The organism is Qipengyuania soli (genome assembly GCF_015529805.1).
Taxonomy (GTDB): Bacteria; Pseudomonadota; Alphaproteobacteria; order Sphingomonadales; family Sphingomonadaceae; genus Qipengyuania; species Qipengyuania soli.
In genome coordinates this window covers 2,197,663-2,254,608 of sequence record NZ_CP064654.1, presented here as the reverse complement: position 1 = coordinate 2,254,608, position 56,946 = coordinate 2,197,663, and the positions used below count along the sequence as shown (strand labels likewise).

General features: G+C 63.8%; 56 protein-coding genes and 1 pseudogene (2 of these 57 cut by a window edge). 32 read left to right on the top strand and 25 right to left on the bottom strand.

Going from position 1 to position 56,946, the window contains the following annotated elements; genetic code table 11:
• On the bottom strand, positions 1–707 hold the 5' portion of the coding sequence (locus tag IRL76_RS11240) for an MFS transporter (protein WP_200981426.1). Its footprint begins 496 nt before the window's first position; only the first 707 of its 1,203 coding nucleotides appear in the window; its start codon is at positions 705–707; the stop codon falls past the left edge of the window.
• Between the two features lie 73 nt (positions 708–780).
• A complete protein-coding gene (aptA, locus tag IRL76_RS11235) occupies positions 781–2,121 on the bottom strand; it encodes an omega-aminotransferase AptA (protein WP_246449720.1) in 1,341 nt (446 codons plus the stop codon).
• A gap of 202 nt (positions 2,122–2,323) precedes the next feature.
• Here aptA and IRL76_RS11230 point away from each other — a divergent pair, with 202 nt between their 5' ends.
• From IRL76_RS11230 to IRL76_RS11205, 6 genes are all read left to right on the top strand, one after another.
• Positions 2,324–3,028 carry a TorF family putative porin gene (locus IRL76_RS11230; RefSeq protein WP_200981425.1) on the top strand — a complete coding sequence of 235 codons (705 nt, stop codon included), beginning with the start codon at positions 2,324–2,326 and terminating at the stop codon, positions 3,026–3,028.
• A 60-nt stretch (positions 3,029–3,088) separates the two neighbouring features.
• Positions 3,089–4,438, top strand: coding sequence for a glutamine synthetase family protein (locus tag IRL76_RS11225; RefSeq protein ID WP_200981424.1), 1,350 nt, complete (start codon positions 3,089–3,091; stop codon positions 4,436–4,438).
• A gap of 2 nt (positions 4,439–4,440) precedes the next feature.
• Positions 4,441–5,712: an NAD(P)/FAD-dependent oxidoreductase gene (locus tag IRL76_RS11220; RefSeq protein ID WP_200981423.1), complete on the top strand. Its 1,272-nt coding sequence runs from the start codon at positions 4,441–4,443 to the stop codon at positions 5,710–5,712.
• Positions 5,709–7,055, top strand: a complete 1,347-nt coding sequence (locus IRL76_RS11215; RefSeq protein ID WP_200981422.1) for an aspartate aminotransferase family protein — start codon at positions 5,709–5,711, stop codon at positions 7,053–7,055. The genes IRL76_RS11220 and IRL76_RS11215 overlap by 4 nt, the downstream gene beginning before the upstream one ends.
• A complete protein-coding gene (locus tag IRL76_RS11210; protein ID WP_200981421.1) occupies positions 7,052–8,452 on the top strand; it encodes a glutamine synthetase family protein in 1,401 nt (466 codons plus the stop codon). Before IRL76_RS11215 ends, IRL76_RS11210 begins: the two co-directional genes overlap by 4 nt.
• A gap of 110 nt (positions 8,453–8,562) precedes the next feature.
• Positions 8,563–9,072 carry a YybH family protein gene (locus IRL76_RS11205; protein ID WP_246449718.1) on the top strand — a complete coding sequence of 170 codons (510 nt, stop codon included), beginning with the start codon at positions 8,563–8,565 and terminating at the stop codon, positions 9,070–9,072.
• Positions 9,073–9,094: 22 nt separating this feature from the next.
• Here the strand turns inward: IRL76_RS11205 and IRL76_RS11200 are convergent, their stop codons facing one another.
• Positions 9,095–9,991 (bottom strand): LysR family transcriptional regulator, encoded by an 897-nt coding sequence (locus tag IRL76_RS11200; protein ID WP_200981420.1) that lies wholly within the window; start codon positions 9,989–9,991, stop codon positions 9,095–9,097.
• A gap of 141 nt (positions 9,992–10,132) precedes the next feature.
• On the opposite strand from IRL76_RS11200, the gene IRL76_RS11195 reads away from it, so the two are divergent.
• The 9 genes from IRL76_RS11195 to speB all read left to right on the top strand — a co-directional run bounded on the left by IRL76_RS11195 (position 10,133) and on the right by speB (position 20,312).
• Positions 10,133–11,239 carry an ABC transporter substrate-binding protein gene (locus IRL76_RS11195; RefSeq protein WP_200981419.1) on the top strand — a complete coding sequence of 369 codons (1,107 nt, stop codon included), beginning with the start codon at positions 10,133–10,135 and terminating at the stop codon, positions 11,237–11,239.
• A gap of 83 nt (positions 11,240–11,322) precedes the next feature.
• A complete protein-coding gene (locus IRL76_RS11190; protein ID WP_200981418.1) occupies positions 11,323–12,231 on the top strand; it encodes an ABC transporter permease in 909 nt (302 codons plus the stop codon).
• Complete coding sequence (locus IRL76_RS11185) at positions 12,231–13,070, top strand: ABC transporter permease (RefSeq protein ID WP_200981417.1); 840 nt, start codon at positions 12,231–12,233, stop codon at positions 13,068–13,070. Before IRL76_RS11190 ends, IRL76_RS11185 begins: the two co-directional genes overlap by 1 nt.
• Before the next feature lies 1 nt (position 13,071).
• Complete coding sequence (locus IRL76_RS11180) at positions 13,072–14,199, top strand: ABC transporter ATP-binding protein (protein WP_200981416.1); 1,128 nt, start codon at positions 13,072–13,074, stop codon at positions 14,197–14,199.
• A gap of 19 nt (positions 14,200–14,218) precedes the next feature.
• Entirely contained in the window at positions 14,219–15,649 is a 1,431-nt protein-coding gene (locus IRL76_RS11175; RefSeq protein ID WP_200981415.1) for a gamma-aminobutyraldehyde dehydrogenase, read from the top strand.
• Positions 15,650–15,653: 4 nt separating this feature from the next.
• A complete protein-coding gene (locus tag IRL76_RS11170) occupies positions 15,654–16,385 on the top strand; it encodes a gamma-glutamyl-gamma-aminobutyrate hydrolase family protein (RefSeq protein WP_200981414.1) in 732 nt (243 codons plus the stop codon).
• 141 nt (positions 16,386–16,526) lie between these two features.
• Positions 16,527–17,903, top strand: a complete 1,377-nt coding sequence (locus IRL76_RS11165; RefSeq protein ID WP_200981413.1) for an aspartate aminotransferase family protein — start codon at positions 16,527–16,529, stop codon at positions 17,901–17,903.
• A gap of 8 nt (positions 17,904–17,911) precedes the next feature.
• A complete protein-coding gene (locus IRL76_RS11160; protein WP_200981412.1) occupies positions 17,912–19,354 on the top strand; it encodes an NAD-dependent succinate-semialdehyde dehydrogenase in 1,443 nt (480 codons plus the stop codon).
• 4 nt (positions 19,355–19,358) lie between these two features.
• The gene (gene speB, locus IRL76_RS11155; RefSeq protein ID WP_200981411.1) at positions 19,359–20,312 is read left to right on the top strand and encodes an agmatinase; all 954 of its coding nucleotides are present in this window, start codon (positions 19,359–19,361) and stop codon (positions 20,310–20,312) included.
• Here the strand turns inward: speB and IRL76_RS11150 are convergent.
• Together IRL76_RS11150 and moaA are read right to left on the bottom strand one after the other, a co-directional pair.
• Entirely contained in the window at positions 20,309–21,493 is a 1,185-nt protein-coding gene (locus IRL76_RS11150) for a molybdopterin molybdotransferase MoeA (protein ID WP_200981410.1), read from the bottom strand. The genes speB and IRL76_RS11150 overlap by 4 nt on opposite strands.
• A 10-nt stretch (positions 21,494–21,503) precedes the next feature.
• Positions 21,504–22,541 carry a GTP 3',8-cyclase MoaA gene (gene moaA / locus IRL76_RS11145; protein WP_200981409.1) on the bottom strand — a complete coding sequence of 346 codons (1,038 nt, stop codon included), beginning with the start codon at positions 22,539–22,541 and terminating at the stop codon, positions 21,504–21,506.
• Positions 22,542–22,645: 104 nt separating this feature from the next.
• Between moaA and IRL76_RS11140 the strand changes: the two genes are divergently transcribed.
• The 5 genes from IRL76_RS11140 (at position 22,646) to IRL76_RS11120 (ending at position 26,467) form a co-directional block, all read left to right on the top strand.
• Positions 22,646–23,596 (top strand): MBL fold metallo-hydrolase, encoded by a 951-nt coding sequence (locus IRL76_RS11140; protein WP_246449715.1) that lies wholly within the window; start codon positions 22,646–22,648, stop codon positions 23,594–23,596.
• Positions 23,597–23,620: 24 nt separating this feature from the next.
• On the top strand, positions 23,621–23,821 hold the full coding sequence (locus IRL76_RS11135) for a YgaP family membrane protein (protein WP_200981408.1): 201 nt from the start codon (positions 23,621–23,623) through the stop codon (positions 23,819–23,821).
• Positions 23,822–23,890: 69 nt separating this feature from the next.
• Positions 23,891–24,298, top strand: coding sequence for a protein tyrosine phosphatase family protein (locus IRL76_RS11130; protein WP_200981407.1), 408 nt, complete (start codon positions 23,891–23,893; stop codon positions 24,296–24,298).
• A gap of 16 nt (positions 24,299–24,314) precedes the next feature.
• Entirely contained in the window at positions 24,315–26,132 is a 1,818-nt protein-coding gene (locus IRL76_RS11125; RefSeq protein ID WP_200981406.1) for a SulP family inorganic anion transporter, read from the top strand.
• Complete coding sequence (locus IRL76_RS11120) at positions 26,129–26,467, top strand: hypothetical protein (RefSeq protein ID WP_200981405.1); 339 nt, start codon at positions 26,129–26,131, stop codon at positions 26,465–26,467. Before IRL76_RS11125 ends, IRL76_RS11120 begins: the two co-directional genes overlap by 4 nt.
• Positions 26,468–26,479: 12 nt before the next feature.
• On the opposite strand, the gene IRL76_RS11115 is transcribed toward IRL76_RS11120, so the two are convergent.
• The 16 genes and pseudogenes from IRL76_RS11115 to IRL76_RS11045 form a co-directional block, all read right to left on the bottom strand.
• Positions 26,480–26,809 (bottom strand): ArsR/SmtB family transcription factor, encoded by a 330-nt coding sequence (locus IRL76_RS11115; RefSeq protein ID WP_246449712.1) that lies wholly within the window; start codon positions 26,807–26,809, stop codon positions 26,480–26,482.
• 24 nt (positions 26,810–26,833) lie between these two features.
• Positions 26,834–27,271 (bottom strand): glycine cleavage system protein H, encoded by a 438-nt coding sequence (locus IRL76_RS11110; protein ID WP_200981404.1) that lies wholly within the window; start codon positions 27,269–27,271, stop codon positions 26,834–26,836.
• Position 27,272: 1 nt separating this feature from the next.
• Positions 27,273–27,713, bottom strand: coding sequence for a hypothetical protein (locus IRL76_RS11105; protein ID WP_200981403.1), 441 nt, complete (start codon positions 27,711–27,713; stop codon positions 27,273–27,275).
• Between the two features lie 2 nt (positions 27,714–27,715).
• Positions 27,716–28,654, bottom strand: coding sequence for a CoB--CoM heterodisulfide reductase iron-sulfur subunit B family protein (locus IRL76_RS11100; RefSeq protein WP_200981402.1), 939 nt, complete (start codon positions 28,652–28,654; stop codon positions 27,716–27,718).
• Positions 28,655–28,663: 9 nt separating this feature from the next.
• Positions 28,664–29,404, bottom strand: a complete 741-nt coding sequence (locus tag IRL76_RS11095; RefSeq protein WP_200981401.1) for a 4Fe-4S dicluster domain-containing protein — start codon at positions 29,402–29,404, stop codon at positions 28,664–28,666.
• 1 nt (position 29,405) lies between these two features.
• Entirely contained in the window at positions 29,406–30,272 is an 867-nt protein-coding gene (locus tag IRL76_RS11090; protein ID WP_200981400.1) for a hypothetical protein, read from the bottom strand.
• 4 nt (positions 30,273–30,276) lie between these two features.
• Positions 30,277–31,137, bottom strand: coding sequence for an FAD-dependent oxidoreductase (locus IRL76_RS14690; RefSeq protein ID WP_343072325.1), 861 nt, complete (start codon positions 31,135–31,137; stop codon positions 30,277–30,279).
• A 66-nt stretch (positions 31,138–31,203) separates the two neighbouring features.
• Positions 31,204–31,407: pseudogene (locus tag IRL76_RS14580) on the bottom strand (NAD(P)-binding protein); the annotation flags it as partial.
• The gene (locus tag IRL76_RS14575; RefSeq protein ID WP_281388138.1) at positions 31,323–32,000 is read right to left on the bottom strand and encodes a heterodisulfide reductase-related iron-sulfur binding cluster; all 678 of its coding nucleotides are present in this window, start codon (positions 31,998–32,000) and stop codon (positions 31,323–31,325) included. The gene IRL76_RS14575 and the pseudogene IRL76_RS14580, both read right to left, overlap by 85 nt.
• Positions 32,001–32,722: 722 nt before the next feature.
• Positions 32,723–33,487, bottom strand: a complete 765-nt coding sequence (locus IRL76_RS11075; protein WP_200981397.1) for a 4Fe-4S dicluster domain-containing protein — start codon at positions 33,485–33,487, stop codon at positions 32,723–32,725.
• A 10-nt stretch (positions 33,488–33,497) separates the two neighbouring features.
• The gene (locus tag IRL76_RS11070) at positions 33,498–33,878 is read right to left on the bottom strand and encodes a DsrE family protein (RefSeq protein WP_200981396.1); all 381 of its coding nucleotides are present in this window, start codon (positions 33,876–33,878) and stop codon (positions 33,498–33,500) included.
• A gap of 95 nt (positions 33,879–33,973) precedes the next feature.
• On the bottom strand, positions 33,974–34,672 hold the full coding sequence (locus IRL76_RS11065; RefSeq protein WP_200981395.1) for a type 1 glutamine amidotransferase family protein: 699 nt from the start codon (positions 34,670–34,672) through the stop codon (positions 33,974–33,976).
• Positions 34,669–35,730, bottom strand: a complete 1,062-nt coding sequence (locus IRL76_RS11060) for a lipoate--protein ligase family protein (RefSeq protein WP_200981394.1) — start codon at positions 35,728–35,730, stop codon at positions 34,669–34,671. Before IRL76_RS11060 ends, IRL76_RS11065 begins: the two co-directional genes overlap by 4 nt.
• Entirely contained in the window at positions 35,730–37,022 is a 1,293-nt protein-coding gene (locus IRL76_RS11055) for a radical SAM protein (protein ID WP_200981393.1), read from the bottom strand. Before IRL76_RS11055 ends, IRL76_RS11060 begins: the two co-directional genes overlap by 1 nt.
• A gap of 25 nt (positions 37,023–37,047) precedes the next feature.
• Positions 37,048–38,076, bottom strand: a complete 1,029-nt coding sequence (locus IRL76_RS11050) for a radical SAM protein (RefSeq protein ID WP_200981392.1) — start codon at positions 38,074–38,076, stop codon at positions 37,048–37,050.
• A gap of 84 nt (positions 38,077–38,160) precedes the next feature.
• A complete protein-coding gene (locus tag IRL76_RS11045) occupies positions 38,161–39,258 on the bottom strand; it encodes an arginase family protein (RefSeq protein ID WP_281388110.1) in 1,098 nt (365 codons plus the stop codon).
• A gap of 179 nt (positions 39,259–39,437) precedes the next feature.
• Here IRL76_RS11045 and dsrE2 point away from each other — a divergent pair, with 179 nt between their 5' ends.
• The 10 genes from dsrE2 to IRL76_RS10995 all read left to right on the top strand — a co-directional run bounded on the left by dsrE2 (position 39,438) and on the right by IRL76_RS10995 (position 49,261).
• A complete protein-coding gene (gene dsrE2 / locus IRL76_RS11040) occupies positions 39,438–39,947 on the top strand; it encodes a sulfur carrier protein DsrE2 (RefSeq protein ID WP_246449709.1) in 510 nt (169 codons plus the stop codon).
• 15 nt (positions 39,948–39,962) lie between these two features.
• Complete coding sequence (locus IRL76_RS11035) at positions 39,963–40,190, top strand: sulfurtransferase TusA family protein (RefSeq protein ID WP_200981390.1); 228 nt, start codon at positions 39,963–39,965, stop codon at positions 40,188–40,190.
• Between the two features lie 80 nt (positions 40,191–40,270).
• Positions 40,271–41,563 (top strand): OmpP1/FadL family transporter, encoded by a 1,293-nt coding sequence (locus IRL76_RS11030; RefSeq protein ID WP_200981389.1) that lies wholly within the window; start codon positions 40,271–40,273, stop codon positions 41,561–41,563.
• Positions 41,564–41,735: 172 nt separating this feature from the next.
• Positions 41,736–44,705 (top strand): molybdopterin oxidoreductase family protein, encoded by a 2,970-nt coding sequence (locus tag IRL76_RS11025; RefSeq protein WP_200981388.1) that lies wholly within the window; start codon positions 41,736–41,738, stop codon positions 44,703–44,705.
• Positions 44,702–45,448 (top strand): 4Fe-4S dicluster domain-containing protein, encoded by a 747-nt coding sequence (locus tag IRL76_RS11020; protein WP_200981387.1) that lies wholly within the window; start codon positions 44,702–44,704, stop codon positions 45,446–45,448. The genes IRL76_RS11025 and IRL76_RS11020 overlap by 4 nt, the downstream gene beginning before the upstream one ends.
• Before the next feature lies 1 nt (position 45,449).
• On the top strand, positions 45,450–46,406 hold the full coding sequence (locus IRL76_RS11015; protein WP_200981386.1) for a dimethyl sulfoxide reductase anchor subunit family protein: 957 nt from the start codon (positions 45,450–45,452) through the stop codon (positions 46,404–46,406).
• Between the two features lies 1 nt (position 46,407).
• A complete protein-coding gene (locus IRL76_RS11010; RefSeq protein WP_200981385.1) occupies positions 46,408–47,514 on the top strand; it encodes an Mrp/NBP35 family ATP-binding protein in 1,107 nt (368 codons plus the stop codon).
• Between the two features lie 11 nt (positions 47,515–47,525).
• Positions 47,526–48,119 carry a molybdenum cofactor guanylyltransferase gene (gene mobA / locus IRL76_RS11005; protein ID WP_200981384.1) on the top strand — a complete coding sequence of 198 codons (594 nt, stop codon included), beginning with the start codon at positions 47,526–47,528 and terminating at the stop codon, positions 48,117–48,119.
• A gap of 138 nt (positions 48,120–48,257) precedes the next feature.
• A complete protein-coding gene (locus tag IRL76_RS11000) occupies positions 48,258–48,896 on the top strand; it encodes a peroxiredoxin (protein ID WP_200981383.1) in 639 nt (212 codons plus the stop codon).
• 5 nt (positions 48,897–48,901) lie between these two features.
• Positions 48,902–49,261 carry an ArsR/SmtB family transcription factor gene (locus tag IRL76_RS10995; RefSeq protein WP_200981382.1) on the top strand — a complete coding sequence of 120 codons (360 nt, stop codon included), beginning with the start codon at positions 48,902–48,904 and terminating at the stop codon, positions 49,259–49,261.
• On the opposite strand, the gene trxC is transcribed toward IRL76_RS10995, so the two are convergent.
• Genes trxC through IRL76_RS10975 form a run of 4 tightly spaced genes read right to left on the bottom strand, consistent with a single transcriptional unit; the run spans position 49,258 to position 54,321 of the window.
• The gene (trxC, locus tag IRL76_RS10990) at positions 49,258–49,695 is read right to left on the bottom strand and encodes a thioredoxin TrxC (protein WP_200981381.1); all 438 of its coding nucleotides are present in this window, start codon (positions 49,693–49,695) and stop codon (positions 49,258–49,260) included. The two genes, IRL76_RS10995 and trxC, sit on opposite strands and share 4 nt — an antisense overlap.
• Positions 49,692–52,952, bottom strand: a complete 3,261-nt coding sequence (locus tag IRL76_RS10985) for an efflux RND transporter permease subunit (protein WP_200981380.1) — start codon at positions 52,950–52,952, stop codon at positions 49,692–49,694. The genes trxC and IRL76_RS10985 overlap by 4 nt, the downstream gene beginning before the upstream one ends.
• Positions 52,949–53,989 (bottom strand): efflux RND transporter periplasmic adaptor subunit, encoded by a 1,041-nt coding sequence (locus IRL76_RS10980; RefSeq protein ID WP_200981379.1) that lies wholly within the window; start codon positions 53,987–53,989, stop codon positions 52,949–52,951. The genes IRL76_RS10985 and IRL76_RS10980 overlap by 4 nt, the downstream gene beginning before the upstream one ends.
• Positions 53,989–54,321: a rhodanese-like domain-containing protein gene (locus tag IRL76_RS10975; protein ID WP_246449707.1), complete on the bottom strand. Its 333-nt coding sequence runs from the start codon at positions 54,319–54,321 to the stop codon at positions 53,989–53,991. The genes IRL76_RS10980 and IRL76_RS10975 overlap by 1 nt, the downstream gene beginning before the upstream one ends.
• Before the next feature lie 81 nt (positions 54,322–54,402).
• Between IRL76_RS10975 and IRL76_RS10970 the strand changes: the two genes are divergently transcribed.
• A complete protein-coding gene (locus IRL76_RS10970; protein ID WP_200981377.1) occupies positions 54,403–55,683 on the top strand; it encodes an NAD(P)/FAD-dependent oxidoreductase in 1,281 nt (426 codons plus the stop codon).
• On the top strand, positions 55,683–56,946 hold the 5' portion of the coding sequence (locus IRL76_RS10965) for a TolC family protein (RefSeq protein ID WP_200981376.1). The gene runs 2 nt beyond the window's last position; 1,264 of the gene's 1,266 nt are visible here — the first part of the coding sequence; the start codon lies at positions 55,683–55,685; its stop codon straddles the right edge of the window (only 1 of its three bases is visible, at position 56,946). The genes IRL76_RS10970 and IRL76_RS10965 overlap by 1 nt, the downstream gene beginning before the upstream one ends.

Below are 56,946 nucleotides of genomic sequence, written 5' to 3'. Positions count from 1 at the left end.
GCCTCGGCAATCTGGACGAGCAGTCGCGCAATCCACATCCGCCGGACAGGCTCGTCCTTCGCATGCTCCGCGGGCCGGCCTTCCTCGTGCATGGCCGTGACGAGATGCGGCATCGGACGCGGGCGACCGAAGAAGACCACCGGCAGGATCATTGCCGCGACGATGACGGCGTTGAGGACCAGCCTCGTATCGCCTCCCGCGAGGCCGGGATAGGTGATGATCATGCCCGTGAAAGCGCCCAGCGCCGGAGCGATCGACAACAGCCCGCCCAGCAGTCCCTTCTGTTCGTCGGGCACGCAGTCACCGGCCCAGGCAAGGAGCGGGTTGAGCATCATGTTGAGCCCGACCTGCCACAGCACGATCATCGCCAGGAGGCTCGCGACCGTCTCGACATGCTGCATGGCAACGAGCAGGACGCCCGAGACGAACACGCCGGCCAGTATCCAGCCGCGTCGGTTCCGGGTCCTGTCGCTGAGCCACCCGAAGACGATGTTGGCAATGCTTGCCGCGACCGCGCCAGCAAACGCCGTGTAGGAAAGGATTTCGAGCCCCTGCGCGCCCCATTGCCCGGTCACCCGCACCGGCAGCAGGAGCGTGAGGAAAGGCGCATAGGCCGCAGAGCCACCGGCCGCCGCCAGCGCGTAGAGCATGAGGAAGCGCAGCGACTGCTGTTGGTGGTGCGGTCGGTCGGGCGTGACGGTGTGCATGCCGGCCGAACACTAGCGACCTATCCTGCGGCTACCAATATCTCCGGGCGCTCCCGTCCCCGAGCCAGCGGGGTCAACCGATGGCAGGCAGCAGTTTCGCCAGCTTGCCGACAATCTCGTCGATATGCGACTTGTCGAGGATGAGTGGGGGCGAGAGCGCGATGATATCGCCCGTGACGCGGATCAGCAGGCCCTCGTCGAAAGCGCGGTGGAAGATCTCCATCGCCCGCTTGGTCGGAGCGCCGGGACGCGGTTCGAGTTCGATGCCACCAATGAGCCCGATGTTGCGGCAATCGATGACGTGCGGGGCGCCCTTCAGCGAATGAATCGCATCGGCCCAGTAATCCTCAAGCTCTATCGCCCGCTCGAACAGGCCTTCCTCGCGGTAGAGATCGAGCGTGGCGATGGCTGCTGTCGAAGCCAGCGGGTGGGCGCTGTAAGTGTAGCCGTGGAACAGTTCGATTCCGGCCGGCGCATTGTCGACCACCGTGTCGTGAACTTCGCGACGAACCGCCACGGCGCCCATCGGGACCGCGGCGTTGGTTAGGCCCTTGGCCATGGTGATGATGTCGGGAGTGACGCCGAAACGTTCGGCGGCGGTCGCCTTGCCCACTCGTCCGAAGGCGGTGATGACCTCGTCGAAGATCAGCAGGATGTCATGGCGGTCGCAGATATCGCGCAGGCGCTGAAGATATCCGACCGGGGGAACAAGCACGCCGGTCGAACCTGCCACCGGCTCGACTATGACGGCTGCAATGGTGTCTGCGCCGTGCAGGGCCACGATCCGCTCGAGGTCGTCGGCAAGCTCGGCGCCGTGTTCGGGAAGGCCTCGCGAGAAGGCATTGCGGCCCAGGTCATGCGTGTGGCGCATGTGGTCGACGCCATTGAGGAGCGTGCCGAACTGTCGGCGGTTGTTGACGATGCCACCCACCGAAATGCCGCCGAAGCCGACGCCGTGATAGCCCCGCTCGCGACCGATCAGGCGCGTGCGGCTGCCCTGGCCGCGAGCCCGCTGATAAGCGAGCGCGATCTTGAGTGCGCTGTCGACCGCCTCGGAGCCGGAGTTGGCGAAGAAGATGCGGTCCAGCCCCTCGGGCATGATCATCGACAGCTTGGATGCGGCTTCGAATGCCAGCGGGTGGGCCAGCTGGAAAGTCGGAGCGAAGTCGAGCTCGCCAGCAGAGGCACGGATCGCCTCGACGATCTTTTCCCGTCCGTGTCCGGCATTGACGCACCACAGCCCGCCTGTGGCATCGAGCACCTGGTGGCCGGTGGCAGAAGTGTAATGCATCCCCTTGGCCGAGACGAACATGCGCGGATGTGCCTTGAAGCCGCGGTTGTCGGTGAAGGGCATCCAGAAGGCGGACAGGTCGTTGCGCTCGGCCATGGTGGCTCCGGTGATCGTTTGACCCATGCTGGATAATTGGCCTCCCCGAAGCCATCCAACAGAATCGCCAGCGAGACACCCATCGGAAAAACCGATAGTAATAGCTCCGATTAATCTCGATGGCGGGATTGGTGGATTTGGTGAATATCCGGGGATACGGGAGGCCGCCTGCGGGAAAACCGCGCGTGGCTCGATAACATTACCCGATATTGAGGAGGGCAAGTTGAGGATGCGCAAGATCATTGCAATGGCGGCACTGCCGCTCATGTTCGCGTCGACCGCGGCGATGGCACAGGATGAAGATACCGAGGAAGCGACCGGCGCCTGGGAAGTCGACGGCGAAATCGGGGTCAACTCCGACTATCGCTTCCGCGGCATTTCGCTGTCGGACAAGGATCCCGAAGTAACCGCGGAACTCAGCGTTTCGCACGAGTCCGGCCTTTACGCCGGGGTGTGGGCCTCGAACGTCGCACTCGAGGATGGTGCCGACGATCTCGAACTCGACCTTTACGCCGGTTATGCCGCCGACGTCGGCGCGATCAGCATCGACGTCGGTGCGGTCTACTATCTCTATCCGGACTTCAGCGACTACAATTACGTCGAACTGCTCGGATCGATCGGGACGGCGGTAGGCCCGGGCACGGTGACCCTTGGTGTCGCCTATGCCCCGAGCCAGGAAAACCTCGGCGACGAAGACAACACCTACGTTTACATCTCGGGTGAAATGCCGATCGGCGATTCCCCGATTTCGGTCCACGGTACCTTCGGTATCGAGGACGGCGCCTTTGCCGACAACAAGAAGGACTGGCTGATCGGCGCCAGCTACGATCTGGGCAGCGGCTTCACCGCGACGCTCGATTATGTGGATACGGCCCACAGTTTCACCAGCCTTGGTGATGCGACCGTGGTCGCGGGCCTGTCCTTCGCATTCTAACCCGGATACGGCCCGGGTCTTCCGAAAGGAAGAGCCCGGGCCGGTCCAGACAGGACAATCATGAGTACCGACATCGCCAGCTGGATCAGCGAACGCGGGATCAGCGAAGTCGAATGCATCGTTCCCGACATGAACGGGATCCAGCGCGGCAAGGTCTTGCCCGCCAACAAGTTTCTCAAATCGCTGACAGATCGCACGCTGCGCATTCCGGTCAGCGTTTTCTCGGTCACGGTAACGGGCGAATATCCGGACGATGTCGACCACATCGTCCTGCCCTACGATCCGGACATGACGCTGGTGCCGGACCCGACCACGCTGCGCGAGGCACCGGGGTTCCAGACCCCTACTGCCTATGTCATCGCCGACGCCTACACTGGCAAGAATGACCCGGTCGAAATCGCGCCCCGCGCGATCCTGAAGCGCGTCCTGGCGCTCTACGAGAAGCGCGGATGGAAGCCCGTGATCGCGCCCGAGGTCGAGTTCTATCTCGTCTCCAAGAACCTCGATTCTGACTTCCCGCTGGTCCCGCCAGCAGGCCGCTCGGGGCGACCGGAAACGGCGAGCCAGCCCTTCGGCCTCGAAGCGCTTGGCGAGTTCGAGGACATCATCGAGCACATCTACGATTTCTGCGAGAAGGCCGATCTCAACATCGACACTATGATCCACGAGGCCGGCGCAGCCCAGCTCGAGGTCAATTTCGTCCATGGCGATCCGCTGGAGTTGGCCGACGAAGTGCTGCTGTTCAAGCGCATCGTGCGGCAGGTCGCGCTAGAGCACGGTGTTTACGGGACCTTCCTCGCCAAGCCCATGTCCGACCAGCCGGGCAGTGCGATGCACATCCACCAGTCGATCCTCGACATAGAGACTGGCCGGAACGTCTTCACCACGCAGAACGGTCGCGACAGCGCCCTTTTCCGCAGCCACATTGCTGGGCTTGCCCGGCTGCTGCCGCAGATCACCCCGATGTTCGCGCCGAACGTCAACTCGTTCCGCCGCATGAGGCCCGACAGCGCGGCGCCGATCAATGTCCAGTGGGGCAGCGACAACCGTTCCTGCGGCTTGCGCATCCCGATCTCCGACCCGGCAAATCGCCGGATCGAGAACCGCCTGCCGGGTGCAGACTCCAATCCCTATCTCGCCATCGCCGCGTCGCTCATCTGCGGCTACGTCGGCATGGTCGAACGGATGCAGCCGCCCAAGAGCGTGACCGGCAATGCCTACAACCGCGCGCGGACCCTGCCGCGCACGCTGGAAGGTGCACTCGATCGATTCAGCAAGTGCAAGCAGGTGCGCCAGTATCTCGGGGAGGACTTCTTCGAGGTCTTCTACGCGATCAAGGAAACCGAGCTTTACGCCTACCAGTCGGTCATCAGCTCGTGGGAACGCGAGCACCTGTTGCTCCGTGTCTGACAATGTCCGACTATCCGTCCTCCTGGTATGCGGCGACCGCAGCCCAACTCGACCGCCAGCCGCGGCTTGAGGGCACTGCCACGGCGGACGTCGTGGTGGTCGGCGGGGGCTTCACCGGCCTTTCGGCGGCACTGAGCGCGGCGGAGGCCGGATACTCGGTCATCCTGCTAGAGGCGCATCGCATCGGTTGGGGAGCCTCGGGCCGCAATGGCGGGCAGATGATTCCGGGGATGCGCTGGTCGGCACCCGAACTCGTCGAGCGCTTCGGTCCGGACGAGGGCAAGCGCCTCGTCGAGATCGGTATGGCGGCGAATACCTCGGTCCGGCGCAGGATCGCCAAGCACGCGATCGACTGCGAACTGCGCGACGGGCATTTTCACGCTGCATGGAAGGCCGCGCACCTCGACGAGATGCGCGACGAGCTCGAACTTCTCCAGCGCCTCATCGGCTACGAAGGCGCGCGGGTGGTCGATAAGGCCGAGCTGCCTTCGATCGTCGCAAGCGATGCCTACGCGGGCGGGATGTACGACGCCAACGGCGGACACCTCCACGCGCTGAACTATGCCCTCGGCCTTGCCCGTGCGGCGCTGGCCGCAGGGGTGGCCATCCACGAGGATACGGCCGCGCTCGACGTCGATCATGGAAGCCCCGTGATAGTCACCACCCCCCACGGGCGGGTCGAGGCGAAGCACGGCATCCTCGCATGCGATTCCGACATCGGCTCGATCGAGCCCAGGCTCGGCCGGATGATGATGCCGGTGGTGAACTACAATGTGGTCACCCGGCCACTGACGCCATCCGAGGCCGAGGCGCTGATCCCGTCGAACGCCTCGATCGCCGAGAGCCGCTTCGTGCTCAACTACTACCGCCGCACGCCCGACAACCGGCTGATGTTCGGCGGGGGCGAGAAGTACACGCCCAAGCCACCGCGCGACGTCCGCGCTTTCGTCCGCCCGCACCTGGAAGGTGTCTTCCCGCAATTGCGCGGTGTGGAGATCGATCATGCCTGGGGCGGAACCATCGGCGTCACCATGAACCGCCTCCCCCACTTCGGGCGGATTGGGAACAGCTTCTTCGCCCATGGCTATTCGGGCCATGGAGTTCTTCTGACGACGCTCGCCGGTGAACTGGTGGTCGAGGCGATGCGCGGCACCGCCGAGCACTTCGACCTCATGGCCAGTCTGCCGACACATCCATTTCCCGGCGGGCCACTACTACGCCATCCGCTACATGTAGCAGGCATGCTCTACTATGCGCTGAGGGACCGGCTATGATCTCGCCTGACGCCATTTCGCGGATGCTGGCTGCCGAGCAGGAGCGCTTCATTGCCGCCAATCCGCGCTCGGCTTCTCTCGGCAAGCAGGCCGCACGGCACTGGCATCGCGGGGTCCCGTTCCACTGGATGCTCGACTGGGGTACGCCGTTCCCGCTCTTCGCCGAGCGTGCGCAAGGGGCGGAACTGTGGGACGTCGACGAACATCGCTATGACGACTTCTGCTTGGGCGACACCGGATCGATGTTCGGCCATTCGCCCGCGCCGGTTGCCAAGGCCCTGCGCGAACAGGCGACGCGTGGGCTCACCTACATGCTCTCCACCGCCGATGCGCCGGTCGTGGCAGATGAAATGGCCAAGCGCTTCGGCCTGCCGTTCTGGCAGGTGACCTCTACCGCGAGCGAAGCCAACCGTGCAGTCATTCGCTGGTGTCGCGGCATCACTGGGCGCGACAAGATCCTCGTCTTCAACGGCTGCTACCATGGCGCGGTCGACGATGTGTTCGTCGACCTGAGGAACGGCGTTCCCGAACTGCGAAAGTCGCTGGTCGGGCAGGTCTACGACGTGCGCGAACACACCAGGGTGGTCGAGTTCAACGACCTCGAGGCGCTCGAGGCTGCACTTGCGACCGGCGACGTCGCCGCCGTGCTGACCGAGCCTGCGCTGACCAATGTCGGCATGGTCCTGCCCGATCCCGGCTATCTCGAAGCAATGCGCGACCTGTGCACCCGTCACGGCACGCTGCTGGTGTTCGACGAAACGCACACGATTTCGAGCGGTTATGGTGGGCACACTGCGACCTATGGTCCGATGCCCGACATGTTCGTGCTCGGCAAACCCGTCGGTGGCGGCGTCCCTTGTGCGGTCTACGGCTTTTCCGCCGAGGTGGCCGAACGCATGGAGCGTGTCCGCGCCGAGGGGGAGAGCGGGCATTCCGGCATTGGCACCACGCTGTCTGCCAATGCGCTCGCGCTTGCTGCCATGCGCGCCTGCCTGACCAAGGTGATGACGCCCGAGGCCTATGATCACATGCTCCCGCTCGCCGGCCGGCTGGCAGAGGAACTGCGCGCGGTGATCGGCGCGCACGGTCTCGACTGGCAGGTCGTCCATGTCGGCGCCCGGGGCGAGTTCATCTGCGCACCGCAGGCACCGCGCAACGGCAGCGAAGCGCGCGCCGCGATGCAGGGGCCACTCGAACACGCCATCCACCTGTTCTTCATCAACCGGGGCGTGCTGATCGCGCCCTTCCACAACATGACACTTGTCAGCCCCGCCACGACCGACGCACAAGTCGGCCGGCTGGCGGCGACGCTGGACGATTGCCTCGGGGTATTGACCGCATGACCAAGAATTCGAACCCGCCGCACAGTTCCAACCGCATCGCCGATGCGGCGGAGGCCAAGGCCTTTTTCGAGGCAAATCCGGATATTGACGCGATCGACATCATGTTCACCAACATGTCGGGCGTTCCGCGCGGCAAGCGGTTGCGCCAGCACGAGGCGCTGGCGGTGTACGAAGACGGCCGCTTCCTGCCCGGTTCGGTGCTGGTCATCGACATCACCGGCAAGGATTGCGAGGAGACGGGCCTCGTCTGGGAGGACGGCGATGCCGACCGCCGCTGCTGGCCGGTGCCGGGGACGCTGGTCCGCGCGCCTTGGCTGGGCGAGGGCGCGGCGCAGTTCACCACCAGCTTCTATGAACTCGACGGAACGCCCAACGATCTCGACCCGCGTCACGTGCTGGGCAGCGTGATCGACCGTCTGGCCGCCGATGGCTTGACCCCGGTGGTGGCGGTGGAGCTGGAGTTCTTCCTGCTCGAACAAGACGGCAGCGGTCGCCCAGCGATTGCGCGCGGGCTCATCAGTGGAGACCAGCCGCAGTTCAATGAAGTCTATTCCCTTCGCGAGATGGAGGACTTCAAGCCGTTCTTCGACGACCTTTACGCCGCCTGCGATGTGCAAGGCATCCCTCTTGAATCCGGGATCAGCGAGTATGCCCCCGGCCAGTTCGAGCTGACCCTTCGGCACAAGCCCGACGCGCTGCGCGCAACCGACGATGCGGTGATGTACAAGCGACTGGTCAAGGGCGTCGCCGCGCAACACGGCATGATCGCCAGCTTCATGGCCAAGCCCTTCGTCGAGCAGGCGGGCAGCGGGATGCACCTCCATGTCTCGATGAACGACAAGGATGGCAACAACGCTTTCGCCAGCGAGGACCCGGAAGGTTCGCCGCTGCTGCGCCACGCGATCGGCGGGATGAAGGACTTCCTAGGGGAATCGATGGCGATCTTCGCCCCCAATGCCAACAGCTTCCGCCGGTTCAAGGCCAACAGCTACGCGCCGGTCGCGCCTACCTGGGGCGTCAACAACCGCACCGTGTCCTTGCGCGTGCCCGCCGGCTCGCCCGCCTCGCGCCATGTCGAACACCGCATCTGCGGCGCTGACGCCAACCCCTACCTCGCAGTAGCGGCGGTGCTGGCGGGGATGCATTACGGTATGACCAACCAGGTCGATCCCGGCCCGGCAATCGTCGGCAATGGCTACGAACAGGCACCCGAGGACTATCGCCTGCCCAACCACTGGGCGACGGCAATCGAGGCGTTCAAGACTTCGCCGCGGATGCGAGACTATCTCGGCGACCGCTTCGTCACGCACTACAGCACGGTCAAGGAAGTCGAGATGACCCGCTTCTTCGGCGAGGTCACCGAACTCGACTACAGCTGGTACATGCACAACGCGTAAGCGCGAAAGCTCCCTCGCAGCCAGCCACGAGGACTAACCCGTCGGGTTGTCTATCGGGACGCGGCTTTGCGTGGTAATTTCCCTGCCTCGATACAGTTGGGAGGGATGCCATGAATATCCGCCTGATGCTGCTGGTTGCGACGAGTTTGACGCTCGCATCCTGCGACACCCCTAATGAACAAGCGACCGCCGTGCCACCCGAGGCTGCAGCCCCGGCCGACACCGCCGCCGAGGAGCAGGCCATACGTGCGCAGGTCGCGCGCTGGCACGATCTCATCAAGGCCAAGGACGCTGCCGCGATCGCGCAGCTTTATGTCGAAGACGGGGCCTTCATGCCGGCCAATGCGCCCATCGCCAAGGGCCGCGCTGCGATCGAACAGAACTGGGCCGGGTTGATAGCGACGCCGGGCTTCGACCTCGCCATTTCGCCAGAGCAGATCGTGGTGTCGTCATCAGGCGATCTGGCCATGGATAGGGGGACCTATCGCCTCACAGTGGCACCCGATGGCAAGGAGCAGGTCGAGATCGGCAAATACGTCGTCGTCTGGCGGAAGGTCGAAGGCGAGTGGAAAGCCGCCGCAGACATCATCAACAGCGACCTGCCACCAGGCGGAGGCTGAGCGGGCGGAACCTGCCTCGCGCTCAGCGCCGCTGCTCGTGAACCGCTTCCTTGAAAAGCGCGGCAGGTTCGCTGTGTCGCGTGAGGCGGCGCCAGGCGATGCCGATGTCGACCGTGGGCAGGCTTTCGCGCAGGCGCTTGGCGATCACGCGGTCGCCGTCGAGGCTCCATGGGCGGTAGACGAGGTCGGGCAGAAGGGTGATGCCCGCGCCCGTGCCGACGAGGCTGCGAACCCCTTCCATCGAACTGGTGCGGTATGTGACATGGGGCGGGTGGTCGAACTTGGACCAGATGCCTTCGATCAGCCCCTCCATCTCGTCGAGCGATAGCGCCACGAGCGGCTCGTTTTCCAGATCGGCCAGGCTCAGCACGTCGGTTTCGGACAGCGCATGCCACGGGGCAACCCAGGCGCGGCATTCGGAGCGGATCAGCGTCTCGTAATCGATCGCCGCGCGCTGTTCCAAGTTGGAGACGATCAGCAGGCCGAAGTCGAGCTCGCCATTGACCAGCAAATGCTCGATATAGTCCCGCTTGTCCTCGACGAGGTTGACCGTAATCTGCGGGAACATGCGACGAAAGCGTGAGAGGATGTCGGAAAGGAAATAGCCGGTCACGACCGGTGTCACGCCGATGCGGACGCTGCCGGTCGCGGCGATGGGTTCCTGCCCCACGCCCCCGGCAAGGTCGGCCACCGAATTGATGATCGAGCGAGAGTGGCGCAGGAACTTGTGCCCCTCGCGCGTCAGTGTGACGCCCTTGGGATGGCGGTAGAACAGGGTCACCCCGGTTTCGAGTTCAAGCTGGCGGATCGCATCGGTCACTGCCGATTGCGAGATGCCCACTGCGCTTGCCCCGGCCGAAACCGACCGCGCCTCGGCGACGGCTATGAAGTAGCGAATTTGCCGGAAGGTGATGTTCATCGCTTTTTCCGATAGCTCTCGGGTCGAAATATAGACTGGTAGATTTCCGTTAGGAAGTGCTTGATGCACATGTGCCGGAGGGGATTCGTTCGCGGCCGCGGGCGGAGCCGTTCCATTCTCGAACCAGAGTGGGGGATTCCAATGAGCAAGTTTGACCTTTCGAGTGGCAGGATCGGTCGCCGTTCGCTGCTGCAGGGCATGGGCGTCGCGGCGATCGGCATCACCGTCACCGGGCTTGGCGCATGCACGAAGAAGGGTGCCGAGAAGGCCTCCACCGGTGAGGAAGGCGTGCTCAATTTCTACAACTGGGACACCTACATCGGCGAGACCACGCTCGACGATTTCAAGGATACCGCGGGTATCTCGGTCAAGATGGACCTGTTCGACAGCAATGACGTGCTGTTCGCCAAGTTCCGCGCGGGCAATCCCGGCTACGACGTGATCGTGCCCTCGAACGACTTCGTCGAGCGCATGATCCAGGCCGACATGCTGATGGAGCTGGACCATTCCCAGCTGCCCAACATGAAGAATATCGATCCCTCCTTCATCGACGTCGAGTACGACCCCGGACGCAAGTACTCGATGCCCTACACCTGGCTGACGCTCGGCATCGGCTATCGCAAGTCGAAGGTGAAGGCAAAGCCCGACAGCTGGAAGGTCCTGTTCGATTCCGACGAGTACAAGGGCCGCATCGCCGTGCTCTCCGAAGCGGGCGACATGTTCCGTCTCTACGGCAAGTATCTCGGCAAGTCGGTCAATGAGCTAACCCCTGCGGACATCAAGACCATCGAAGCGATGATGATCAAGCAGAAGCCCTTCATCAAGAAGTTCCACGAGGACGACGGGCAGGACCTGCTGCTCAAGGGCGATGTCGACCTGGTGCTCGAATACAATGGCGACATTGCCCAGGCTATGGTCGAGGACGACGACATCGACTTCATCATTCCGAAGGAGGGCAGCCAGCTCAATTCGGACACGCTGTGCATCCCCAAGGGCGCGCCGCATCCGAAGAATGCGCATGCCTTCATCAACTACATCATGGATGCAGAGGTCGATAAGAAGATCACCGAAACCATCCTCTACCCGACGCCCAATGCCGCGGCGAAGGCGCTGATGCCCGACGACTACAAGAACAACCCGGTCATCTTCCCGCCTGCCGACGTGCTGGCCAAATGCGAATACGCAAAGTTCAATCCTGAGCTCCAGCCCCTCTACGAAGAGGCCTTCACTCGGGTTCGCGCGTCCTGATCCGCAAGAGCGGAGAGGACATTCTCACTATCGGGGGTGCGGCCTCCCGCTCTGCGGGACGTCGACCCCTGCGGGAGGGCTAAGTGGCAGAGCAGGACTGGAAGTCGGACAAGAAGGCGTTCTGGGTGGTCTCCGCACCACCGCTTGCATGGACGTTGCTGTTCTTCATCGTCCCGATGAGCTTCGTCTGGCTCTACAGCTTCGGCAGCAATATCGGCCTGACCGATATCGAGATTTCAGGCACGCTGGACAATTACAAGCGCGCCACCGACTGGCTCTATCTCGAGATTTTCCTGAAGAGTTTCGGCGTGGCCGCGCTGGTCACGGCGATCTGCCTGGTGGTCGGCTTCCCGGTTGCGATGGCACTGACCTTCGTATCCGAGAAATGGCGGCCCTGGTTGCTACTCGGCATCATGCTGCCGTTCTGGACCAACCTCCTCATTCGCACCTACGCCCTGATGATCATGCTTGGCACGCAAGGTTATGCAAACCGTACGCTGGGCTGGTTCTGGGAGAGTGCGAGCTGGGCAAAGACGCTGGTCGGGCTGCAACCACTGCCTACGTGGGAGCCGGTGCAGTTGCTCTACAACAATTTCGCCGTGGTGATCGGGCTCGTCTACGTCCACCTGCCCTTCATGGTGCTGCCGCTCTATTCGGCGCTCGACCGGCTGGACAAGAGCCTGATCGAGGCCAGCCTCGACCTTGGCGCAGGCCATTTGCGGACCTTGCTCAAAGTCGTCGTGCCACTTGCCATGCCCGGCGTGATCGCAGGCGTGATGATTACCCTCATTCCCGCGCTCGGCGCCTACCTCACCCCCGACCTCATGGGCGGCACCGAAAGCCAGATGATCGCCAATGTCATCGAGCGCCAGTTCAAGCGGGCCAATGACTGGCCGTTCGGCGCGGCGCTGTCCTTCCTGCTGATCTACGCCATGTTCATCCTCATTGCGCTGCAAAGCCTGCGCAAGAAGAACGCCGGGGAGACGCGCTGATGGCTCTCTTCGCCCGCACGCCCCGTGCCCCGCTCGAATACACCCGCACGCTATGGATGCGCGCCTGGGTGGGTGCGGTGATGGTCTTCCTTTACGCGCCGCTGCTGGTGCTGATGATCTTCAGCTTCAACGATTCCAAGCGCAACGTCGTGTGGCGTGGTTTCACGACCAAGTATTACGAGAAGGCGCTGAACAACGACACGCTGGTCGAAGCGCTACTCAATTCGCTGACCATTGCCGCGCTGGCGACGCTGGCCAGCCTCGTCATCGGTTCGATGGCGGCGATCATGTTATGGCGCTTCCGTTTCCCATGGAAGGGTGCAGTCGATGGGACCATCTCGCTACCGATCATCGTGCCGGAGATCTGCCTCGGTGTGGCCATGCTGATCTTCTTCGCCTGGATCGAATGGCCCAACAACCTTATCTGGCCGCTCAATCTCGGGGCGATCACCATCGCCCACATCACCTTCTGCTTCCCCTTCGTGACCATGGTGGTCCGCTCGCGCCTGGCGAGCTTCAACAAGGAGGAGGAGGAAGCGGCCAAGGATTTGGGTGCGAGCGACTGGCAGGCTTTCAAGGACGTGCTGCTGCCGCACATGCGCCCCTCGCTGGTGGCTGGCGCGCTGCTCGCCTTCACGTTGAGCCTCGACGATTTCGTCATCACCTTCTTCACCAGCGGGCCCGACACCATCACCTTCCCGGTAAAGGTCTATTCCATGGTCCGCTTCTCCGTGACCCCCGAAGTCAACGCTGCATCCACCATCCTGATCGTCCTCACGGTGGTGCTGACCGCAGTGGCCCTGCGCCTGCAGGGCAAGAACATAGCCGTGAGCCACTAAGATGACCGACACCACGCCCATCATCCAGATCCGCAATGTCTCGAAACGCTTCGGCAAGGTCACCGCGGTCGACGACGTCAGCCTCGACATCCTGCCGGGCGAGTTTTTCGTCCTCCTCGGACCTTCGGGCTGCGGAAAGACCACGCTGCTGCGCATGATCGCCGGTTTCGAACTGCCGACCGAGGGGCAGATCCTCATCGACGGCCAGGACATGGCGCACGTGCCGCCCAATCGTCGCCCGGTGAACATGGTGTTCCAGAGCTATGCGGTCTTCCCGCACATGTCGGTGGCGGACAATGTCGGATACGGCCTGAAGATCGCCGGCGTCGCGCGCGGCGAGCGCGAGGACCGCGTGCGCGAGGCACTGGACCTCGTCAAGCTCGGCGGTTTCGAGGAGCGAATGCCCGACCAGATGTCGGGCGGCCAGCGCCAGCGCGTCGCACTCGCCCGCAGTCTGGTGATGCGGCCCAAGGTGCTCCTGCTCGACGAGCCGCTCTCGGCGCTCGACGCCAAGCTGCGCACGCAGATGCAGATGGAATTGGCCGAACTGCAGGAGCAGGTCGGGATCACTTTCGTCACCGTCACCCACGACCAGGACGAGGCGCTTTCGATGGCTTGCCGCATCGCGGTGATGAACAAGGGCGACGTTGCGCAGCTGGCGACACCGTCAGACCTCTACGAATATCCCTCCAACCGCTTTGTCGCCGATTTCGTGGGCTCGGTGAATATCTTCGAAGGCAAGCTGACGCTCGACGAGCCGGATCGCGCAGCAGTCGATTGTCCGGGTTTCGGCAAGGTCTACCTCAATCACGGGGTCACAGGCCCGCACGGCGCCGACGTCTGGGTGGCCCTGCGACCCGAGAAGATCTACCTTCACACGCCCGGCACCGGGAAGGCCGTTCACGGCGCGGCGATCGATGCGCCCGAAGGACACAATTTCGCCCGTGGCGAGATCAAGGGCATCAGTTACCTGGGCGACATCACGCTTTACGACATCGTGCTCGAAGGCGGGGCGGCGATCCGCGTTTCCCGCCCGAACCTGTCGCGCCGTGACCAGGACACGTTCGACTGGCACGACAAGGTCTCTATGCACTGGCGGGCCGACAGTCCCGTGGTGCTGCTGAACTGAGACGGAGCGGAGAGGAAACATGCTCGACGTGAAGGGCCAGTTCATCGGCGGCCGCAAAGTCGATGGCGACGAAGCGCCGGAGATCGCATACAATCCCACCACCGGAGAGGAGCTTACGAGCCTCGCCAGTGCGAGCCGCGAACAGGTCGACGACGCCGTCGCAGCGGCGCGCGGGGCCTATGGCGCGTGGTCGCGCATGGCTCCCAAGGAACGCTCGCAGCGCATGCTTCGCATCGCCGACAAGGTCGAGCAGATGGCCGACGAATTTGCCAAGCTCGAGATGGAGAATTGCGGCAAGCCAATCGGTACGGCAAAGGCAGTCGACGTGGGTAATACGGTCGACGTGTTCCGCTTCTTTGCAGGCGCCGCGCGCACCGTGGCCGGGATTCCGGCAGGCGAATACCGCCCCGGCTTCACTTCCATGTTGCGCCGCGACCCTCTGGGCGTGTGCGTCGGCATCGCGCCGTGGAACTATCCGCTGATGATGGCCAGCTGGAAGATCGCCCCGGTGATCGCGGCAGGCAATACCGTCGTGCTCAAGCCTTCGGAACACACGCCGCTCACGGCATTGAAGCTGGCCGAGGTGTGCGCCGAATTTCTGCCCGAGGGCGTGGTCAATGTCGTCACCGGCAACGGCCCCAATGTCGGTGCGCGACTGGTTTCGCATCCCGATGTCAGCATGGTCTCGCTGACCGGCGACGTGTCGACCGGGCGCAAGATCATGGAAGCGGTCGCACCGACCATCAAGCGCACCCATTTCGAACTCGGCGGCAAGGCGCCTGTCATCGTGCTCGAGGACGCCGATATCGATGCGGCGGTCGAGGCGATTGCGGAGGGCGGATATTACAACGCCGGACAGGACTGCACGGCTGCCTGCCGCGTCTATGCGCATGCCAGGATCTACGACCGGCTGGTCGCGCAATTGCAGGATGCGGTCGGCAAGATCGCGCTCGGCGATCCGTCCGATCCGGGCACTGCGCTCGGCCCGCTGATCACCGCGCGCCAGCGTGACCGCGTCGACGGCTTCGTCGCCCGCGCGCTCGCCGATACCCCTGCCGAGATCGTCACCGGCGGCCGCGCGCCCGATCGCTCGGGCTTTTTCTACGAACCAACTCTGATCGCGGGCGCCCGCCACCATGACGAGATCGTCCAAAAGGAAGTCTTCGGACCGGTGGTTTCGGTCACCCGCTTCGACGAGGATTCCCAAGTGCTCGACTGGGCCAACGACTGCGAATACGGCCTCGCCTCCTCTGTCTGGACCCGCGATGTCGGCAAGGCGGCGGAATTCGCCTCGCGCCTCGAATACGGGGTCACCTGGATCAACACGCACTCCGTCAACGTCACCGAGATGCCGCATGGCGGGGTCAAGCTGTCGGGATATGGTTCGGACCTGTCGGTCTATTGCCTCGAGCACTATACCGTCACTCGCCACGTGATGATAAAGCACTGACACCATGCGCCCCGTCATTGGCATTACCGCCTGCAACCGGACCGTCGGCAGCGAGATCGCCCAAGCGGTGATGAACCGCTATGTCCGCGCGGCGATGGAATATGCCGACGTCGCGGCGTTGCTCATCCCGGCACTGCCCGACCTGATGGACGCGATGGAGGTAGTCGGGCGGCTCGACGCGGTGATGCTGACCGGCTCGCCCTCCAACGTCGAACCCGCGCGCTATGGCGATTGCGACGGCGACGGGCCCTTCGATGCGGGGCGCGACGAAATCGCGCTGGGGGTCGTCCGCCGGATGATCGACAACGGCAAGCCGGTCTTCGGCATGTGCCGCGGGTTTCAGGAGATCAATGTCGCCCTGGGCGGGACGTTGCGGCGCGATACCTCGAGTAATGACGATCTGCTGCGGCACCATTCCCCGGAATCGGACAACCTTGCGGTGATGTTCGACCACCACCACCCGGTCGACCTCACCGCCGGCGGGATGCTGGCGACGGAAATCGGCAAGGAGCGGATCACGGTCAATTCGGTCCACTACCAGGGAGTAGGGCGGCTTGCCGACGGACTGGGTGTCGAGGCGCTTGCGCCCGACGGCCTCGTCGAAGCCTATGCCGCGCGGCCCAATGGCGCGCCACTCCTCGCTGTCCAGTGGCACCCCGAATGGGAAACTGGTAAGAACCCCGACAGCCAGGCATTCTTCCGCCTGCTGGGAAAGGCCGCGAGAGGCGAAGCATGAACGCGATCGTTCGACGCTACGACATCTACCTGGCGAGGCTCTGCTTCACGCCCTGAGGCCGTGTGCGCCCTTGGCGCCCCTCTTTGTCACGAGCATTCGCGCCCAGCGGCGCACCCCATAGATATCCAAGGAAGAACCACGATGCCCCGCAATTACGATATCGCCGAACTCCGCCGGCTCGACGTCGCACACCACCTTCCTGCCCAGGCAGACTGGAAGGAGATCGAGAATCTCGGTGGCAGCCGCATCATCACCCATGCCGAAGGCTGCTACATCCATGACGGCGACGGCAACCGCATCCTCGACGGCATGGCCGGCCTGTGGTGCGTCAACGTCGGCTATGGGCGCGAGGAGCTCGTCGAAGTTGCTGCCGAGCAGATGCGCGAGCTGCCCTTCTACAATACCTTCTTCAAGACCGCGACGCCGCCTACGGTGCTGCTGGCCGACAAGATCGCCAGCCTCTCGAATGGCCGCCTGCCGCACGTCTTCTTTAACTCCTCGGGCAGCGAGGCGAACGACACCGTGTTCCGCCTTGTCCGTCGCTACTGGGAGCTGAAGGGCGAACCCAAGCGCCAGATCTTTATCAGTCGCTGGAATGCCTATCACGGATCGACCGTCGCGGGCGTTTCGCTGGGCGGGATGAAGGCGATGCACGCCACCCCCGGCCTGCCGATCCCGGGCATCGAACACGTCCGCCAGCCCTATTGGTTTAACGAAGGCCGCGACATGGACGAGGAGGCGTTCGGCACGCTTTGTGCGCAGGCGATCGAGGAGCGCATCCTCGAGGTCGGGCCGGAGAACGTGGCCGCCTTCATCGGCGAACCGATCCAGGGAGCGGGCGGGGTCATCATTCCGCCGAAGAACTACTGGCCACAGGTCGAGGCGATCTGCCGCAAGCACGGCATCCTGCTCATCTGCGACGAGGTCATCACCGGCTTCGGCCGCACGGGCAAGATGTGGGGACACGAGACCGTCGGCGTCTCGCCCGACATCATGCCGATGGCGAAGGGGCTTTCGTCGGGCTACCTGCCGATTTCGGCGACTGCTGTCTCTGCGGAGATCATCGAGGTGATGAAAACCGGTGGCGATTTCGTCCACGGCTTCACCTATTCGGGCCATCCGGTCTCTGCCGCCGTCGCCTTGCGCAATATCGAGATCATCCAGCGCGAAGGACTGGTCGAGAAGACCGGCAACGAGACCGGACCTTACCTCGCCAAGGCGCTGGCCACGCTCAACGACCATCCGCTGGTCGGCCAGACGCGTTCAGTGGGCTTGCTCGGCGCAGTCGAGATCGTCGCCGACAAGGCAACCGGTGCGCGCTTCGGTGGTGCCGAAGGCACGGCCGGCCCCATCGTACGCGACCTGTGCATTGCCAACGGCCTCATGGTTCGCGGTATCCGCGACAGCATCGTCATGTGCCCGCCGCTGGTCATCAGCACGGCGCAGATCGACGAGCTCGTCGGCATCATCCGCCAGGCGCTCGACGAAGCCGTTCCGCGCCTCCGGGCGATCGGCTGAGGCGCGCCATGAGCATCTCACCGCTCTTGCGCGAGGCCTGCTACATCGGCGGCGAATGGATCGCCGCCGATAGCGGCGAAACCATTGACGTCACCAATCCCGCTACCGGCGAAAAGATTGGCACGGTCCCCAATTGCGGGGCCGCGGAGACCCGCCGTGCGATCGAGGCGGCGCAGGCGGCGTTCCCGGCCTGGCGTGGCAGGACCGCGAAGGATCGCGCCGCAATCCTGCGTCGCTGGTTCCAGCTGATGCTCGACAACCAGGAGGAACTGGCCCGCCTGCTGACCATGGAGCAGGGCAAGAGCCTGACGGAATCGCGGGGTGAGATCGCCTACGGGGCGAGCTTCATCGAGTGGTTCGCCGAGGAAGGAAAACGCCTCTACGGCGACGTCATTCCCGGCCACATGGCGGACAAGCGGATCCTCGTCCTCAAGCAGCCGATCGGGGTCACAGCGGCCATCACGCCGTGGAACTTCCCCAATGCCATGATCACCCGCAAGGCAGGGCCGGCGCTTGCCGCCGGATGCCCGATGGTGATCAAGCCGGCGGCGCAGACGCCTTACTCGGCGCTCGCTCTGGCGGTGCTGGCGGAAGAAGCAGGCATTCCCAAGGGGATCATCGCGGTCGTGACCGGCAGCGCCCGCGATATCGGCGGCGAGATGACTTCGAACCCGCTGGTGCGCAAGCTGACCTTCACCGGATCGACCGAGATCGGTCGCCTGCTAATGCGCCAGAGCGCTGACACGATCAAGAAACTCAGCCTCGAACTCGGCGGGAACGCGCCCTTCATCGTGTTCGACGATGCCGATGTCGATGCGGCGGTCGATGGCGCCATGGCGTCGAAATATCGCAACTCGGGCCAGACCTGTGTCTGCACCAACCGCCTCTATGTGCAGGCGGGCGTTTACGACCAGTTCGTCGAAAGGCTCGCTGCGCGGGCCAAGGCGCTGAAGGTCGGCAATGGCATGGACGACGGGACCGAACAGGGTCCCCTGATCGACGACAATGCCATCGCCAAGGTGGAAGAGCACGTCGCCGACGCGCTCGCGAAGGGCGGTACGCTGCTCGCGGGCGGACACCGGCACCCCTTGGGCGGCACGTTCTTCGAGCCGACCGTGATCGCGGGCGTGACGCAGGACATGCTCGTCGCGAGCGAGGAAACCTTCGGCCCGCTCGCTCCGGTCATCCGCTTCGAAACCGAAGACGAGGCGATAGCCATGGCCAACGACAGCGAATTCGGCCTCGCCGCCTATTTCTACTCGACCAACCTCTCGCGCGTCTGGCGCGTAGCGGAGGCGATCGAAAGCGGCATGGTGTGCGTCAATTCGGGCATACTCTCGACCGAGGTCGCGCCCTTTGGCGGGGTCAAGCAGTCGGGTCTCGGTCGTGAGGGATCGAAGTACGGCATCGATGACTATGTCGAGATGAAGTACGTCAGCCTGACGGTCTGATCCGATGGCCGACGAGCATTCAAAGCTGCCGACCGATCTTGCCTTTACCCGCAAGGGTGGAGCGGACGGGACGGTCATCGAACCGACCTTCTCGGGTGCGATGAGCTTCATGCGTCGCCGCTACTCGAAGGACCTCGCCGGGGCCGATGTCGCCGTGGTGGGCATCCCCTTCGATCTTGCCACGACCGGCAGGCCCGGGTCGCGCTACGGACCGCGAAGCGTGCGACAGGGTTCGGCGATGATCGCCTGGGATGCGGTCTGGGGCTGGGACTTCGACCCGTTCGAGCGGCTGGCAGTGGTCGATTATGGCGACCTTTCGGTGCCCTATGGCACGCCGATGCAGGTCGCCGACGATCTCGAACGAGAGTTTGCCGCCATCCATGCGCAAGGCATGCGTACGCTGATGCTCGGCGGCGATCACTTCTGCACCTGGCCGGTCATCCGCTCGCTGGCCGCGCAGGTGGGGGAGCCGCTGTCGCTGATCCACTTCGACAGCCATACCGACACTTGGCCTGCCAAGGATGGCGAGGTCGACCATGGCACCATGTTCTATCATGCGGTGAAGCAGGGCATCGTCGATCCGGCGCGCTCGGTGCAGATCGGCATCAGGACCAACAATCGCGACACGCTTGGCTTCAACGTCCTCACTGCCGAGGATGTCGAAAGCATGAGTGCGGACGACATCGCGGCGCAGGTGAAGGCCATTGCCGGCGACCGTCCTGCCTATCTGACCTTCGATATCGACTTTATCGATCCGGCCTTTGCCCCTGGCACGGGAACACCGGTTGCCGGAGGACCGAGCACGGCTAAGACCTTTTCGATCATGCGCCGTCTTGGCGGACTGGATATCCGTGGTGCGGATGTGGTCGAGGTCGCACCGGCTTACGATTCAGGCGACATTACCGCGCTTGCGGCGGCAACAGTGGCCTTGCACTGCGTTGCGCTAATGGCGGTCTAGAAGGGCAGGGCGAGCACGAGATCGCCCGCCGCAGCGGGCGGCGAGTTTGCAGGCCTGCGGATCAGCCAGTCGGCAGTGACGAGCGGGGATTGCGCCCCGCTTTCCTGGTTTTCGGCAGGTACAAGGCCTTCAGCGCTGCTGCGCGCCCGCACGAAGGTTTCGCGCGAATCCGATCGTGGCAGCGAAGCGCCGAGTGACATCGGAACGAAGCACAACTGCCGCGCAATCGTGCCGCCCTGCATTGCCGCAAGCAATGGCTGGAGGAACAGGCGGGCCGTCACCATGGCCGAGGAGGGATTGCCCGGCAGCCCGAGAACCAACTTGCTCCCGACCTTACCCAGCCACACCGGTTTCCCTGGCTTGATCGCAATTCGTCCGAAAACGAGCTCGAGCCCGTGCTTTTCGAACATTGGGCGCGCGAGGTCGTAGTCGCCGACCGATGCGCCCCCGGTGACGACGACGCAGTCGGCAATGGCCAGTGCCTCGCCGGCAATCCTCTCGAGTTCATCGATGGTGTCGCGGCCATGGAAACGACCAACGACTTTAGCGCCCATGATCTCGCAAAGCGCGGCGACCCCGTAGCTGGCGGATTCCGGGACCGAGCCGGTGCGTTCTGCCGAGGTGCCGGGAGGCGCCAATTCGTCTCCCGTCGCGATGATCGCCACGCGCGGCCTTGCCGAGACCGTACATTCGGCCCTGTCAGCCGCAGCCGCAGCGATCATGGCGCGCGGCGTCAGCCTTTCGCCCGCAGCGACAAGTACGTCATTGGCTGCAAAATCGCTGCCCACTGCGCGGATGTGGGTGGCCGGGCCGTAGCCTTCTGCAAAACGCACCCGCGAACCTTCGCGCTCGGCATACTCCTGCATGACGACGCAATCGGCCCCTTGCGGCACGGGAGCACCTGTCAGAACCCGGACGGCCTGATCCGGAGCGATCGAACCGGGGTCTTCCGCACCCGGTCGATTTTCCCCGATAAGGTCGAACCATTGTCCCGCGACCTCGGTGCCGCCGCTGATCGCATAGCCATCCATCGCGGACACCGTCCGGGCGGGAGAAGCCGAACGTGCTGCCAGTGGCTTCGCTAGAAAGCGGTCTGCGGCTGCCGCTATTGGCAAAGTTTCGGACCGGAGCGGTGCGACTACGGTTTCGAGCAGCGCAATCGCTTCGTCGAAAGTCAGCATGGCCGGAAGATCACCCGCCGATGGAGGCGAGATGCGGAGTCTGGCCGCTGTCTTGATCGTGCAGCCTGTGCCCCAGCGTCTTGTGCGGCATCGCCGAACGGATGCGTTCGACAAGTTCGTCGATCTGTCCGTCGTGCTGGAGCAGGTAGCGCAGGTCGATGCCTGCCTCGCCGAACAGGCACAGGTGGAGCTTGCCGCGGCTCGACAGGCGAAGGCGATTGCAGCTGTCGCAGAAGCCCGAGGCATAGGGGGCGATGATGCCGATGGCGCCGCGATAGTCGGGATGCGCGAGGTCAATCGAAGGGCCTGCGCCCGGTGCCTTTGGCTGGACCGTCCACCCGGTAGCCACCAATGCCGCGCGCAGCCGCTCGCTTGTACGCGAATTCTGCAGGTGGAAGGCCGCATTGTCGTTGGTGCGCATCAGCTCGATGAAACGCCACGAGACATCGCGCTCGCGAATGAAATCCAGGATGTCAGCGAGATCACCCGGCTCGGTTCCGTCCATCAGTACGCTGTTGATCTTCACCGCATCGAACTGCGCCTCGATTGCGGCGTCGACGCCGCGAAGGATTTCGGCCAGTCGGTCATGTCCCGTGATGGCCGCGAATGCCTTGGGATCGAGCGTGTCCACGCTGACGTTGACGGCATCGACACCTGCTGCGCGCCAGTCCAGCGCCTCACGCGCGAGGCGATAGCCGTTAGTCGTCATCGCGACGCGCCGAACGCCTGCAATGTTCGCCATGTCCCTGGCGATTTCCGAAAAGTCCCGGCGCACGGTCGGCTCGCCTCCCGTCAGTCGCACTTTCCAGACACCAAGCCGAGCAAAGGCTTCCACCGCCCGACGAAATTCTTCACGTGACAGCTCGCTCGGCGCATCGGCCGGTTTCTGGTATCCGTTGGGAAGACAGTACGTGCAGCGGAAATTGCAGCGATCCGTCAACGAGACCCGCAGATAGGAGAAGCGACGACCGAAACTGTCCTGCAATCCGCCCGGCCCGTTTGCAGGGCGTATCTTGGGCATTTGGAATTCGGGATCGAAGCGGGCCATCGTGGCTGTCCTATACACTATGGGCCTTCGTGGCGAGGGTGCATCAAGTTACAAAAGTCCACCCGACATTGACTCGGATGGATCGTATATTAGATAATCATAATATGACAGAGGCAGTGATGGACTTTTCAAGTGACACCGTCCTCGCGGCAGCCGCAAGGCAGATCGAAGAGGCACGCGCCGACAAGGCCAAGCGGCCATCGATCGCGGGTTTCTTCGACGAGGCGACCAATACCGTCAGCTATGTCGTCCATGATCCGGCGACCAATGTCGCCGCGATCATCGACTCGGTTCTCGACTACGATGCGGCGGCGGGACGAACCTCGCACGGCTCAGCGAACCTGATCGTCGAATACGTGCGCAAGAACGACCTCAAGGTCGAATGGCTGATCGAGACGCATGCCCATGCCGACCACATTTCTGCCGCCCCATATCTCCAGAGTGAACTCGGCGGAAAGCTGGCTATCGGACGCGACATCATCCGGGTGCAGGACGTATTCGGCAAGCTCTTCAACGCCGGCACCGATTTCCAGCGTGACGGCTCGCAATTCGATCGCCTGTTCGACGACGGCGAAACCTTCAGGCTCGGCACCATCGATGCGATTGCGCTGCACGTGCCGGGACACACGCCTGCGGACATGGCATTCGTCATCGGCGACGCGGCTTTCGTCGGCGACACCATCTTCATGCCGGATTTCGGCACCGCGCGCGCAGACTTTCCTGGCGGCGATGCGCGAGAGCTTTTCCGCTCCATTCGCCGGCTGCTCGCCTTGCCCGAGGATACGCGCCTGTTCCTGTGCCACGACTACAAGGCCCCGGGACGCGACGAGTATGCGTGGGAGACCACCGTCGGTCTCCAGCGAACCGGGAACGTCCACGTGAGGGACGGCGTGAGCGAGGACGAGTTCGTCGCCATGCGGACAGCGCGCGACAAGACGCTCGCCATGCCCAAGCTCATCATGCCCAGCGTGCAGGTCAACATCCGCGGCGGACGCCTTCCAGATCCCGAGGACAATGGGGTCAGCTACATCAAGATACCGGTCAACGCCGTGTAGGACCGGCTGAGAAGGAGAGAGAGTATGGTCAAGAACATGGGCTCGATCGACCGGACACTGCGTCTCATCGTGGCAGTCGTGCTGGCCTACCTACTGTTGACCGGAACAATCTCCGGGACACTTGCCATCGTGGCCGGGGCAGTCGCCGCAATTTTCGTCCTTACCAGCATTGTCGGCTTTTGTCCGCTCTACAAGCCGCTCGGCCTCAGTACCTGCAGGAATTGAAGCTCCAAACGAGAATCCGTTGGTGACCGCCGAGCAGGCGGACAGGAAAACCCGCAAAGGAACCCCCACATGGAATGCAAGCAGCTTACCGAAGGGCTTAGCGTCCGCGGCCAGATAACACCCGCCGACATCCAAGCGATCAAGGCGCAAGGCTTCGCGCGGATCATCTGCAATCGCCCCGATGGGGAAAAGCCCGACCAGCCCTGTGCAGATGACGTGCGCGCCGCGGTCGAGGCCGCGGGTCTGGAATTCGTCCATAACCCGATCGTGCCGGGCGGCATCACCCCTGAAGCCGTCGAAGCCCAGCGCAAGGCGATTGCCGAGGCCGACGGTCCGGTCCTCGCCTATTGCGGCAGCGGCCAGCGGGCCACAGCGCTGTGGATGGTCGCCAATCCGCACGGGTTGAGCGCAGACGACCGGATCAAATGCGCCACCGACGCGGGCTACGATCTCGCCATGCTTCGCCCCAGGCTGTGAAACCTCCACGGGCCTGATGCTCCAGGATACGCCTCCCGCCGCCAAGACCTCCGCGTCGGTGAACGGGTTGGCGTCGCTGCAGCGTTATTTTCCCATTCTAGAATGGAGCCGCACCTACAGCCGGCTAGCGCTATCTCGTGACCTGGTCGCTGCGGTGATCGTCACGGTCATGCTCATTCCCCAGAGCCTGGCCTACGCCCTCCTCGCCGGGTTACCGCCGGTCGTCGGTCTCTACGCCTCGCTCTTGCCGCTCCTCGCCTATGCCGTGTTCGGGACCAGCCGGGTCCTCTCGGTCGGGCCCGTCGCCGTCATTTCCCTGATGACTGCCGCAGCGGCAGGCGGCGTGGCGACGGCCGGATCGCCCGAATATCTCGCCGCTGCCATCGCGCTGGCGATGATTTCAGGCCTGATGTTGCTCGCCATGGGCATCTTCAGACTTGGGTTTCTCGCCAACCTGCTCTCCCATCCGGTGGTAAGCGGCTTCATCAGCGCCAGCGGCATCCTGATCGCTGCCAGCCAGCTCAAGCACATACTTGGGGTGAAGGCGGAAGGAGAGGATCTCTATGCGATCGGCAGCACCCTGCTCAGACATGCGGGAGATGCCAATCCTTACACTCTTGGCGTCGGTCTCGGCACGATCCTCTTCCTCGTATGGGCGCGCAGCAGTCTGAAGCTCTTCCTCGTCAGGCGAGGGATACGCCGGCAGGCCGCGGGATTGATGGCCAAGGCGGCGCCCGCGGTCGCCATCCTCCTGACAACCATTGTCGTCGCGGCGGCAGACTTGCCTGCAAAGGGCGTCAAGACGGTGGGAGACATTCCGATCGGCTTGCCCCACCTGGTCTTTCCGCAGTGGGACCCGGTGCTGTGGTCTAAGCTCCTTGTCGGGTCACTGTTCATCGCGATAATCGGTTTCGTCGAGTCGATATCGGTCGCGCAGACGCTGGCGGCCAAACGCCGTCGCAGGATCGACCCCGACCAGGAACTGGTGGCTCTCGGTTCGGCCAACGTGCTGTCGTCGATGTCGGGGGGATTTCCCGTAACGGGTGGTTTCTCGCGCTCGGTCGTAAACTACGATGCGGGCGCGGAAACGCCGGCGTCGGGTGCATACACCGCTATAGGCATGGCGCTTGCCTCGATCCTGCTGACACCGTTCCTGTTCTACCTGCCGCTTGCGACACTGGCCGCGACCATCATCGTGGCCGTCCTCTCGCTGGTCGACTTGGACAAGCCGCGCGAGCTCTGGCGCTATTCGAAGCGCGATTTTGCCGGCATTGCGGCGACGATCGCCATCACCCTTGCCGACGGCGTCGAGACGGGTGTTCTGGCGGGGGTCGCGATAAGCCTCGCCCTGCTGGTGTGGCATGCCTCGCGCCCGCATGCTGCGGTCGTCGGACGCATCCCCCATTCCGAGCATTTCCGCAATGTGCGCCGGCACGAGGTGCTGGTCGCTCCGCACCTGCTGACCATCCGGATCGATGAATCGCTGACCTATCTCAACTCGCGCTGGTTCGAGGATTTCGTCTTCGACCAAGTGGCCAAGAACCCCGAAGTGCGCGAGCTGGTGCTGATGTGTTCGGCGGTGAACTGGGTTGATGCAACGGGCCTCGAAATGCTCGAGGCGCTCAACCGCCGCCTCGCGGATTCGGGCGTGATACTGCACCTTTCCGAAGTGAAGGGACCAGTGATGGATCGCCTCGCGCGATCGAACCTGCTCGACGAACTGCGCGGAAAGATATTCCTGTCGCAGAACGAGGCGTTCGAGAAACTTGCGCCGGCTGCCGCCAGCGAAGGACATCTGTCGAAGCCCGATATCGTGACCGGAGGTGCAAAGTGACGCCCCTCGAAACCTATCTGCATGGCATTGCCGAGCGGTCCGACAGCTATTTCCAGGCGCATCTGGCGCGCGAAGACCTCGTGCGTGTCCGCAAGCTGGCGGAAATGGCGGCAGCGATCGGCGACCCTGAGAAGCTGCGGCACGATGCGCTCTACATCGGCTGGACGCCAGGGGACTTGCGAACGATCGAGCTCAAGGATCAGCTGCTTCCCCTTATCGACGCGTTCCACGCAGCGGCCGCGTCACCTGCCGACGAGGTCGTCGAGCAACGGATCATGGATCGCTGGAAAGCATTTCACGAGGCGAGGATCAGGGTGCTGATCCACTGCCTGTGAAATGAGCTGGTTCTAGCAATTGGCCTTGTTGTCGATCTCGCACTCGGCGCAGAACAGGTCGTAGAGCGTACCGATTACCGCCTTCGCGTCCTCGCTGTCGATGGAATACCAGACGTATTGCGATTCCCGCCGGGTCTTCACCAGCTTCTCCCGTCGAAGGATCCCGAGATGCTGCGACAGGGCTGATTGCGAAAGTTCGATCTTCTTGGTCAGGTCGCCGACGGTCATTTCCTGCTGCGACAGCTGGCACAGGATCATCAGGCGCGATTCATTGGCCATCGACTTCAGCAAGGCCGAAGCGCGACCGGCATTTTCCTTCATCAATTCCAGTGGAAGTTCCACTTGCCGTTCCTTCAACTGCGGGCATCAGCCGCAACCGGCGAACCCGTCTTCATCCATCTTCGCTTCGTAGGGTCCGGCAACTTCGCTACCGGGTGTGAGACTGCCCTTTACGCTGTCCCAGTCCTCCGGCGCAAGAATGACCATCCAGTTCGCGTAGGGATCCTCGTTGGCAAGGCTTGGTTTGGCCACCAGGTCTTCGTTCACGGCGACGATTTCGCCGCCGGCCTGGGTCTTGGCCGGACCGACCCACTTGCCGCTTTCGACGATCGCGCAGGAACGCCCGGCCTTGATTTCCTTGCCCGGCTTCTTCGGCGTGAAGGCGACCAGTTCGCCGGCTAGGGCGACCGCCACGGCGGTCATCCCGATGCGGATGTTGCCGTCGCCTTCTTCCTTGATCCAGATGTGGTTGTCGACGTCGTAGAGCAGGTCGTCGGGCAGGTTGCATCCGCGTACGCTTGGCATGTTACACTCCCAGATAGTCGACTTTGCGGTCGGGCTTGGATCTGATCGGGCGCGAGGAGCAGCAGAAGTCCCCCAGACCCGCTTCCTGAAGCTTCCCACCGATAAACAGCACCAGGTGCTTTGTCACCAGACGCATCATGGCGACAGTGCTCCCGATACAGGGGTCGGCGGCGTTCATACTGACGAGATTGTAGTGATAGGCGACCTCGCGACAGGTCTCGCGGCAGGCGTTGAAACTCGGATCACCCTTCGCACCCTGGCGGTGGAGTGCAAGCAGACGAAACCCCTCGCGCATCTCGTCGGTAGGGGTGCCGCCATGGGCGACGATCCAGTTCTCGAGCACGTCTTCGCTCGCCTGGAGCAGCTCTGCCGCATGGTCGAGCGGGTCGGGCGAACGTTCGCCCGTCTCCAGCCACTGCTCGATCTCGGCGATGCTACGCATGGTCAGGCGATCCCCTTTGCCTTCAGCAGCGGGATCGACTGCGAGACATTGGCGTGGAGCCCGACCTTGCGCGGAGACAGGCCCATGGCGAGGCCGAGCAGTTGGGTGAAGTAGACGACCTTGACCTTGGTATCCTTCGACAGCTTCTTGAGTGCGCGGATCTGGTGCATTTCGAGGCCCGAATGGCAGGTCGGGCATTCGGTGGCGATAACCTCCGCCCCCGCAGCTTCCGCCGCCTCAAGGATGTTGAGCACCAGCTTGGTCGACATGTCGCTGTCCGACAGCGTGTGCGCCCCGCCGCAGCAGGCTGTTTTCAGCGGGAATTCGACATTCTCCGCCCCCGCGATGGCGAGCAGGTCGTCCATGTAGTGCGGGTCCTTGAAGCTCTCGCTGTCGCCGCCGTGGCCCTTCTCGGGGAAAATGTGGCGCGGACGCGTGTACATGCAGCCGTAGTAGTTCGCGACCTTCAGCCCCTTGAGGCCACCCTTGATCTTGGCCTTGAGCTCTTCCTCGCCATAGCCGAACTTGATCCAGTCGAGCGCATGGATCGTCTCGATCTCGCCCGGATGATAGGCTTCATGCCCGGCCTTGGCGCTGATCTTCTCGACCGTGGCTTTGGACTTTTCCTTGTGGCTGAGGTCGTATTCGGCCTTCTTGAGGTTGTGGTAGCAACCGTTGCACGGCGCCATCACGACCTCGGCCTTGTTCTTGTGCACCGCCTGACTCATCACCCGCGAGGAAAGATAGGTCTGCACCTCGAGGTCGATGTTCTTGACCTCCATCGCGCCGCAGCAGTTCCAGTCCTTCACTTCCTCGAGCTTGAGGCCGAGCTTCTTGCCGACCGCGCGGGTCGAGATGTCATAGGGCTGGCCGGTACCCTCCAGCGCGCAGCCGGGGTAGTAAGCGACCGTCTTGTACCGTTCCTTGCGGTTGTCCTGCATCTCTCGATCCTACTCGGCCGGGTCCATGCCCAGCGCTGCGTGCTGCTTGGCCTTTTCTTCGGCAATGTGTTCGCGAAGGGCATCGCGCGCCTTCGACCAGTCTGAAGTCTTGGGGTGGAACAGCGTCGACCAGCCCATCTTGCTGAGCGCCTTGAGCGGCAGGCCGCTGACCAGCTTCTTGACGAGATCGACCAGCCAGTCCTGCAGCAGCGGCTGGTCGGTCTTCTTCATGAATTCCATGAGAACCCGGCCGTCCTCGATACGGCCATATTCGACCACCTGGTCGGTGAATATCTCGTCAAAGATCAGTGAGTTCGACTTCGGCGTGTGCCCCTTCATCTCGAGCCAGTGCGCGGTCGCCTTCATCACCCCTTCGGGCACGACGTCGCGCGGGCAGGCGCTGGTGCACTTGTTGCAGCTGACGCACTGCCAGATGATGTCCTTGTCGCGCAGCAGCTCGCTCTCCATCCCCATGCGGATGAGGTAGATCCAGTAGCGCGGGTTGAAGTCCGGGTTCTCCGCATTGACCGTGCAGCTGTTGGTGCAGGAGCCGCATTGCCAGCAGCGGTGGATGTATTCGCCGCCCGGCATGGCGGCGATCTCGTCCTGCAAATCCTCGTTGTAGTCGGTGACCACGCGGCTGCGGATGAAGGTCGAGAAATCGCCCGACACGTCCACTCCGTCGATCACGAGATTGTCGTGGGTCGAGAGGTTTTCCGGGCGGATCAGGCTCTTTTCGTGGATGGGCATGTCAGGCGTTCCCCATCAGTCGGGAGGTCGTCATGATGTCGGACAGATCGATCGCATCGTCATCCTCGCGGGCCGAGACATCGGCGGCCTTGGCCTGCACGCCGTCGAGGCCAAGCAGGCGCAGGACGAACAGGAAGCTGTCCTGCTCGGACGCGAAATCGGCCTTGAGGAAAGCTCCGCCCTGACTGGCGATATAACCGGCATAGACCTGCGCGCAGACCAGATCGACGTAGCAGGGCACATCGCGAAACACGCCATTGTCGGTCAGGTAGCCGGCCAGTTCCTCGCGCAGCTTGAGGAAGGTCGCGTAGTTGTCGGCCACGTCGATCAGCATGTTGTCGACATCGTCGGCGAACCAGATTTCGCGCAGCACGCCCGAGTTCGCCTTGTGGTCCCAGACCCAGCGGGTCATCAGCGGGTAGAGTTCGCGGCGCGAATTGTGGAGGATCTCGCAGGCAAGGTCGCGCACCCAGCGGTGGCGCTTGCTGGCGGGAAAGGCGGCGGTGAAGCGCGCGATGCGCTCGTCGGTGTCGCCTTCTGCAAGGAGCTCGCCGATAGCCTGCTTCATGTGCAGGAAGTTGGCACCCTCGAGGTAGTCGCCCACCCGGCGGCGCACGGTCGGCATGAACATCAGCAGCTTGAGGAAGTTCTCCGGCGTCAGGTCCTTCGCGCCGTCGGCGAAGGCATCGGCGAAAAGTTCGGTCTTGAGATTGAGCGCTTCGACGATCTTCTCGATCCCGCCATGCGCTTCGGCCGACGCAAGCATTCCCGACAATGCCTGGCCCAGCCGCTCGCCATCGAGGTCGAGCCGCACGGCGAGATCGATCTCGCCGGGGTAGTAGGCAGAAGGGTTGGCCCGTGCGCCCATGATCCTATTCAGCAGCCTCCATCTGGGGGGCGAGCGAGGTCAGCAGCGACATTGCGGCAGCCGTGCCCTGCGCGATGGAATCGTCGATCGTCTCCGGCCCGGTGGCCGCACCCGCGACGAACACGCCCGGGCGATTGGTAGCGCCCACGATCCCGTAGTTGTTCTGCCGCTTGATGTAGCCCCAGTGATGCAGTTCGACCCCGAAAATGCTGGAAATCAGCATGTTGTCGACATTGGGATCCATGCCGATGGCGTGGACGACCATGTCGAAGGGGATGGTGATCGGGCGTTTGACCAGAGTGTCCTCGCCCTTGACGATGACCTTGTCGCCATCGCTGGTGACCTCGGCGATGCGCGCCTTGATGTACTTGACCTTGTGCTCTTCCTGGCTGCGCCAGTAGATTTCCTCGTAGAGTCCGAAGGTCCGGATATCCATGTAGTAGATGTAGACGTGGCAGTCGGGCAGTTCCTCGCGGATTTCCATGCCCATCTTGGCCGAGACGGTGCAGCAGATCTTGGAGCACCATTCGCGCCCGATCTGGCGGTCGCGGCTGCCGACGCAGAGCAGGATCGCCACGCGCTTGGGCGGCTCGCCATTGCTGGGGCGGCGGATGCCCTTGCCTGAGGAGATCATCTGTTCGACCTGCGTGGTGGTGACCACGTCGGGGAAGGTGCCGAAGCCCCATTCGGGCTTGTTGATGCTGTCGAAGTGGGTGAAGCCGGTGCACAGCATGGCCGCGGCGCAGTCCACGCTTTCCCCTGTTGAAAGCTTTGCGGTGAAGGCGCCCGGTTCGCCCGAGAAGTCGCTGACAGTCGCGTTGAGGTGGACCGTCACTGCCGGGCTCTCGGCCACGCGGGTGACCATCGGGCCGATGGCGTCCGTCGCCCACTCGAAAGTCGGCGCGAGCTTGGCGTAGCCCGAGAGGATCGGCGCGCCACCAAGGCGGTCGGCTTTGTCGACGATCACCACCTGCTGCCCGGCGATGGCGAGCGAATGGGCGGCTGCGAGACCGGCGGGACCACCGCCGACAACGAGGATGGGCTTGCTCATTACGGACGTGCCTCGATTGCTTTGCGTTTCTCGGGCGGGATGTAGCCGGGGCCGCCGGTGATGCGGCGGCGCGGGTCGTAGAGGTTGTCCTGCTTGCCCGCTTTCACCTGCTCCAGGTATTCCTTGAACTCGGCCTCGCGCGCCTGCCAGTCGATGCCCATCTTCTCAAACAGGCGCTCCATCGGCGAAGCGTGCCAGTGCGACTGGACGATCTTGTAGGGGTGCGCACCGCAGGCGAGCGCGGCGAACTGGATGTCGGCGATCACCGGCAGCGAGTAGTCCTTGCCCGCGTTGCGCTCGTCCGCCTTGGCGATCCACTGGTTCTTGTCGAGCGTGGTGATGCAGCCGGTGTCATGGCCGATCATCACGTCCGAATGCGCCTCGTCGACCGCGACCTTGATCTTGCGGTCGATGGCAAAGCTGCGGGTGAACTCGCGCTCGGAAATGATGTGGCGGAAGCCGAAGCCGCAGCAGTCGTACCAGGTCGAATAGTCGATCACCTGTGCGCCGAGGTCCTGGATGATGCCGGTCGAGACCGCGACGCGGTTCCCGTCGAGCACCTCGTCGTCGTAGATCACGTCCTGCGGGATCATCTTGTAGACGTGGCACGCCGGGTGGATCGTGGCGCGCACGTTCGAGACATCGAACACCTGCCGCGCGGCGATGTCCTTGCGCATGGCGTGGACCCACTCGGAATAATGGACGATCTCTTCGGGGATCAGCAGCTTCCCGTCGACCAGCCGGTCGAGCTTGCCGAGGATCTTGGTGACCTTCTCGCGCAGCGATGCGGAAAGCAGCAGGTACTCGCGCACCTCCTTGTAATTGCCGAAGGAGGTGCCGCAGTGGACCAGCGGATAGTAATAGCCCTCGGGCAGCCCCTCCGCCTTGGCCGAGACATAGGCCTGGTGGAAGTTGCGCAGGAAAACCGCGGCAAGGCTGACGATATTGCCGATGCCGGAACCATGGTAGTTCCAGGCGGTGCAGCTCGTCTGGTCGGTCTCGTCGAGATAGGGGATGTCCATCTCGTTCATCATCCACAGCAGCGCCGTGGGATAGCCCGGGATGTTGCCGCACTGGCCGCAGCTCTTGTGGTGCCACAGCTGGCGGGTCGGGATCTTCTTTTCCCAGCCGTAAAGCGTCTTGGCGATGCGCGGGGCGTGCTGGTCTTCGACGCGGTGGACCTTGATCTGGCCGTCTTTCTCCAGCTCCCACATGGCGTCACGGATGTCGTGGACGCGGTCCTTGTTGGTGAGCATCGAGCGCTTGTCGATCTTCTGTTCGACCCAGCTAGTCGCCTGCGCGGCGTCGGCGGCGGACAGGTTGCTGTCGCGCCATTCGGCGCCGTGGCCGGTGAAGCGTTCGCCGTCGGTAGGTGTCGGGTCAGACATGGGCCCTGTCCTCAATCATCGTCGTCATCGTCGTCTTCCATGTCCTCGAGGAACTCGTCCCACTCGTCCCGCTTCTCGTCCATGATGTCCTCGATCACGTCGAAAAGGTTCTCGTCGATGGTCTCCAGCTGGTCGAGAACGCCGCTCTCCTCCCAGATCGTGTAGAGTTCGACCGAGGTCTTGAGATTGGTCTCCCACGCAGTCTTGATGGTGTTGAGCGTGGGCATAGGGATGGCCCGGCGCAGCACCTGCAGCGGCGCATCGATCTTCGAGATGTTCGGACCCCAGTCACCGAAATGGTCGGGGTTGATCATGTCGGGCGACAGCTGGTTGCCGGTCGAGATCAGCTTGAGCATGACGCGGCTGAAGGGACGCAGCACGCTCTTGGCGCTTTCCATGCCGTGCTTGATCGCCGCCTCGCGCATCAGCATCACCAGGCCTCCGGGCGAATTGCCGAAGGGGCAGCGCGCCGCACAGGTGTAGCACTGGGCGCACGACCAGATCTTCTCCTGCATCGCGTCGTAGATCCCCTCGAGATTCTCGGTCCACAGCAGCTGGACGATCTCGCGCGGGCTGAAGTCGTAATAGTGCGCGGCGGGGCAGGTTGCGGTGCAGATGCCGCAATTGAGGCAGCCGTTGAGCTCGTGGTCGAAGCGCAGGTCCGACTGGATGTCGTTGAAGATCTTCTCGAGCTTGGCGCGGGGAACTTCCTGCGTTCCCTCTACGGGGTCGCCGATGTATTTCTCGACACGGGTGGAGGTGTCTATCGCGCCCATCGTCCCGTCCTCAGTAGGTCAGCACCTTGGTGTCGTCTTCCTCCATGATCTGTTCGATCAGGTAGGCGCCCCCGACGATGTCGGAGCACTCGGGGATAAGATCGTCCTTGGTCATGTCGAACAGGTCGAGGTTGGGGGAGCAGCACATGAACTTCACCCCCGCGTCGTGCGCATCCTTGATGAAGTCGTAGACCGTCTTCGGCGAACCGGGCTTCACGACCAGCTTTTCGGCGACGCCCTTCTTCATCAGCTTGCCCGAGGTGGCGGTGCAGATGACCTCGACCTCGTATTCCATGGCCGCGGCCACGGTGGCCTGGAAGATGGGGGCACCCAGTTCCTCGCCGTTGGCGGGATCGGTGTTCGCCATGATGATGACGAGCTTGTCGGCCATGTTCTCTCTCCGCATTGCCGCCCCGTATTCCGGGGTCGTGCGACTCAATCATATTAGAATATACTAATTAAGCAAGGGCAGGGACCCGCTTCTTTTCAACCCGCATCCATCCAGCCGGTCAGCTGCACGATTCCCGTCATCATCGGGACCAGCGCGTCGGCGATGTCGTTCTTGCGCATGCCCAGGGCATCGAGCGCCGCGCCGGGCTTTTCGGGGACTTCCTCGAACTCCATGATGAGGTCTTCGGCCATGGCGCGCTTGAAGCCGGGGTGGCCCGTGAAGCCGAAAATGTTCGTGCCGACCTGGAAGGCTGAAGGGCGCCCCTCCGGATCGATTGCCAAGGTCTGCGCAAAGGACGGCGGCACCGGGCGGTCGCGCATGTAGACAGGGTTGAGCCAGCGTTCGGGCATGAACCCCGCCAATGCGTCATCCGCGACTCGGACGGCCTCCTCCGCAGTGAAAGTCAGCGGCGCTTCCTCGACCGATCCATCGCAGGCCAGCGCCACGATCTGCGCGCCCAGGCCGATGCCGATCATCGGCACGCCGCTCATGTAGCAGGCCCGCGCAAGCGCGACTTCTTCGGCTAGCGTTGGTACGTCGCGCACCCCCGCGCTTCCCCAAGGACCCCCGCCGAGCAGGATCAGCCCGTCACCGACCTGCGCGAATTGCGGGACCTTCCCCGCCTCGGTGAATGGGCGATGGTAATGGAAGCGGATCTGCCGCCCTTCGAGGTGGTCCTCGATCAGGCCGAGGTAATCGGCCGAAGTATGCTGGATGACGGTTAGCTGCTTCACGCTGGCTGGCAGGCTGCGTCCATCACCGCGGCAGCGAAGTCGCGCGGTTCCAGCCCGAGCATGGAGATGCCCGAACCCTCGAAGAATTCCGCGGTCTTGCGCTCGACATCTTCGAGCTGCGTTCCGCGGAGGTGCGATTCCAGGTCGAGCAGGGCGCGGGGCGGGGTGACGAAGACGTCGCCGACGAACAGGACCTCGCGGATGCGGCTGTCCTGGTTGCCGTCGACCCGCACATAGGCGGTCAGGTTGCGCGCGGGATTCTGGCCGGTGAGCACGTCCTTCTCGCGCGCAGGGTTGCAGATTTCCTCGACGAACTCCTGCGTCCCGATTTCCTCGGCATAGGCGATGTTGGCGCGGGTCTGTTCGCCCTCGGTCAGTTCCTCGGCAAAAGTCTCGATGCCGAGCGTTTCCTCGAGCCCCTCGATGAGCAGCATCTTCACCCTGTTGAGCGAAGGCATCTCGCCCAATTCCGCCTTGAGCGAGGTCACGCGCGCGCCGGCATCGGCCAGCTGACGCTTTTCCAGCTTCGCTTGCGGGACGTTCAGCACCGCCATCATCGCAGCCGGGTCGAGGTCGAGGATGACCGTGCCCTGGAAGATGAGGATATTGCCGTCGAAGAAGCCACCGGTGCCGGAAACCTTGCGTCCCTCGATCTCGATATCGTTGCGCGGACGGAAGCGGGCATCGACACCGAGCTTCGACAGCCCTGCGGCAATGCCTTCGCAGATGAGCCTCGTGACATCGGGGAGGGTGACCTGCCCGAACACGCGCTTGTCGCAAACCAGCGCCCAGCCGAGCTGGCCGCCGTCCATGAAGATCGCCCCGCCGCCGGTCATCCTGCGAACGGTCTGCACGCCGCGCGCGGCGCACGCGTCGAGGTTGAGCTCCTGCGCCAGGTCCTGGTGACGGCCGACCAGCGCGCAGGGTTCGAACTGGATGAAGCGGATCGTGTCGCCGATGTCGCCTGCCAGCCGCGCCTCGATCAGCGCCTTGTCGAGAGCGATGTTCTCGCGGCCCGTGCGAACCCCGGTGTCGACGACCCTGAACTTCGCGCCCATCACAGTTCCTCGAATTCTTCGCCGGGCTCGTATTCCTCGCCCGGACGGACCCGGCCCAGCTGGGTGCGGATCTTCTTCATGTGCGCACCTTCCGGCTGGAAGGGGTAGCTGGCGATGTCGGAGACGGGGCTGTCGCCATAGGGGCGGTCGCAGGCGGAAATGTCCTCGGCGAACTTGCCCGGGCAACCGCTGGTGCGGAAGGCGATGCCGGTGTCGATGATCATGTCGACCTCGGCAGAAGGCAGGCCGAAGTCGACCACGCGGCCATGCTCGTCGAACTTCATCTGCTCCACGCGCACGCCGCAATAGTCGATCATGTAGCGGGCAAGCTGTACCCGCCGCCACTGGTCGCGCGGGGTCGCCGGCAGGTGGTCCATCAGGCTGCCCTTCTCGGGGAAGAAGCAGAACATGTGGCTGTGACCGCCCATGTCGACGAGCTTCTGGACGAGATGCAGGATTTCGCTCTCGGTTTCGCCCATGCCGACGATGATGTGCGCGCCGAACTTCTTCGGCCCGAAGATGTCGCGCGCATCCTCGAGGATTTCCCAGTACTTCGCCCAGTTGTGCGGGCTCTGCACGCCCTTGCCGCGCACGCGGTCGAAGATTTCCGGCGTCGCCGCATCGAGCGCGACAGTGAAGATGTCCGACCCCATCTCGTGCAGCTTCTTGACGTCCGCGCGCTGCATGGTCGTGGGGTTCGAGAGGATCGAAACCGGGATGTCGTCGGGAGAGACGTGGTCGGTCCAGGTCTTGAGGACGGCAAAGGTGTCCTCGTCCGACTTGGGGTGGGTGATCATCGAGATGCACATGCGGTGAAACGGGCTCTTGGCCCCGTCACGGCCGACGATCTCGGCGATCTGCGCCATCGGCACCGCAGGCCAGTCGACGCGGATGAAGTTGCGGTCGGCATAGTCGCGGTCGGCCTCGCGGTGGCGGGCAAGGCCGCAATAGGCGCAATTGGCGCGGCACCCCTCGGGATAGGTCAGCAGCAGGTTGAGGCAGCGGGTGCACGAACAGCCGTGCATCGAGCCGGGCATCAGCCCCAGCGTCATCGCCGCCGCCGTGCTGATCTGCACATATTCGGGCGAGGTCATGTTGGGCGTCTGGATATTGTTGTTCGGGCGATAGACGCCGGTCGGCGGGACCGCGCTGCTCTTGACCCGGCCGCCGTTGCGGAATTCGGGCGCGATGAAATCGGGGACGCGCGGCTGCATGGCGACCGCGGCATTGAAGTCCGCGCCGCCCGTGCCCGTAATCGAAGTGCGCTCGCTTTCGTTCTTCAGGCAACTCATCGGCGATACTCTCCCGTTTTCTCTCTCATGCGGCGCAGGCGACGCGGATCGCCTTTTCGCCGGCCTGCCCCAGCTTGATGGAGCAGCAGGCATGTTCCTGTTCGAAGCTGCGCCCGATCGCCTGCGAAACCGCGACCGCGCCGTCGGCGGGGAAGGCGATGCCGTCGAGGCCGGCCATGACCGCATAGGCATCGGTCACACGCTTGTGCATGCCCGGCGGGCGGGCACAGCCAAGCAGCACCGGCTTGTCGGGCAGGCGCCGCCGCGCTTCCATGAAGATGCGCCCGACGTCCGAAGTTGAAGGCGTCGTGAAGGTGCCCGGCTTGGCGTAGAACGGCATGATCACCACCAGCACCAGCGAGCCGACATCGTGCCGTGCAATGATATCGAGCGCGTTCGCCTCGCCGAGAATCTGGCCATAGTGCAGGCCGACAACGATATGCGGCGTGACCTCCATCGAGGTCGCGCACAGCGCGGCAAGCGTGGCCTCGAAATCCTCGACCGGGCGGTCGAGCTTGTAGACCTGGTTGATGGTTTCCTGCGCCCCGATGACGTCCATCATCGCGGTATCGACGCCCGCGCTTTCCATGCTCTTGGCCAGCGTTTCGTCGAGCAGGGCGGTGTGGATGGCGACCCGCAGGTGCGGGAATTCGTTCTTCAGCTTCTCGACCACCGGTAGGTAGCGTTCGTAGCGGATCTCGTTGCGCCGGTTGGACCCGCCCGACAGCAGGAAGCCTTGCAGGTTCTGGAGCATGATGAGGTCGCGGACCTTCTGTTCCAGCATCTCGGGACTGGTCGCGGGGATCATCGGCTCGAGGATCTTCTTCTGGCAATGGTCGCAGTTGAGCGCACAGCCGCCCGCCGTGATCGAGAAGGCGGGGAAGCTGTTCTTGCCGCAGCCCTTGAGCTCGTCGCTCTGGTATTCCTTGAAGGTCGGAGTGGAGAAGCGGATCGGCCGGGACAGCGCTTTGGCGGCATTGGCCTCCATCGCGTAAACGAGCGAGGGATCGAACTCCGCATCCTCGAGCGGCTCGATCGCTTCCAGTCTTTCCATCCAGTCCAAAGCCCGTCTCTCCTTACGAACTCTGCCTCGTTATACATTAGATAAAGCTAATGTATAGGGCTGCCATTGCACGGTTCACAGCCCGTGGACTCCCGCGATTTCCTTGCACAGTTCCACGACCTCCGGTCGCGTCCCGCCGGGCATCGGCGGGTCGGCGAGTGAATCGCGCCAGAAGGGTTCCATCTCGTCCTCGTCGACAAGGTCCGAGTCGAATCCTTCGAGCAGAGTCCGCGCGTGTTGTGGCAACTCCGACGGGAACTCGCGCCCCGAAAGCAGGCCCCACAGCCCGGCCCAGCAGCGCACCGTGGTCCAGGGATTGTAGCCGCCTCCGCCGACGACGACGCTCGCAGGTACAGCCTCGACGAGCTGGAGGACCGCGCGCCAAAGGGCGCCGTTGCTCAGTTCCATCTTCGACAGCGGGTCGCCATGCAGTGCGTCAGCACCGCATGTGACGACAAGCGCTTGCGGGGAAAAGCGCGTGGCGAAGGGCAGCACCAGCTGCTCCATGACGACATTGTACTCGTCGTCGGTGACGCCCCAGGGCACGGACACGTTGAGCGTGCGCGGATCCTGCTCGCCAGCCGAGCCGGTGTTCGGCCAGCGGTCATTCTCGTGGATCGAAACGCAGGCGACACGATCGTCGCCTGCGAAGGCCTCGAAGACCCCATCGCCATGATGGGCATCGACGTCGACGTAGAGCACTCGCTCGAGTCCGGCATCGAGGAACGTCAGGACCGCGAAGGCGGGGTCGTTGAAATAGCAGAAGCCGCTCGCGCGATCGCGCTTGCCGTGATGCGTGCCGCCGGCAGGATGGAAGGCGACCTTGCCCTCCAGCGCCAATTGCGCGGCGAGGATCGATCCGCCGACTGTCGAGGCCGCTCGTTCGAACAGGCCAGGGAAGAGCGGGTTCTCCATTGTCCCGAAACGATAGCGCTCGCGCTGTTCGGGCGAGACCCGGCCCAGTTCGCTCGCCGACTTGAGGGCGCCGATGTAGGCGGCATCGTGCAGGCGTCTCAGAACCTCGGGCGCAGCTTGCGGGGCCTCGCGGCAAGCATCCGCCTCGAGCCATTCCAGCGAGTCGCACATTGCGACGACGGCGCCCTGTCTTGTAAAGGATAGCGGGTGGTTCGAACCGAAGGATGGACGGGTGTAGACTTCCCCGCCGATGAACACCGCGGGTCGCGCGAGCCGCGGAAAGGCTGGCTTTCGGACGTGATCAGCCGTCGCTTGCAGTCGTACTCTCCCCTCGCGAGGCGTTCTATGGACAAGCCTCGATCCTTGCTATAGTTTCGCATTTGCTAATGTAGCAATAGCTAATGGCAGGCGCCTTGGGGGCGCCGGATCGGAGAGAGATGATGGCCGAAGGTGGTATCGACCTCAACAACACCAAGAAGATGACGATCATCTGCACGAAGGGCACGCTCGACTGGGCCTATCCTCCGTTCATCCTCGGCACGACGGCTGCGGCAATGGACGTCGAGGTGACGATGTTCTTCACCTTCTATGGTCTCGGCCTGCTCAACAAGAAGCTCGACCTCAAGGTCTCGCCGCTGGGCAACCCAGCCATGGAAATGCCGATGATGGGCATGCACATGGGGATGCCCAACATGGTCGGCATGCTGCCGGGCGTTACCAGCGGCGCCACCGCCATGATGAAGAACATGATCAAGAAGAAGGGTGTCGCCTCGATCGAGGAACTGCGCGAGGCCGCCGTCCTGTCCGACGTTCGCATGATCGCTTGCCAGATGACCCTCGACCTCTTCGAAATGAAGAAGGAAGATATGATCGATGATATCGAGATCGGCGGCGCGGCGACCTGGATGGAATCCGCGCTCCAGTCCGACATCAATCTGTACATGTAATCCGGAGAATTATTCATGGCCGACGCAACGCTCGACGCGAAGGGTCTCAATTGCCCGCTCCCCATCCTCAAGGCCAAGAAGGCGCTGAAGGAACTCGGCAACGGACAGACGCTCGAGATCCTCGCCACCGACCCGGGGTCGGTGAAGGACTTCGAGGCCTTCTCGCGCACGACCGGCAACAAGCTGCTCGAAAGCGGCGAGGACGGCGGCGTCTATCGCTTCATCATCGAACGGGTTGTGTGACGCGCAAGCGGGACGCCGGCCAGCAAGAATAAATGACGAGGTAAAATACGGAATAACATACGTAATTCGGGGAGAACACGATGAGGATGTCCATTTCGGCGCAAGCGAAGAGCTGCGCTGCGCTTCTCGCACTGGCACTCGGAGCCACCTCGGCTCACGCGACCGAAGGCTATTTCTCCAACGGCGTGGGCGCGCGTAGCAAGGGGGTTGCCGGTGCCGGCGTAGCGGACTCCCGCGATGCGACGGCAATCAACCTCAATCCTGCAGGTATTGCCGGTCTCGAGCATAGCGAGATCGACGTCGCCATTTCACTGTTCAACCCGAACCGCGATTTCGTGGTCACCGGCGGGCCGGGATTCCTCCCCGACGGCAAGACCGACAGCAATGTGGACATCTTCCCCATCCCGAACTTCGCCATGGCCTACAAGGTCGGCGACGCGGGGACGCTGGGCTTTTCGCTGAGCGGCAATGGCGGCCTCAACACCAACTATAGCGCGGTTGCCAATCCGGCTTGCGCATCACCCCCGTTTCCGGCGACGAACGGCGTGTTCTGCGGCGGCAAGTCGGGTGTGAACCTCATCCAGATGTTCTTCGCTGCCGCCTATGCGCACGATTTCGGCGCGGTGAAGGTCGGTGTCTCGCCGATCTTCGCGCTCCAGCGTTTCCGCGGCCGTGGCATCATGGCGTTTGGCGGCGTGTCGCAGGATCCGGCGAAACTGTCCGACAACGGCCAGTCCTACTCCACCGGTTTCGGCGGGCGTATCGGCATCGAGGTCGAACCCGCCCCCGGCTTCCGCGTCGGCGGCGCGTACCAGACCAAGTTCAACATGAGCAGGTTCGACGAATATGCCGGACTGTTCGAAGGTCAGGGCAGCTTCGATATCCCGTCCAGCTGGCAGGTTGGCGTGGCAGTCGATGCGACGCCGCAGCTGACGCTGATGGCCGACTATCGCCGGATCAACTATTCCGACGTTCCTGCGGTGCATAATCCGATGACGGTGCAGCAACCGTTCGGTTCGGACGGCGGGCCCGGCTTCGGCTGGGACGATGTCGACGCCTGGAAGATCGGTGCCGAATACCGACCCGACGACCGGACCGCTTTCCGTGTCGGCTATTCGCACAATTCGCAGCCGATCTCCGGCGGCGACGTAACGGTCAACGTGCTCGCTCCGGGCGTGGTCCAGAACCACTTCACCGCTGGCGCCAGCTTCGGCCTCGGTTCGAGCACCGATCTCGAATTCGCGGTGATGTACGCGCCCAACGAAAGCGTGAACGGGATCGAGATCACCCCGCTCGGACCCAATCCCGGGCGAGACATCAAGATCGAGATGAACCAGCTCGAATTGACGGTGGGCCTCAAATTCAAGCTCTGAGGTCGATAGCTTTTGCCAGGTCGCGGCCCGCCCCGAAGCCAAGGCTTCGCCCGGACCGCGCAGGAACCAAAAGTCCAACGGTAGACATACAGCAGGGCATGCGCCACATGACATGTGTGGCGGGGACGCGTAACGCCCGTCCGGGACCGCGTTGCGGAGGGAGAGTCAGTTCGTGAATCCGTTCGAGACCGTCCGGGAAGAGGTCGGCCTGTCGCCCGAAGTGTCGGACGAGGTGAAAACGAGCACATGCTACATGTGCGCCTGCCGCTGCGGCATCAAGGTCCACCTCAAGAACGGTGCGATCCGCTATATCGAGGGCAACCCCGATCACCCGGTCAACAAGGGCGTGCTCTGCGCCAAGGGCAGCGCCGGGATCATGCACCAGTATTCGCCTGCCAAGCTGACCAAGCCGCTGTTGCGCGTGGGCGAGCGAGGTTCGGGCGAGTTCAGGGAAATCGAGTGGGACGAGGCGCTGGGGCTGGCGACCGAATGGCTCGGGGAAGTGCGGCGCAAGGACCCGGCCAAACTCGCCTTCTTCACCGGGCGCGACCAGTCGCAATCGCTGACCGGCTGGTGGGCGACGCAGTTCGGCACCCACAATTTCGCCGCGCACGGCGGGTTCTGCTCGGTCAACATGGCAGCCGGTGGGCTCTACACCCTGGGCGGCGCGTTCTGGGAATTCGGCGAGCCCGATTACGAGCGCACGCTCTATCACATGATGTTCGGCGTCGCCGACGACCATGACAGCAACCCGATCAAGCTCGGGCTGGGCAATCTCAAGACCCGGCCGGGGACCAAGTTTGTCTCGGTCAATCCGGTGCGCACCGGCTATTCCGCGATCGCCGACGAATGGGTCGGCATCCGTCCGGGCACCGACGGGCTCTTCGTCTTCGCCCTGATCCACGAGCTGCTGCGCGCCGAGAAGATCGATTTCGCCAGCCTCGCCCGCTATTCCAACGCGCCGTGGCTCGTCATTCGCGAGCCCGGCGCGGCGGACGACGGACTGTTCCTGCGCCACGAGGATGGCGGGCCGCTTGCCTGGTGCCTCGAGCAGGGCAAGGCGATCCACGCGAATGCGGTCCACATCAAGCCCGCCTTTGCAGGGGAACGGACCGTCAATGGCCGCAAGGTCGTGCCCTCGTTCCAGATCCTCGCCGAGCGTTACCTCGCGGACGAATTCTCGCCCGAGGCCGTGGCAGAGACGACTGGCGTGCCTGCGGCGACCACCCGCCGCATCGCCGCCGAGCTGGCCGAGACTGCGTTCGAGAAGGAAATCGTGATCGACGAGCCATGGGTCGATGCCTGGGGCCGCCGCCACAAGAACTTCGTCGGGCGTCCGGTCTCGTTCCACGCCATGCGCGGTATTTCGGCGCATTCGAACGGCTTCCATACCTGCCGCGCGATCCACATTCTCCAGGCGCTGCTGGGCTCGGTCGATTGCCCCGGTGGCTGGCGCTATAAGGCGCCTTTCCCCAAGCCGATCCCGCCCGGGGTCAAGGCGGCATGGCCCAAGGCAGAGGCAGGCGTCCCGCTCGACGGCCCGCCGCTCGGCTTCCCGCGCTCGCCCGAGGACCTGATCGTCGACCAGCACGGCGACCCGTTGCGGATCGACAAGGCCTATAGCTGGGAGCACCCGCTCGCGCTCCATGGCCTGATGCACATGGTGCTGCACAATGCGGCGACCAAGGACCCCTACGGCATCGACGTGCTGTTCATGTTCATGGCCAACATGGCCTGGAACAGCTCGATGAACATCCCCGAGACGCTGGGGTACTTCACCAAGAAGGACGAGAGCGGCGAATACGTCATCCCGAAGATCATCTATTCCGATGCCTTCTGGTCGGAGACGGTGCCCTATTGCGACCTGATCCTGCCCGACACGACCTATCTCGAGCGCTGGGATTGCATTTCGATGCTCGACCGGCCGATCTCCTCGGCGCACGGCGGGGGCGACGCGATCCGCCAGCCGGTGCTGCCGCTCGACCGCGACGTGCGGCCGTTCCAGACCGTGCTGCTCGACCTCGGCGCGCGGCTCGGCTTGCCGGGCATGACCAATCCCGACGGCTCGCCCAAATTCCTCGGCGGATACGAGGATTACATCGTCAATCACGAGCGTTCGCCCGGTGTCGGCCCGCTATCGGGCTGGCGCGGCGAGGATGGATCGAAGTCGGGTGTGGGTGCGGTCAATCCGAACCAGCTCGAACGCTACATCGAGCACGGCTGCTTCTGGCACGAGGAACTGCCGCTCTCGGCGCAGTTCATGAAATACGCCAATCGCGAATATCTCGACTACGCCACGAAGATGAAATGGATCGGCCATGCCGACCCGATCACATTCCAGCTCTACAACGAGGACCTGCAGAAATTCCGCCTCGCCGCGCAGGGGCATGGGAAGGTGCAGCCGCCGGACGAGCATCGGACAAGGATCGAGACCTACTTCGACCCGCTACCGATCTGGTACCAGCCCTTCCTCGAACGCGACGAGGGCGGCGAGGAATTCCCGGTCCACGCACTCTCGCAGCGGCCCATGCACATGTACCACAGCTGGGGCAGCCAGAACGCCTGGCTACGGCAGATCACCAATGCCAACAAGCTCCACATGCATCGCGATCTCGCCTCCAGGCACGACCTTGCCGACGACGACTGGGTGTGGATCGAGAACGGGCGCGGGCGGGTGAAGGCGCAGGTGCGGCTCGTCACCGGCGTGAACCCCTCGGTGGTGTGGACCTGGAATGCGATCGGCAAGCGCAAGGGGGCCTGGGGCCTCGACAAGGACAGTCCCGAATTCACCAAGGGCTTCCTCTTGAACCACATCATCACCGAAAAACTGCTGCCGGAAAAAGGCGGCAAGGAATATTCGAACTCCGACCCGGTCACGGGGCAGGCGGCATGGTACGACCTGCGCGTGCGGCTGAAGAAATGCAGCGCGGAAGAGGCGGACGAAACCTGGCCGATGTTCGAGCCTCTGGCGAAGCGCATGGAGGGACCACAAGGGCCACTCGAATACGGCAAGGACCTGCAGGGCGAGGACACCGGCGGGAAGGAACCGCTCAGGGACTTCATCGGCCAGCGGCAGGCCAATCATTCGTGGATTTCGGGCATCCGTGACGGTCGCGGCAACCGCGTGAGGGAGGATTCATGACCTCGCTTCCCGACAGCACCGCGAAGAAGCTCGGCCTCGTCATCGACCTCGACATCTGTGTCGGCTGCCATGCCTGCGCGGTGAACTGCAAGGAGTGGAATGCGGGCGCGAAGAGCGCGCCGCTGACCGACTACGATCCCTACGGCAAGAAGCCCGACGGCGTATGGTTCAACCGCATCCATACCTACGAAACGACCGACGATGCAGGGCGCGGGCAAACCGTCCATTTCCCGCGCAGCTGCCTTCATTGCGAGGACGCGCCCTGCGTCACCGTCTGCCCGACCGGCGCCAGCTACAAGCGTACCGAGGACGGCATCGTGCTGGTCAACGAGGATATCTGCATCGGCTGCAAGCTGTGCAGCTGGGCTTGTCCATATGGCGCGCGCGAATACGACGAGCACGAAGGCGTGATGAAGAAATGCACGCTCTGCGTCGACAAGATCTACAACGAGAACCTGCCCGCCGAGAGCCGCGTCCCGGCCTGCGTCTCGACCTGCCCCGCAGGCGCACGCAGCTTCGGCGACCTCGGCGATCCGGAGAGCGAAGTCTCGAAACTGGTCGCTGCGCGCGGCGGCTATGACCTCATGCCGGAGCAGGCGACGAAGCCGGTCAACAAGTATTTGCCACCCCGCCCACGCCAGCGCGGCGACGACGAGAAAGCGCCGCGAATGCTCGATCACAAGGACGATAGCACCGATGGCGCCGGCCTGATCGCGCGCTGGGTCGACAGGATACTTTCATAGGATGCACCCCGCCAAATCCGTCATCTTCTTCACCACCGCGAGCGGCGCGGGTTACGGCATGATGGTCTGGCTGGCCGTGCTGGCCGCGCTGGGCCTGTTGCCGGGCGACCTCGTCTTCGGGCTGGTCGCCTTCGGTCTCGCGCTCGGCCTCATCACCGCGGGCCTGCTGTCCTCGACCTTCCATCTCGGCCATCCCGAGCGGGCATGGCGGGCGCTCTCGCAATGGCGTTCCAGCTGGCTGTCGAGGGAAGGCGTGGCGGCGATCCTCGCCTTCGTACCGATGGGCCTGTTCGCGCTGACCTGGGTCTTCGGTCTAACTCCTGCCTCGACCTCGATGGTGCTGGGCCTGCTCGGCGCGCTGATGAGCCTCGCGACGGTCTGTTGCACCTCGATGATCTACGCCTCGCTGCGGACCATCCCCGCTTGGCACAACGGCTGGACGATCGCCGCCTACCTCGTCCTCGGCCCCACGACCGGCGCGGTGATCCTTGCGCTCCTGCTCAAGCTGTTCGGATTTGCCGAAGCTGCGGAGGCGATGCGGGTGATCGCCTTGGCAGCCCTGTTCGCCGGGCTCGCAGTCAAGCTGCTCTACTGGCAGCACATCGGCAGCGCCGGACCCGTCAGCACTTCGGGTACGGCCACCGGCCTCGGCCATCTCGGCAAGGTCGAGATGACCGCCAGCCCGCACGATGCCGAGAACTACCTGCTGCGCGAAATGGGTTTTCGCGTCGCGCGCAAGCACGCCGACAAGCTGCGCCGCATCGCGCTAGTGCTCGGCTTCGTCGTTCCGATCCTGTGCGTTGCAACGGGCATCGTCTTTCCCGATGGTCCGCTGGCGATCCTTCTGGCCCTGCTGGCCGCCGTTACTTGCCAGATCGGCCTGACCGCCGAGCGCTGGCTGTTCTTCGCGGAAGCCAAGCATGTCGTGACGCTGTTCTATGGCGAGCAGGCTGTCTGACATGCTGCGACCGCTGACCGAGAAGCGTGTGCGCGATGCGCTGGGCACGATCATGAACCCGGTCACAGGCGGGGACGTGGTCTCCTCCGGGATCGTCGAAAGCGTGGCGATCAAGGACGGCGATGTCACTGTCATCCTTGCCATCGATCCCCGGACGCTCGACGCGATGGAGGCTGTCGGCAAGGAGTGCGAAGGCGCCGTCGCCAAGCTCTCCGGCGTGAAGTCGGTGCGTATTGCGCTGACTGCGCACCGTGCCGAACCTGCGCGAGAGCCATCGATGCCGCGCGGGGCCGTGCCGCCGCCCAAACCGCCGGCGCCACAACCCCTCAATGGTGTCAGGAAGATCGTCGCCGTCGCGAGCGGCAAGGGCGGGGTCGGCAAGTCGACCACATCGGTCAATCTGGCGTTGGCGCTGAAACAGCGCGGGCTCAAGGTCGCGGTCCTCGATGCGGACATCTACGGACCCAGCATTCCGAAGATGCTCGGTGCTGGCGGGAGGCCCGACTTCACTCCGGATGACCGTATCAGGCCGGTGGTCAGCCATGGCATCAAGGCAATTTCGATGGGCCACCTTGTGCCCGAGGATCGCGCGACGATCTGGCGCGGGCCGATGGTCATCGGCGCGATCCAGCAATTGCTCGGCGGTGTGGCGTGGGACGAGGACGGCGGTGTCGACGTGCTCGTGGTCGACCTGCCGCCGGGGACGGGCGATGCGCAACTCAGCCTTGTCCAGACCGTCCCTGTCGACGGCGCGGTGCTGGTCTCGACGCCGCAGGACATCGCCCTGATCGATGCCCGCAAGGCCTATGATATGTTCGACCAGATCGGCATTCGCGTGCTCGGCATGGTCGAGAACATGAGCCAGTTCACCTGCCCCGATTGCGGCAGCACGCATGATATCTTCGGCCACGGCGGGGCGATTGCCGCCGCGAAGGAAAAGGGCATCGCCATCCTCGGTCAGGTCCCGCTGGACCCGGCGATCATGCGCCAGGGCGAGCAAGGGCTCCCGATCGTGATTGCGGCCCCGGATAGCGCCATCGCACAAGCCTATCTGGCTATGGCCGACAGGATCATGATCGACCTCGCTGTAGCACCGGCCGACCAATGAGCCGAGGACCGATGGTTCTGGTCCTCGCAGGAGGCGATGGCCGCCGCATCGGGGGCGGCAAGCCGCTGCGCAAGCTCGCTGGCCAGACATTGCTCGATCACGCGTTGCGCATGGCGCGGCGCTGGAGTGACGGACGGACAATCGTGGCCGGTACGCGGCATGACGGCGGTGATCACGACGACGCGGTATTTGTCGAGGATGCCGGGGGAATGGGAGGCCCGCTGGCGGGTCTCGCGGCAGGACTCCTTGGCGCTGCGCAGTCGGGGGCCGAGACTCTTCTCGTGATCCCCGTTGATGCTCCATTTCTGCCGCATGACCTTTGCGACCGGCTCCGCGAGAGGCTGGACACTGACGCCAGTGCGGCCTGCGCATTGGCGCACAGCAACGGGCGCGACCATCCGACGTGCTCCTTGTGGCAGGTGGCGGAAGCGCAAGCGGGCGTTGAGTCGGTGAAAGCTGGCAAGAACCACTCTCTCATGCGACTTGCCGAAACTGTGGGCTGCGTTCGGGTTGAATGGCCGACCGGCGACGAAATCGATCCGTTCTTCAACATCAATTCTGCGGAAGACCTTGCTATCGCGGGAAAAATGTTCGACCAATCCTGAACGAATTCCGTTTCGAGCGACGGGCTGAAAAATGCCGCTCCAGCTTCGCAATCATTTCCACAATATCGCTAATCGTGTATATGGAACGCCTTATTCGCATGGCGTCGCCGGCGACCATGCGGGACACGTGGAGAGCTTGTGATTGACCCGATAACCGAACATCCGCTGCGCATCGGCGAAACCGTCCCTCTCTTCGCTGCGCGCAGCACCCAGGGACCGATCGACCTTTCGACCTATCGGGGGAAATGGGTAATCCTGTTCTCCCACCCGGCCGACTTTACGCCTGTCTGTACGAGCGAATTCATCGCCATTGCGCGCGCGTCCGCCCAGTTCAGGGAAAGGGACTGCGCCTTGATCGGGCTGTCGATCGACAGTCTCTATTCGCACCTCGCCTGGGTACGCATGATCCGCGATATGACCGGGCTCGAAGTCGATTTCCCGATCATCGAGGACCCCACGATGGAGATTGCCGGCGCATACGGCATGATCTCCGCCGATGCGCTCGACGCCGGGACGGTACGATCGACCTTCTTCATCGATCCCAAGGGCGTCCTTCGCGCGACAACCTGCTATCCGCCGACGGTCGGACGTTCCGTGCCCGAGATGCTCCGGCTTCTCATTGCGCTCCAGCGTGTCGATGGCGGGGACGTGCTCGCCCCTGCCGATTGGCAGCCTGGGGACGAGCTGCTGGTGACCCCGCGCGAGACGGTGAGCGATGTGTTGAAACCGAAAGACGCGTCGGGCTGGTTCTTCAACAAGACGCAGGACCGGGAGTAGGTACGATGGAAGACCGCGACTTCGAAGGTTCGGCGGAACTGCTCCGCGCCATCGCGCATCCAGTGCGGCTGCAGATCCTTTGTGCGATCAAGGACGAGCACGCCGTCAGCGAGATCGAGGATATCACCGGCATTGCCCAGCCCGGCCTGTCGCAACAGCTGGCTATCCTGCGCAAGGCCGACCTCGTCATCACGCGCCGCCACGGCAAGCAGATATTCTACCAGGTCGACAGCGAGCGACTGCTCGGGGCGAGCGAGATGCTCGATGCGCTGGCGGGGACGGCGACGGAGCGCAGGATCGACCGCCACACCTCGCGCATTCACAGCGGCGGTGGCGCGGCCACTTTCGCGCGGGTCTTCCGTTAGAGACCGGAGGCCTGGCGGGCCCAGCCGATTATCGCCTGTTCCGGCATTGCACCTGCCTGCCGGGCCACTTCGCGACCGCCCCTGAACAGCATCAGCGTGGGGATCGACTGGATCTGGTAGCGCCCGGCGATGGCCTGTTGTGCCTCGGTGTCCACCTTGAGCAGGCGGATCTGCGGTTCGAGCTTGGCAGCCGCGCTTGCGAAGGCCGGGGCCATCATCCGGCAGGGACCGCACCAGCTGGCCCAGAAGTCGACCAGGACCGGCTGGCTGCCCTTGGTCACGAAGCGGTCGAACATGGTGGCATCGGCGTCCACGGGCTTGCCCGTGAAGACAGCCTTGCCGCACTTCCCGCATTTGGGATTGTCACCCAGTCTTTCAGCCGGGACACGGTTCAATCCGCCGCAATGGGCGCAGACGGCGATGTCGTTGCTCATGTCGCAGGTGCCTCCTCATCGGGTTCATGCCGCACCAGTGTCATCGGTTTGCCGTCATCGCGCAACACCACGTAGATTGCCGGAATGACCAGCACGGTCAGCAGGGTCGAACTGGCCAACCCGAACAGCAACGATATGGCGAGGCCCTGAAAGATCGGGTCGGTGAGGATCACGGCAGCGCCGATCATGGCAGCCGCCGCTGTCAGGACGATCGGCTTGAAGCGGATCATGCCCGCTTCCAGCAGCGTATCGCGCAGGCTCTTCTCCTCGCTACGGGCATGGCGGATGAAATCGACCAGCAGGATCGAATTGCGCACGATGATGCCGGCAAGCGCGATGAAGCCGATCATGCTCGTTGCGGTGAACGGCGCCCCGAACAGCATGTGGCCCAGCACGATGCCGACGAGTGTCAGCGGGATCGGGGTCAGAATGACGAGCGGGATCTTGAAGTTACCGAACTGGCCGACGACCAGCACGTAGATGCCGAGGAGCGCGACCATGAAGGCGGCACCCATGTCGCGGAAGGTCACCCAGGTGATCTCCCATTCGCCGTCCCACAGGACCGTGGTGTGCTCTTCATCGGATGGCTGGCCGTTCAGCCGGACATCGGGCTTGGCTAGGCCGGCAGCCTTCCAGTCGAAGTCGTCGATGGCGCGATTGACTTCGAGCATACCGTAGATGGGGGCTTCGTAGCGCCCTGCCAGTTCGGCGGTCACCATCGTCGCGCCGCGACCGTCCCGGCGAAAGATCGACTGACCGCCGACAGTGTTCTCGACCTTCACCACCTGGTCGAGCCGGATCAGCCTGCCGCCGCCCGGACCTTGCATGGCAGCGACCGGAGTCGCCCCCAATTGCTGGCTCCAGCTGCGTTGCGACTGGTCCAGAGTGATCTGGATCGGCAGCGGATGGCGTCCCATGCCCTGCGTCGCATAGCCGACAGTCTGCGTCCCCAGCAGCGCACTGATGCTATCGTAGACCTGGCGCTGGGACAGGCCGTAGTAATCCAGCTTGTCACGGTCCGGCACGAGCCGCAGCTGCGGGACGGGCTGTCCGAAGCTGTTGTCGACGTCGACGATGAAGGGAACCTGCCGGAAGATCTTCTCGACCTGCTCCGCAGTCGCGCGCCGGGCCTGTTCGTCGGGTCCGTAGATTTCGGCAAGCAGGGTTGAAAGGACAGGCGGGCCGGGCGGCGTCTCGACGACCTTGATCGACCCGCCCTTCGGCAGGGTGATCGCCGATAGCCGTTCGCGCAGGTCGACCGCGACCTCGTGGCTGGATCGCGAACGTTCGCCCTTTTCCGACAGGGTTACCATGAGGTCGCCCATCCACGGGCGGTTGCGCAGGAAATAGTGGCGCACGAGGCCGTTGAAATTGAACGGTGCCGAGGTGCCGGCATAGGCCTCCATGGAGACGACTTCGGGCACCGACCGGGCTGCGCTGGCAGCCTGCTCCAGCACCCGGCTTGTCGTTTCGAGGCTGGTCCCTTCGGGCATGTCGACGACCAGCTGGACCTCCGACTTGTTGTCGAAGGGCAGCAGCTTCACCGTCACCGCCTTGAAGTAGAACATCGAACAGGCGACGAGCGTTGCCACCCCGACGGCAATCAGGAAGTTGCGTGCAGTCCGGCGCTCGCCGATCACTCGCGCGGCCACCCTGCCATAGAGTTCGCCGAGCTTGCCGCCATGCTCGTCATGGCCGTGACCGTCCGCCAGCGTCTGCCGCGCAAAGCGGATCATCAGCCAGGGCGCGATGATCACTGCGACGAAGAAACTGAAGACCATGGCCGCGCTGGCGTTGATCGGAATGGGCGCCATGTAGGGGCCCATCAGGCCGGATACGAACAGCATGGGCAACAGCGCTGCCACGACGGTCAGCGTCGCCACGATGGTCGGATTGCCGACCTCCGCCACCGCCTCGATTGCTGCTGTCTTGCGGTCGCGTCCGTCGTTCATGGCCCAGTGGCGCGCGATGTTCTCGATCATCACGATGGCATCGTCGACGAGGATGCCGATGGAGAAGATCAGCGCGAACAGGCTGACGCGGTTGATGGTGAAGCCCATGATCTTGCTGGCGAACATGGTCAGCAGGATCGTCGTGGGGATGACGATGGCGGTCACTCCCGCCTCGCGCCACCCGATCGAGAAACCGATGAGGACCACGATCGACACCGTGGCGAGTGCGAGATGATAGAGGAGTTCGTTGGCCTTCTCGTTCGCGGTCTGGCCATAATTGCGCGTGACGTCGACCGACAGGCCCTGGGGTATCAGGGAGCCCTCGAGCGCCTCGACCCGCGCGACGACCGCATCGGATACCTCGACCGCATTGGCACCTGCACGCTTGGCCACCGCGAGGCTGACCGCAGGAGCCATGGTCCACTGGCCATCCTCGCCTCCACCGGAACGGGCCCAACGCCATGCGCGCGACTGGTCCTGCGTCGGCCCTTCGCTCACCGTCGCCACGTCGCGCAGGTAGACGGGGGCGCCGGTGACCGAGCGCACCTGAAGGTCGGCGACCTCGTCCGCGCTGCGCAGGTTCTGGCCGGCGATCACGGTCGCGGCAGTGCCGCCTTCGCGAACGGTCCCCGCAGGAAAGGCGCGGTTGGCCTGTCCCGCAGCCTCCAGCACCGCACCCAGCGGGACCTGGTGGACGGCCAGCTTCGCAGGATCGGGCACGATGCGGATCGCTTGCTGCTGCCCGCCGACGAGAAAGGTGAGGCCGACATCCTCGACCTTCGCGACCTCGGTCTTCAGCCGGTCGGCGATCTCGTAAACTGCCTGGTCGGTCCACTGCCCGGGGGCTCCGGCCTTCGGGCTCAGCGTCAGCACGACAATGGGCACGTCGCTGATCCCGCGCACGGTAACATGCGGCGGGGGAATGCCGACCGGGATTCGATCCATGTTCGAATTGATCTTGGCATCGATGCGCGTCGCAGCATCTTCGGGATCGGAACCGACTTCGAAGCGTGCGGTGACCATTGCGCGGTTGTCTTCGGCCTGCGTGTAGACGTGTTCTACCGCATCGATCGACTTGACGATCGTTTCGAGCGGCTTGGCCACCAGCTCGGCGACATCCTCTGCCGAAAGCCCGGGTGCAGCCACCTGTATGTCGACCACCGGCACGCTGATCTGGGGTTCCTCCTCGCGTGCGATCGTCATCGTGGCGATCACGCCGACGAGTATCGCTGCGAGCAGCAACAGCGGGGTAAGCGGGGAGTTGATGGTCGCCCGTGTCAGGCGGCCGGAAATCCCAAGGCTCATCCTACCGCTCCGCCGGGTGCAGGCTTGACCAGCACATCACCGGCAGTGACCCCCGAGAGGATTTCGAGAGTGCCGGCCTTGCCGGAAGGGGCTGTCTGGACGGGAACGATGGCGGTGCTGCCGTCCTTCGCGCGAACCGTGACGTAGTCGATACCGTATCTTGTGGTGACGTAGCTGTCGGGCACGACGAGGGCGGACTTGGTACCGGCATCGATGTCCGCAGCCAGGCGTCGTCCGATCAGCCGTGCATCGAGACCGGAAACCTCGGCATCGGCGCGAACCTGCCCTCCGGCAACTGCAGGGTAGAGACGGGCGACAGTGCCGGTCAGCTCGCTGCCATCCTCGGTGGTCACGCGGACCTTCGTTCCGGCGCGAACCTTGTCGGCAAGTGTTTCGGGCAGTTCGAGGCGCAGGACCACGGGCCCCGAGGTAATCGTCGCGATCGGCATCCCCGGTGCGACTGCCGACCCGGCAGGAATGTCCGCCACGAGGACGCGACCCGATGTAGGTGCCACCACCGCCCCCTGGCCCGCGACAGCATTGACGGCTGCCTGCTGCTGCCGCGCGGCGCGGACCTGTGCCTGCGCTGCCGAACTCGCTGCCTGGGCCTGTTCGAGTCGCGCCTTGGCGTAGACGCCATTCTCGTAGAGATAGCGCGTGCGTTGCAGTTCGGCCTGGGCTTGCGCGGCCTGCGCCTGCGCGGCGGCGGCCTGAGCGCCATAGGCGCCGCTCTGGTAACCGAGCTGGCTGTCGACGATCCGGCCGATGACTTGGCCGCGCTTGACGTAGTCGCCTTCCCTGACGTTCAGCGAAACCAGCACGCCGGGGATGCGTGCCGCCGCAACCGCCTGGTCGACGGTGGAGACTTCGGCACTGACCGATTGCCATCCGGGCAGGGTGGACTCGCGCAAGACAATGGGGGCGGCACCGTCTTGAGCCGCAGGGGCGAGATTCTCGTCAGCCGTATCGCGTCCGCACGACGCCAATGACAACGCCAGGGCGAGCACACCCGCCAATCTTGCCCCCGGGCGGTGCATCAGCCGCGCTCCACCGGCAGGCCGGTACGGAGCCACATGCCCATGCCGCCGCGCAGGTGCGTGTCGACCGGCAGGTCGCCGCACATCTTCAGCGCCTTTGCCGATCGCATGCCCGCAGCGCAGTTCAGGACGATTTTTTTGCCTTCGGCCTGCGGAAGTTGACCGGGGTCAAAGCGCGACAGCGGAAGATTGATAGCACCGGGAACGTGGCCGCCCTGGAATTCTCCCGGCTCGCGGACGTCGACCACGATCGCGGTACCGGCAACGATCATGTCGTGCAGCTCAGCAGGCATGATTTCTCGGATGGGTTTGCGATTGCCAAATCCGAACACTTTCGATCCTTTCATTTAGTAACTTGCAAATATCGTGTAGATGTCATAGCAGTCAAGTGATTTCCGGAGAGGAGCAGTCGCATGAGTGAGAAGCACATCGTCGTCCTGGGCGCTGGACTGGGGGGCACCATCGCTGCGTACGAGATCAACGAGGCGACCAAGGGCAAGGCGCGGGTGACCGTGATCAACAAGGGCGACGACTATTGGTTCGCGCCCTCCAATCCCTGGGTTGTGGTCGGATGGCGCGAGCCGGAGGCGCTCAAGGTTCACCTCCCGCCCGTCATGGCCAAGCACAAGATCGGCTATAACGGAGTGGGCGCAAAGAGGCTCGACCCGGCTTCCAATCGAGTCGAATTGAACGACGGAAGTTTCATCGATTACGACTATCTTGTAATTGCGACTGGTCCGGACCTCGCTTTCGACGAGATCGAAGGCTTCGGCCCTGAACGCAACACCGTGTCCATCTGCGAAACCGCCCATGCGGCCAAGGCGCATGCGAAGTTCGAGGAACTGGCGGCCAACCCCCGCCCCATCGTGGTCGGCGCCGCCCAAGGCGCGTCATGCTATGGCCCGGCCTACGAAATGGCGATGATCATCGACACGGAACTCAAGCGCCGCAAGATCCGCCACAAGGTCCCGATGACCTTCGTTACGCCCGAACCCTACATCGGCCATCTCGGTCTCGACGGCGTCGGCGACACCAAGAGTCTGCTCGAAAGCGAGATGCGCGACCGCAATATCAAGTGGATCACCAACGCCAAGGTCGACAGTGTCGAAGAAGGCAAGATGCACCTGACCGAAGTCAACGAGGACGGATCGGAGAAGAAGAAGCACGACCTCGATTTCGGCTGGGCCATGCTCATGCCCCCATTCCGCGGGGTCCCTGCAATCATGGGCCTCGAGGGCCTCGTCAACCCGCGCGGCTTCGTCCTGGTCGACAAGCACCAGCGCAATCCGGCCTACAGCAACATCTTCGGTCTCGGCGTCTGCATCGCCATCCCGCCCACCGGTCCGACACCGCTGCCCGTCGGCGTGCCCAAGACCGGGTTCATGATCGAAAGCATGGTCACCGCGGTTGCCCAGAACCTGAAGGAAGTCCTTTCCGGACAGGAACCGACGCACGAGGCGACGTGGAACGCCGTCTGCCTCGCCGATTTCGGCGATGGCGGCGTCGCCTTCGTCGCCAAGCCGCAAATCCCCCCGCGCAATGTCAACTGGTCGTCCGACGGCAAGTGGGTCCACCTCGCCAAGATCGGGTTCGAAAAGTACTTCCTGCGCAAGGTTCGCAAGGGCCAGAGCGAGCCGTTCTACGAGAAGCTCGCGCTGCACGCGATGGGCATCAAGAAGCTCGAACTGAACTGATGTCCCGCGCCGCCCTGTTGTTCGCGAGCGCATCGGCGCTCGTCGCCTCTCCTGCTGCAGCCCAGTCCCTCGATGCGACGATCGACATGGTTCTCGCGCGCTCGCCCGCGGTCGCTGCGGCAAGGGCGCGTGAGGACGGGGCCGCAGCTGCGGTGGAACAGGCGCGGGCAGAACGCAATCCGACGGCTGACCTCCAGGGGCAGATCGGTGTCGGCCGGATCGATCCGCAAGGCTTCTTCACCTTGCCCGCCGACAACGTGACCCCGCGCGTCGCGCAGGTCGGTGCGCAGTGGCCCCTGTTCACGGGCGGACGGATCGGTGCCGCGGTGGACCAGGCGAGAGGAGGGCTGGAAGCTGCCCGGCTGGCTCGCAGGATTGCGGCCCGCGACCTGCGCACGGAGGTGATTTCCACCTACACGACAGCCCTGTCGGCTCGCGAGAGGTCGCGTGCCTACGAGACGATGGTCCGCTCCATGCAGGAACTTCTGCGCCAGGCCCGTCTCATGTTTGAAGTCGGTGCCGCCACTTCGACCGACGTATCGGAGGCCGAGGCCAGGCTTGCCGAAGCAGAGGTCGGACTTGCTGCAGCCAAGGGCGAATTGGCGGCTGCTACCGCCCGGCTGACACAGCTCGCGGGCCAGCCCATAGAACTCTTCCCCAATCTTCCCGCGCTGCCCCAAACGCCCGAAACCGCAGCGGCGGCGGTGGATGCCGCCATCGCCGGCAATCCGGAGATCGAGCAGGCGCGTTACGCTGCGAAGATCGCTTCCGCCGGCGAACGGGCCGCACGGTTCGAATACCTGCCGACGGTGGCTGCCTATGCCGATGCCTCCTCTGTCCGCGACCAGTTCTTCCCCGGTTACAAGGCAGACAGCGCAAGCGTCGGCCTGCGGGCGAAGTGGACTTTCTTCAGTGGAGGTCGAGTGTCTTCGAAAGTGGATCGCGCGGCCGCCGAAGCGCGGGCGGCCAGCCTCGACGTGCAGGAGTACGAGGACCAGCTGAGGGTTGCGGCAATCCAGCGCTACAGCGACTTTCAGACCGCGACCGCCATGCTCCTCGCAGCCGAGAAACGCGCCGAGGCAACGCAGGCAGCTCTTCGCAGCACTCGGCTCGAGGTCAAGGCGGGTGCCAAGCCGCAGGTCGCCTTGCTCGATGCAGAGCGTGAGGCGATCGAGGCCGAGAGCGCGAGGATCGATGCGGCGGGCAGGCGCATCCTCGCGGCGCATGCCCTGCGGGCGATAGCGGGGATGGACAGCGAAGGCT

Coding starts and splice junctions, on each gene's coding strand:
- aptA (WP_246449720.1), bottom strand. CDS start 2,121: ATGGGTCAAACGATCACCGGAGCCACCATGGCCGAGCGCAACGACCTG.
- IRL76_RS11230 (WP_200981425.1), top strand. CDS start 2,324: ATGCGCAAGATCATTGCAATGGCGGCACTGCCGCTCATGTTCGCGTCG.
- IRL76_RS11225 (WP_200981424.1), top strand. CDS start 3,089: ATGAGTACCGACATCGCCAGCTGGATCAGCGAACGCGGGATCAGCGAA.
- IRL76_RS11220 (WP_200981423.1), top strand. CDS start 4,441: ATGTCCGACTATCCGTCCTCCTGGTATGCGGCGACCGCAGCCCAACTC.
- IRL76_RS11215 (WP_200981422.1), top strand. CDS start 5,709: ATGATCTCGCCTGACGCCATTTCGCGGATGCTGGCTGCCGAGCAGGAG.
- IRL76_RS11210 (WP_200981421.1), top strand. CDS start 7,052: ATGACCAAGAATTCGAACCCGCCGCACAGTTCCAACCGCATCGCCGAT.
- IRL76_RS11205 (WP_246449718.1), top strand. CDS start 8,563: ATGAATATCCGCCTGATGCTGCTGGTTGCGACGAGTTTGACGCTCGCA.
- IRL76_RS11200 (WP_200981420.1), bottom strand. CDS start 9,991: ATGAACATCACCTTCCGGCAAATTCGCTACTTCATAGCCGTCGCCGAG.
- IRL76_RS11195 (WP_200981419.1), top strand. CDS start 10,133: ATGAGCAAGTTTGACCTTTCGAGTGGCAGGATCGGTCGCCGTTCGCTG.
- IRL76_RS11185 (WP_200981417.1), top strand. CDS start 12,231: ATGGCTCTCTTCGCCCGCACGCCCCGTGCCCCGCTCGAATACACCCGC.
- IRL76_RS11180 (WP_200981416.1), top strand. CDS start 13,072: ATGACCGACACCACGCCCATCATCCAGATCCGCAATGTCTCGAAACGC.
- IRL76_RS11175 (WP_200981415.1), top strand. CDS start 14,219: ATGCTCGACGTGAAGGGCCAGTTCATCGGCGGCCGCAAAGTCGATGGC.
- IRL76_RS11170 (WP_200981414.1), top strand. CDS start 15,654: ATGCGCCCCGTCATTGGCATTACCGCCTGCAACCGGACCGTCGGCAGC.
- IRL76_RS11165 (WP_200981413.1), top strand. CDS start 16,527: ATGCCCCGCAATTACGATATCGCCGAACTCCGCCGGCTCGACGTCGCA.
- IRL76_RS11160 (WP_200981412.1), top strand. CDS start 17,912: ATGAGCATCTCACCGCTCTTGCGCGAGGCCTGCTACATCGGCGGCGAA.
- speB (WP_200981411.1), top strand. CDS start 19,359: ATGGCCGACGAGCATTCAAAGCTGCCGACCGATCTTGCCTTTACCCGC.
- IRL76_RS11150 (WP_200981410.1), bottom strand. CDS start 21,493: ATGCTGACTTTCGACGAAGCGATTGCGCTGCTCGAAACCGTAGTCGCA.
- moaA (WP_200981409.1), bottom strand. CDS start 22,541: ATGGCCCGCTTCGATCCCGAATTCCAAATGCCCAAGATACGCCCTGCA.
- IRL76_RS11140 (WP_246449715.1), top strand. CDS start 22,646: ATGACAGAGGCAGTGATGGACTTTTCAAGTGACACCGTCCTCGCGGCA.
- IRL76_RS11135 (WP_200981408.1), top strand. CDS start 23,621: ATGGTCAAGAACATGGGCTCGATCGACCGGACACTGCGTCTCATCGTG.
- IRL76_RS11130 (WP_200981407.1), top strand. CDS start 23,891: ATGGAATGCAAGCAGCTTACCGAAGGGCTTAGCGTCCGCGGCCAGATA.
- IRL76_RS11125 (WP_200981406.1), top strand. CDS start 24,315: ATGCTCCAGGATACGCCTCCCGCCGCCAAGACCTCCGCGTCGGTGAAC.
- IRL76_RS11110 (WP_200981404.1), bottom strand. CDS start 27,271: ATGCCAAGCGTACGCGGATGCAACCTGCCCGACGACCTGCTCTACGAC.
- IRL76_RS11105 (WP_200981403.1), bottom strand. CDS start 27,713: ATGCGTAGCATCGCCGAGATCGAGCAGTGGCTGGAGACGGGCGAACGT.
- IRL76_RS11100 (WP_200981402.1), bottom strand. CDS start 28,654: ATGCAGGACAACCGCAAGGAACGGTACAAGACGGTCGCTTACTACCCC.
- IRL76_RS11095 (WP_200981401.1), bottom strand. CDS start 29,404: ATGCCCATCCACGAAAAGAGCCTGATCCGCCCGGAAAACCTCTCGACC.
- IRL76_RS11090 (WP_200981400.1), bottom strand. CDS start 30,272: ATGGGCGCACGGGCCAACCCTTCTGCCTACTACCCCGGCGAGATCGAT.
- IRL76_RS14690 (WP_343072325.1), bottom strand. CDS start 31,137: ATGGTCACCCGCGTGGCCGAGAGCCCGGCAGTGACGGTCCACCTCAAC.
- IRL76_RS14575 (WP_281388138.1), bottom strand. CDS start 32,000: ATGCGCAAGGACATCGCCGCGCGGCAGGTGTTCGATGTCTCGAACGTG.
- IRL76_RS11075 (WP_200981397.1), bottom strand. CDS start 33,487: ATGGGCGCGATAGACACCTCCACCCGTGTCGAGAAATACATCGGCGAC.
- IRL76_RS11070 (WP_200981396.1), bottom strand. CDS start 33,878: ATGGCCGACAAGCTCGTCATCATCATGGCGAACACCGATCCCGCCAAC.
- IRL76_RS11060 (WP_200981394.1), bottom strand. CDS start 35,730: ATGGGCGCGAAGTTCAGGGTCGTCGACACCGGGGTTCGCACGGGCCGC.
- IRL76_RS11055 (WP_200981393.1), bottom strand. CDS start 37,022: ATGAGTTGCCTGAAGAACGAAAGCGAGCGCACTTCGATTACGGGCACG.
- IRL76_RS11050 (WP_200981392.1), bottom strand. CDS start 38,076: ATGGAAAGACTGGAAGCGATCGAGCCGCTCGAGGATGCGGAGTTCGAT.
- dsrE2 (WP_246449709.1), top strand. CDS start 39,438: ATGATGGCCGAAGGTGGTATCGACCTCAACAACACCAAGAAGATGACG.
- IRL76_RS11035 (WP_200981390.1), top strand. CDS start 39,963: ATGGCCGACGCAACGCTCGACGCGAAGGGTCTCAATTGCCCGCTCCCC.
- IRL76_RS11030 (WP_200981389.1), top strand. CDS start 40,271: ATGAGGATGTCCATTTCGGCGCAAGCGAAGAGCTGCGCTGCGCTTCTC.
- IRL76_RS11020 (WP_200981387.1), top strand. CDS start 44,702: ATGACCTCGCTTCCCGACAGCACCGCGAAGAAGCTCGGCCTCGTCATC.
- IRL76_RS11015 (WP_200981386.1), top strand. CDS start 45,450: ATGCACCCCGCCAAATCCGTCATCTTCTTCACCACCGCGAGCGGCGCG.
- IRL76_RS11010 (WP_200981385.1), top strand. CDS start 46,408: ATGCTGCGACCGCTGACCGAGAAGCGTGTGCGCGATGCGCTGGGCACG.
- mobA (WP_200981384.1), top strand. CDS start 47,526: ATGGTTCTGGTCCTCGCAGGAGGCGATGGCCGCCGCATCGGGGGCGGC.
- IRL76_RS10995 (WP_200981382.1), top strand. CDS start 48,902: ATGGAAGACCGCGACTTCGAAGGTTCGGCGGAACTGCTCCGCGCCATC.
- trxC (WP_200981381.1), bottom strand. CDS start 49,695: ATGAGCAACGACATCGCCGTCTGCGCCCATTGCGGCGGATTGAACCGT.
- IRL76_RS10985 (WP_200981380.1), bottom strand. CDS start 52,952: ATGAGCCTTGGGATTTCCGGCCGCCTGACACGGGCGACCATCAACTCC.
- IRL76_RS10980 (WP_200981379.1), bottom strand. CDS start 53,989: ATGCACCGCCCGGGGGCAAGATTGGCGGGTGTGCTCGCCCTGGCGTTG.
- IRL76_RS10970 (WP_200981377.1), top strand. CDS start 54,403: ATGAGTGAGAAGCACATCGTCGTCCTGGGCGCTGGACTGGGGGGCACC.